The organism is Bradyrhizobium sp. SZCCT0148 (assembly GCF_018129985.1).
Taxonomy (GTDB): Bacteria; Pseudomonadota; Alphaproteobacteria; order Rhizobiales; family Xanthobacteraceae; genus Bradyrhizobium; species Bradyrhizobium japonicum_H.
In genome coordinates, this window is sequence record NZ_JAFCKT010000015.1 from 1 (window position 1) to 57671 (window position 57671).

Consider the following 57671-nt stretch of genomic DNA (forward strand, 5'->3'; position numbering starts at 1 on the left):
AAAATCGTGTGGTCCTGGCGCCCGGGGTCTGTGCGCCAAGTCTTGTGGTGATGTGTCTTGCTCAACCGGGCAAGCGCGTCAGCCATCCGCAAGGCGACGGGGGCAATAGCGCAACGCTCCCCGGGGAGAGCACGACATAAGCCGTCAACCCACTGCGCAGGGAAGGCCGGGATGTCCCGGCTCCACCTGTATGCCGCTGTGCAGCTTCTTGTCACGCAGGATTCGCACAGTGGACCGCGGGTGCCAGCCGGCGCCCGGCCTTCCCTGCGCCCTCTTTCAATCGAGGGCGAAGCGACGAAGCAAAGCTCGGGCGAATTGCGCCGCGAGGATGATCAATCATGTGTGCCGTTGAACACCGCTCTCGTGCCCCGGACGCAGCGCAGCGCCCCTTCGGCTTTGCGCAGCAACGCAAGCGCGTTGCAGCGCGTCCGGGACACGAGACGGCTGCTACACCGGCTTGCCCGTATACGGCATCGACGCCGTGAGGCCGCCGTCCACCGGGAACGCCTGTCCATTGACGTACGACGCCTCGTCGCTGGCCAGGAACAGGCCCATCGCCGCGAGTTCGTGCGGTTGGCCGGGACGCTTGAGCGGATTGAGCTGGCCGATCTTGTCCTGGGTGCCGCGTTCCTTGGCGCGGTCGAAGATCGGCTTGGTCATGCCGGTTTCGATCAGGCCAGGGCAGACCGCGTTGATGCGCACGCCGGTGCCGGTGAGCGAATACGCAGTGGTCTGCACCAGGCTGATCACGCCGGCCTTGCTCGCGGCATAGGGATGTCCGCTGGCGCCGGCCTTGAGGCCTGCGACGGAGGCGGTCAGCACGATGGCGCCGGACTGCTGCTTCACCATATGCGGCATCGCATGCTTCACCGCGAGGAACGGCCCGATCAGATTGATGCGCAACACCTCCTGCCACTGTTCCACGGTCTGCTCGCCGAGCGGAACCAGCCCGCCGGAGATGCCGGCGTTGGCCCAGATCACGTCGAGCCGGCCATGGGTCTTCACCGCCTTGTCGATCACGGCCATCACATCGGTTTCGGAGCCCGCGTCCGCGATCATGGCTTCCGCCACGCCGCCGGATTTCTTCACTTCGTCGACGGTCTCCTTCACCGCCTCGGAGCGATCGACTGCGATCAGCTTGGCGCCTTCCCGGGTGAACAGCAGCGCGGCAGCGCGCCCGATGCCACTGCCGGCGCCGGTGATGATGACGGATTTGCCTTGCAGGCGGCCCATGCGTTTCTCCCTCGGATGCCCCGCGCGACGCTTGCCGCGCGACGGAATTTCAAACAAGATTTCAAACGGTAAAGTGTCTTGAGACACGTTGCCTACTGACGTACAGCGACATCACAAGGGATGGAAGGGTTTCGATGGCAGCCGAGGACAAGGCGAGGGTGGTCACGACGCGGTGGTGGTGGGTTCGTCACGCGCCGGTGCGCAACGACGGCGGCAACATCTACGGACAGAGCGATCTCGCCTGCGACACCAGCGATACTTACGTGTTCAATGCCGTAGCCAAGGTGCTGCCACGCAAGGCTGTCTGGTATTCGAGCAATCTGATGCGCACGCACCAAACGGCGGAAGCGATCTGGGCGGCCGGCTACCCGAAGCCTGCGTCGATGCCATGGGAAGCAGATCTCGCCGAGCAGAATCTCGGGAAGTGGCAGGGCATGAACCGCGCCGCGTTCATCGCAAGCCGACCCGTCGGCTCGAGCTGGTTCGCCGACATCAACGAGCCCGCGCCCGGTGGCGAGAGCTTCATGGACCTCTACAACCGTACGCGCCGCACCATCGAGCGCATCAACAGCGAGGCTGGCGGGCAGGACATCATCGCGGTCGCGCATGGCGGCACCATCAAGGCGGCGATCGGCCTCGCGCTCGACGGCCAGATCGAGCGGGCGCTGTCCTTCGACATCGACAATTGCTCGATCACGCGGCTGGATTATTTCGCGAGTCCTGAGCGCTCGGTCTGGCGGTTGCCGATGGTGAACCAGCAGCCCTGGATCGCCGACGATGCGCACGCGGCGATGCATCAGCCGGCCGGACCGGAGGTCAAGAAGCTGGCGTGATCCGATCGTCCGCTCACGCAGACGCGGCGTAAGCTTGAACCAAATCAAAATCGTCCACTGGGAGAGACACATGACCTTGTTCGACATGAAGGGGAAAGTCGCCGTCATCACGGGATCGACGCGCGGCATCGGGCTTGCGATCGCCGAGCGCATGGCCGAGCACGGCGCCAAGGTCGTGATCTCCTCGCGCAAGGCCGACGTCTGCGAGCAGGTGGCCAAGGGCATCAACGACAAATACGGCAAGGGCACCGCGGTCGCGATCGCCGCCAACATCTCGTCGAAGGAGAATCTGCAAAACCTCGTCGACGAGAGCAACCGCGCCTTCGGCAAGATCGACGTGCTGGTCTGCAACGCCGCCTCCAACCCGTATTACGGCCCGCTCGCCGGCATCTCCGACGACCAGTTCAGGAAGATCCTCGACAACAACATCGTCGCCAACAACTGGCTGATCTCGATGGTGGTGCCGCAGATGATCGAGCGCAAGGACGGCTCCATCATCATCGTCTCCTCGATCGGCGGCCTGAAAGGCTCGACCATCCTCGGCGCCTATGCGATCTCCAAGGCCGCCGACATGCAGCTCGCGCGCAACCTCGCCTGCGAATACGGCAAGGACAACATCCGCGTGAACTGCATCGCGCCCGGCCTGATCAAGACCGACTTCGCCAAGGCACTGTGGGACAATCCGGAGAACCTGAAGGCCTCGACCGCGCGCTCGCCGCTGTTGCGCATCGGCGTTCCCGACGAGATCGCGGGCGCGGCGGTATTTCTGGGGTCGAAGGCCGGCGACTTCATGACCGGCCAGACCATGGTGATCGACGGCGGCGCGACGATCAGCTGAACGGTTGCTCGCAACGGCACGGCTGGGGTGGGCAGGAACCAACCCCATGCCGGGCCGTTAGACCGCGCAGTCCTGGGGATCGACGTTCAAACCAGGGGCAGGCCAGAAGCGAGACCGATGCTCCCGACGGTGATCAAGCCGCAATCGACCGACGACGTTTCCGCGATCGTCGTCACGGTCGGCGTGGCTATCCTGAGCATCATCATCGTCGGGGCACTCTATCTGGGACGGGAGATTTTCGTCCCCGTCGCGCTTGCGATCCTGCTGAGCTTCGTTCTGGCCGCGCCCGTCAGGCTGCTCCAGCGTCTTCATGTCCCACGCGCCGCTGCGGTGGTCGGCGTGGTGCTGTTCGCCTTCGCGGTGATCTTCGCGCTCGGCAGCGTGATCGCAACGCAGCTCAACGGGCTGGCCGGAGATCTGCCGCAGTACCAGAGCACCATCCTCTCCAAGATCCAGTCGGTGCGCGGCGTCGTCGGCGGCAGTTCCACGCTGGAGCGGGCTGCCGAGATGCTGCAGGACCTCGGCAAGGAGCTGGACAAGCCCAAATCCGTGCCGTCACCCAATCCGCTGACCTCGGCTCCCGCCGCAAAGACAGGCGTCAAGCCTGTGCCGGTCGAAGTGCTGCAGCCCGATCCCGGCGCACTCGAGAGCCTGCGCTCGCTGATTGCGCCTTTGGTGTCGCCGCTGGCCACGACGGGGATCATCGTGATCTTCGTGATCTTCATCCTGATCCAGCGCGAAGACCTGCGCAATCGCCTGATCAGGCTGGCCGGCTCTCATGACCTGCAGCGAACCACCGCGGCACTCGACGACGCTGCGGCACGACTGAGCCGGCTGTTTCTCAACCAGCTCATGCTCAACACCGCTTTCGGCGTGATGATCGGCAGCGGCCTGTGGCTGATCGGGATACCCAGCGCCGCGCTGTGGGGCATTCTCGCGGCCGTGCTGCGCTTCGTCCCCTATATCGGTGCGATCATCGCGGCCGCGTTCCCGCTCGTCCTCGCCGTCGCGGTCGATCCGGGCTGGTGGATGCTGGTCTGGACCGCGGCACTTTTCTTCGTCATCGAACCCCTGGTCGGTCACGTGGTCGAACCGCTGCTCTATGGCCGCACCACGGGCCTGTCGCCAGTGGCGGTCGTCGTCTCCGCGACGTTCTGGACCGCGTTGTGGGGCCCCATCGGGCTGGTCCTCGCGACGCCTCTCACCGTTTGCCTCGTCGTGCTGGGACGCCACGTCGAGCGGCTCTCCTTCCTCGACGTCATGTTCGGCGATCGTCCCGCGCTCGCACCTCCCGAAATTTTCTACCAGCGCATGCTGGCCGGCGATCCAACCGAAGCCGCCGAGAAGGCCGAGCAGTTTCTGAAGGAGCGGTCGCTTCCAGCCTATTACGACGAAGTGGCGATCAAGGGCATGCAACTGGCCCAATCGGACTTCGACCGCGCCGCGCTGGACCAGACGCGGCTCGCCCGCATCCGCGACACCGTGATCGAATTCGTCGACGATCTCTCGGATCAGGATGACGGTCACCCCGCCGGAAACGGGCAGGTCGCAGATGCCGAGGTTGTCGATGCGATCGAGGCCGTCGCGCCGTCCAGCGATCAGCCGGACATCCCTGTGCTGGATCGGGAGGCTGTCGCCGAGCGTTTCCGCGGCGAACATGCCGTACTTTGCATTGGCGGCCGGACCATGCTCGATGAGGCTGCGGCCATCATGCTCGCGCAGCTCTGCCGTGCGCACGGCGTCGGCAGCCGCGTCGAAGGTCCCGAAGCGCTGTCGACGGCCAACATCTTCCGCCTCGAGACGGCGGGCGTGGCGCTGGTCTGCCTGAATTACATCGGCATCACCAGCCCCGCGCACCTGCGCTATGCGGTGCGGCGCCTCCGGCGCAAGCTGCCCGCCGCCGCCATCATGATCGGATGCTGGGCCGAAGGGGTCGCCAATATCGACGAGCTGCGCGAGACCGCGAAGGCAGATCTGTTCGCCACCTCGTTGCGCGAAGCGACGCAGATCATCGTCTCGATGGCGCAGGGCGACGATCACTCGGTGTCGACCGAGGCGTCAGTTCGACGGGCCAGCGCCTGAACGCGCGCTACTCCACCGCCGCGTAAACGAGGTCCCTCACCAGCGTTCGCGTGTAATCGCGCTGCCCCGGGCCCTGGCTCATGAACACCGCGAACAGATCTTCCTTCGGATCGATCCAGAAGAACGTCCCCGCAATGCCGCTCCAGAAATACTGGCCGACGCTGCCGGGGAAGGGTGCGATGCCGGCCTCGCGGCGTACGGCGAAGCCGAGGCCGAAACCGTGTCCGGGCGACAGCAGGGTGCCGTTGGTCACGACGTGCGGCCCGAGGTGATCGGACGCCATCAGCTCCAGCGTCTTGCGGCCGATGATCCTGGCGCCATCGAGCGTACCGCCGTTGCGCAGCATCAGGCAGAAGCGCGCATAGTCCATCGTGGTCGAAACGAGACCGCCGCCGCCGGACTCCATGACCGGTGCCTCGTGCATGTTGAACAGCGCGACCTTGTCGCCGGTCCAGGGATCGGCCGCGAACGGCTCGGCGAGCCGGCCCGCATTGGCCTCCGAGGTCGCGAAGCCCGTCTCGGCCATCTGCAGCGGCGCGAGCACGCGCTCCGTAAGGAAGGCGCCGAGAGACTTGCCGCTGACGACCTCGATGATGCGGCCGAGGATGTCGGTTGAGCGGCTGTAGTTGAATTCCGCGCCGGGCTGGCAGACCAGCGGGAAGCTCGCGACCAGGGCAGCGTGCTCGCCGTTGGTGATCTTGCGGCTGCGGACGCGGGATTCCTGGTAGAGCTTGTGTACCGGGCCGTCGCCCTGATGCTCGTAAGTGAGGCCCGAGGTGTGACGCAGCAGGTCCTGCACCGTCATCGGCCGCACCGGCGGTACCAGCTCCAGCTTGCCATCCTTGACGATGCCGACCTGCTGGCCGGCAAACTCCGGGATGAACTTGGCGACGGCATCGCTGAGCAGGAGGTGGCCGTCCTCGACCAGCGCCATGATGGCGACCGAGACGATCGGCTTGGTCATCGAGAAAATCCGGAAGATCGAATCCCGCGTCATTGGTGCGGCAGCCATCGGACTCTGCCTGCCGAGCGCCTCGAACCAGCCGATCTGGCCGCGGCGGGATACCAGCACGGTCACCCCTGGGACGGTTCCCTTGTCGATCTCGCGCTTGAAGGCATCCGACATGGCCTGAAGGCGCGGACGCGACAGCCCGAGCGTCTCCGGGCGCGCCTCCGGCAGGGGCGGGGTAGACGGCGCGATGGCGGCCTGCGGGGCGGCTTGGGCGTTCATGGGGGCTCCCGACTGTTGTTTTTTGATGGACCGGGAAAGTGTGGCTCACATGCTCCGTAAAGAACAGATGCATTCGGCGCGGTGACCTCTGCATCGGACGCTCGGCATCGGCCGCGTGCACGGAAATACAATTCGGGGTAGACAGAAGCGGGCGGAACATCCTATTTGGGCGGGCTAATCTGGGGTAAGGGCAGGGGGCGTTGTTGAGATTGCTGCTGGGGCTGGCGCGCATCGCCGCGCTGGGCGCGTTGCTTGTGCTTGCGGGTTGCGTAACCGCCAACAATTCCCTGTCGCCGAACGACATAGCGAGCATGAAGCTGGCCGGCGTTGCGGTCAGTTTTGCACCGGACGCCCGTATACAGTGGGAGGACGGTCTCCGCGCCTATGCGGACTCGAAGGCGGTCAGCCTGGAACAGGCGGCAACAATGGCCGACACTCCGGAGGCCAAGGCTTTCATTCAGGGCCTGCTGACTCCGCGGATCAAGGCCGGCGTCGAACAGGTTCTGGCCTCCCGGCTGGCGGGCACGCGGCCGGTGCGGCTCGACATCCGGGTGAAAAGCTTGCTGTTTCCGTCGGCTATCCAGCGTGTCGTGATCGGCGGCCATCGCGGCATGATCGCCGACGCCATCCTTGTCGATGCCCGAACCGGCGCGCTGATCGTTGCTTATCCCGATCTGAACGCGTCGCTCTACACCGGGCAGGGAATCGTTGGGGCGGCGGTGCAGGCGGCTATCGACAACAACGCGACGCAAACCCCGGTGGACAAGGTGAGCGTGCGCTACGGGGAGATCTACCGGAACTGGCTCCTGAAAGATGGGGTCTAGCGCGAAGTCCGCGCATGGCGCTCGCTTCGCTCTTGCAAACCGGCTGCCCTCTGTGCTTGAAAGCGGCCCTGATCCGAAGCGGCGACGTCAGGGTCTGTAGGAGTGTAGCTCAATTGGTAGAGCACCGGTCTCCAAAACCGGGGGTCGCAGGTTCGAGCCCTGCCACTCCTGCCAGTCAAATCAATCACTTAATTCAGGTTCTGGCAGGGTAGGGGCGAGGCGTCCCGCGGGCGAATCGCCATGCGCGAGCGAAATTCGCCACCGGCGAGCCCGTCCGCTTGAGGTCAGGGGGCGGTAGGCAGGCGGTGCCTAGCGCGCCGGGGCCCGCTCCGCATCGTTGGGAAGCTGGCTGAGATCGACGTGCCGGATCGGAACGCGGCGCAGCAGCGAGAAGATGGTGCCGCCGAGCTCGAGATAGGTGCGCAGCCGCAGCGCACGGGACGACCCTTTCAGCTCCGCGTTCAGGCTCACGGGCACCTGAACGTAGGTGAGGCCGAGCTGGAGCAGCGAGATCAGGGCGCAGATCTGATAGCCGTAGCCGTCGGCCTTGACCGCGATCTGGCGCAGCCATTTCACGGGGTAGACGATCATGCTGTGGTAGTCGGACAGCCAGAAGCCGAACAGGCAGTTCAGGATGAACCGAAGCGAGTGCGACTGCAGCGAGCGATTGACCGAGCGGTCCGACTGGTTGTCGCGATAGGTGATGACGAGGTCGGCAGCGCCAGCCGCCTTGAACATCCGCGCAATACCCTCGTTCTGGAAGGCGTGATCGCCGGGGATGAGCGTGATGGCATCGAATTTCGCACGTGACAGGGCGTATTCGAAGCCGGCCCCGACACCGCGCGGCTCGGCGTTATGCTGCACGACGATACGCGGCTCGCCGGCGGCGAACTCGTCCATGATTGCGCCGGTGGCGTCGGTGCTGCCGTCATCGATCAGGAAAATCTCGAAATCGTCGAGCAACTCGCGGGCGAGCGGCAACACGCCGTCGATGGTGTCGGCGATCTTGTCCTGCTCGTTCAGTGCAGGGATGACGATCGTTAGTCTTTTTGCCGCCCTCGAAGGTGTCATCTCATGCCGCCTGTTGCCGGCCACTCTTTACTGGTGGTGCCCTGACGCAACTCTAGGTCATCTCGGCGGAGCGAACAATAAGGCGCCCGCAGATATGCCCTGCAGAACCACGAAGCCGGCGATGTGTGTGATCCAGGCAACTATTCGGAAAAATCATAGAGACTGGTATCGCCGATGCCGAAGGCCCGGCGCAGCCGTCCAACCCGGCCTGCCATCTTGCGACCCGCCGGCGTTGCCACGAAGCGTGAATTCACCGGTTCGACCAAGCCGCCGTCGACGAGGTTCCTAATTCGTCCCTGGAACAGATCTGGAACCTGTCGCTCGACGATATCCGACAGCGGAGCCCTCCGCTCGGGCCGGTCGACCACGCTGAGCAGAATTTCCAGGGAAACCGATTTGTACACTGCGCCAAAAGCGAAGACGTAACCCATCACGCAAAAACCGAAAATCGACGCGGCGTCCCAGTACTGAAATTGTGGGACGACGAGGATTCCGAGCGTCACGCCGAGACCATGGGTGAGGGCCGCGGCGATCGCGAGCAGGGTGACGGCTCCCACCGGCCATCCGCGCGTGCGGGCCATGAGCTGCAAGGCAGGCGACAGCAGGGCGAAAGTGATGGCGGCGAGAAATCCGACAACGAAGGACATCGTGGCCTCTCACCCAAGGCCCGTCGACAGACGAACGAGTTTGACGAGGCGCGCGATCGCCACCCCCTTGGCGGTCGGGGCCAGCTTTCCGTCAGCCACGATCACCATCCCCGCGCCTACCAGGAGTTTCAGGCGGTTGTGCGTGAAAGAGCCGAGATCGCCGCCCTGCATGTAGGCTACGGCCCATTGCTCCAGGTTGAGGGGACGTTCGGCCTTAACGAGTGCCGTGAGCAGCGTCAGCGTGAAGCCCCAGGCCAGCAGGCTGAACAGGATGTAGCAAAACATCATCGCGGTCGCGAGCAGGAACAGGCCGCCAAGCACGTCGTCGAAATGGCGTTCACCGGGAAGCGCGAGACAGGCGATCGCGTAGAGGGCCAGGATGCTCACGGAGCCGAGCCGGAAGCGGCGGCCGGATCCGCCAGTGGCAGCGATGCGCGCATAGCACAGCAACAGCAGCGGCAGCGCGGCACTGAGACCAATCGCAGCGGCTTGCGCCGGGCCCGGTAGCATGTTCATTGCGGAAAATAGCCCCGGAGGTCTCGCTGGCCCAGCCAGAGCGAAAGTCTATAAGAGGTCGTATTTTCCCGGTCAAGAGAGCCCATCAAGCCGCCTTGCAGACGTCGCGCAGGCGTGCGACTCCTTGCAGGCGATGCCGTTCCTCCGTCCGAGACTCCCATTGCTGCGTGCGATCATCGTCCTGCTCGTCGTGCTGCTGGCTGCGCATGCGCCGATGCTCCTGAACGACGGTCTCTTCATGGACGACTGGCTGGTGCTGAAGCCGCGTCCGGACTATTTCATCGACATCGATTTCCTGCTGAACGGTGCCGGTCATCCGATCTTTTACAGCTACGACACCTTCGCGAACTGGACAGGCGCTCCGATCATCGTGATGGTCTCGCTGGCGCTCGCCGGCATCGTCTTCGGCGCAATGTCGCTCGTGCTGACCGCAACGCGTCTTGGTCTGCTTGATCGCGCCGAGGCGGTCGGTTTCGCGCTGATCGTCTGGACCTATCCCGGCTATCAGCTGTGGGCGGGCAAGGCGAATGCCGTCTACGTCTTCAGCTTCGGGCTGCTGCTGATCGGCGCATGGCTGTTGATGCTGGCCTTCAGCGCCCGTGGCTTGCGGCGCGTGTTGCTTCGCGTGGCCTGTGCGATCGTGTTCCTGCTGAGCTTCGCACTCAACTCGACGATCGTGCTCTATGCCTTCGTGGTGCTTGGTCTCTTCGTTGCGATATGGCGAGGCGGCAAGGCGACCGACAGCTTGGTCCGCCGTACATGGCTCGCATCCTGGCGCTGCGTCTTGTTCTATCCGGAATTGATCGTGCTGCCTCTGATCTACTGGGGCACGCTCAATATCTGGTTCAAGCGGATCGGCGTCTACACGCAGCACTATGACGCCCATCTCCCGAGCTTGCGCGAATTGGCCGGGGGATGGTTGGCATTCTTCATCACCGGCTACCGGGACGTCGTGGCTCACGCGTTGCGCGCGGCAATCGCGGTCCCGGCGCTCTTCATCCTGGCGGCGGTGCTCGTCGGCATTGTCTTGCTGCTGCGTGCCGACACGAAGCCGACCACGTCCAGACTCGCGATCGCCTTGCCGCTCGGGCTCGCGATGGTCTTGTTCCTCGCATTGTCGTCGCCCTATCTGATCGCCGGCCTGCGGCCGTCGTCCACGCATTTCTACGAGAGCCGTCATCTGCTGATGTTCGGCGTGCCGTCGGCGCTGGTGTTGCTCGCGTTCAAGCGGCTGGCCGGACGTTGGGTCGCGCCCAGCGTCGCCTTTGCGATCTTGTTCGGATCGAGCTTGATCGTGTCGATCGGCATGCTGTGGAGCGACTACGTCTTCATGCAGGCGAGAACGCTGAAGCAGGAGGCGCTGACGCGCGACCTTGCCGGCCGGCCGCAGCCCGCGGCGACGGTCTATGCGCTTGATGACGGCTTTGTCGACTACCCGTCACGGCACGTCCCGTTCGGCCTCGCCGAGGTCACCGACATGCTGCGCCTTGCCTGGGGCAATCAGCCATTCTTCGGATTCGCGCTACGCGCCGAACGGCCCGACATCCTGCGGGGAATGAACGAGGCTCGGACGGCTCCGGGAAGCGCATTCCATCATTTCGATCCGAGGGGGCCGCAGGCGACGATCTCGTTCCAGCCGGGCCCGGGAGCCGCACCGAACCAGACCTTGGTGCGGAAGTATTATGCGTGCCGGTTCCTGGCGCGCTGCGATGTTGCAGATTTCCTGGCTCAACTTGCTCAGGTCACGATCACGCTGGGGCCCATCGCGGGCGTCCTGCCGCTCGAGGGCGCCAGCAAGGATGCCGCACCTAGCCGCTAGAGCGCTGTTTCCAAACGGTCTCCGCAAGCGCGATGTCGGTCACTGAATCCGCGCCGGGCGCCAAGGGTACGCCTCGTGCCGCAACATCGGACACGAAGGCGTCGGCCTGGCGCCGGAATGCCCAGCTCTTATCACCCGTCAGCCGCGTGCCCTGACCATCGTGCTCGACGATGACCTCTGCCTCCTGCTCGGCAAAGGGTGGAGGCAATTCCAGGGTCACTGCGCCGCGCTCGAAGTCGATCGTCAGTCCTTCGCGCCAGGCACCGTCCGATCCGTTCACGAGATTCAGCGTGCATTCGGTGCCGTCGAAATCGAGGATGATCCGCCCGGCGCCAGAAGCCTCGATCGCGCTTGCGGCAACCGTCGGCGACGATCCGAGCAGATAGCGCGCGAGATTGATGATATGGCTGAAGACGTTCAGAAAATTGTCGTAGCCGGGGCGCATCGCACGCGGCATCCAGTCGGGACCATCCTGCCAGAGTTCGATCCCGTCCGGTCGCGCCTCGCCGGTCATCACGAAATTGTCGTGGGAGCGGCCGGTGTCGCCGCCGAAGCACCAGCCTTTTGCCCGGACGACGCGACCGAGCGACTGGTCATTGCGCAAGCGCGTCAGCACCTGCAGCGCCCGTGCCACGCCGGCATCGTGACGCTTCATGTAGCCGATACTGTAGACGAGGTCTTGCCGCCGCGCGGCCTCGACCAACGACATGGCCTGGGCCGTCGTGTAGGCCATCGGCTTTTCCGATAGCACGTGCCGGCCGCTGTTCAACGCGTCCAGCACGATGGGGCCGGTGGCACGACGCTTGGTCACGACCACGACGGCGGACACCGAGCTGTCCGTGAGCAACTCGCGGTGCGTGCCGTAAACCTGGGGGATGCCGAATTTCCGCGCCGCGGCGGCAGCAAGGTCGGGCCGGAGATCGGCAATCGCGACGACGCGGCAGGCGGGATTGGCAGCGAAATTGGCGAGGTGGCACATCTGACCGACCATGCCCGTTCCGATGATGCCAATGCCTGGCTTCACTGGCGACGATCCCTTAGCGCTTCCGGACCACGAGGAAATGTGCCGGCTGCCCCCACGTGTTGATGAAGGCCGGATCCGACTGGGTGAGGGCGGCGACCGCGGCCGCATCCCGTCCCCCGATCGCGCCAAAGATGCGGTGGAAGCTGTCGAGCGTCGCCATGATGGCTTCGATGTCGGCGGTATCCTCGGCGAGGATGTCCGCGGTGCGGATCGTTTCGCGCAGGGTCGCCAGGCCCGAGATGACGCGCGGCAGATTCGCGCCGAACGGATCGTCGATCATGCCATCGACGTCGAGAACCAGCGCTTCGATCGATGCCGAGATTGCCCGCACGGCGTCGGGCTTGCCGACCAGATAGAGCTTTCGTCCGCCGAGGAAGCTCAGGCGGCTGCGGTCGAGATGGCGGCTGGCGCGATGCAGCTTCTCGTCGCCGGACAGCACCTTCTTGTGCCAGTAGATGTCCAGGCTGTCGCGATAGGCGGGCCATGCCGAATGAACGTCGAACCCCTGTCCGTGCGCCGCCGCGCACAAGCTGGCTGCGTCGAGGAAGTAGCGATGCCGGACGAACGGATTTTCCAGCACATCCATCAGCCAGGATTGGAAACTGCGCGTGTGCGGGATGCTGTCCCACTTCGCCTCGAACAGCATCTTCGCCGTGTCGAGCACCGCGCGACCGCTCAACGCCTTGCCGGCCGCATGGATCGCCTTGAGCGCCAGCTCGAAGAAGCCGCCATAGCGCTCGTAATAGGACACGACGGCATAACCGTCCGGATTGAGCAGCCGATGGAAGATGCCAAGCCATTTTTCGCTCGGCTGCACGGTGTAGATGAACCCTTCGGCATCGATGATGTCGAAGCGGCGATCGCTGCTGAAGCCCTCGACGTCGGCGAGTGCGAGCTCGCGGAGACGCTGAGTGAGGCCGAAATGCGCGAAGTAGGCTTCGATTTTCGGGTGTGCATGCCGGTTCGGCTCGGCGAGCGTCATGTTCGCGCCCCAACCTGCAAACACCAGCGCGTTCTCGCCGGAATCGGGGCCGAATTCGAGGACGTCGGCATCGCGAAACAGCCGCGGCGGCAGCACCAGCTTGTCCGAAAACAGCTCGCGCCGCTGGCTGGCGTAGGCCTCTAGCTCGATGGACGATTTGAAATTCCCGAACGTCGGCAGGACATCCTGACGTTCGTAATAGTTGAAGAGCTTGTCCTCAGCCATGCTGCGACCTTAGCGCCGCTTCGAGACGATCGAGCTCGCTCCAAATGTCGTTCGGCGCAAAGATCGAAACGATCTCGAGCGGACGCTTCACGCTCTCGCGCAGCCGGCCGGAGACCTTGGCCTCGTTCTCCTCGTTCACGGCCAGGAGACAGATGAGGGGGCCCGACTTGCCGGCGAGATCCTCGGGTGCGCGGATGGGAATGCCGGTGCCGGGCAGGAACAGCCCTTGGCGCTCTTTCTGGTCGTCGACCGAGAGGTCGACGAGATCCGCCAGCTCGTGGGCGTTGGTAAAGGTGCAGGCGCGGCAGCCGGCGCCATAGATGGCGATCTCGGCCCCGTCGGCGCGGGCCTTCGCGAGAATCGGGCGGAGACGCGCGCCATATTCCCTTGCGCGCTGACCGAATTTCTCGCCGACGCCGGATGGCGCAGGCGGCGGCGTCACGGCGCCCTTGGCGCGGCGGGCGGCGATCGCGAGGCTGCCGCCGCTGAAATTGTATTTCTTCACCGACACCGCCTCGAAGCCGTGGCGCGCCAGCAGCGCGAGCAGGGTCGGTTCGGTAAAATAGCTGACATGCTCCTCCCAGAGGACGGAGAGGTCCCCCACCGCCGAGCCGGGAGCGAAATCGGGGACGTCGATGAACAGCAGCCCGTCGTCGCTGAGCGCGATCTTCACGCAGTCGAAGAAGTTCTCGAAATCGACGATGTGCTCCAGCACCTGGCGCGATATGACAAGGTCGAACTTGCCGGACTGAGCGACAGCATCGTGGGCCATCTCCGGGCTGAGCATGTCGGCATAGACCTTGATGCCGCGCTCGCGGGCAATCTTGCCCGACACCGGGTTGGGCTCGACGCCGACCATGACCTTGGTGCCACGCTCGCGCAGCTTGTCCATGAACAGGCCGTCGTTGCATCCGATCTCGAACACGGACTGATGCTTGGAGAATTTCGCGATGGTGTCGAGCTCGTCCGCCTGATGCGGCTCCGGCTTCCAACTGCTAAAATTGTAGTTGAACTGCCGATAGAGAATTTCGGGATCGATTGGCTTGACGATCTGCGGCAGGCCGCAATCGCCGCACGCCAGCACCTCGAACGGAAAGCGTTCGTCCTGCTCGTTTCGGCTGCGCCGAAGCCGATGCGCGATCGGCATCAGTCCGAGATCGATGACCGGGCGCAGGTTGGTCGAATGGCAAAGGCGGCAATGATCGGTCACGGCTTTAACTCTTTGCAGGAAAACGAAGGGACGTCGGCGCCCCGGGGCGATACGCGGCGCAGTTGAAGCCTATATAGCGCCGCAGGCCGTGCCACAATTCTTAAGTTGCGCAGGGCGGGCTATTCGCAACCGCGGCGACACCATCGAGCTGGTAGCCGGTGGCATTCGTTGCGGGTTTCCCTCGTTTCGACATGCACGGAACCGGCGCGCGACGCACGCCCTAGCGGCAGGTCGTAAGCTTATCGAGAGCCGTGACGTCCGCTCGCTGGCCGTTTGGAGACAAACGGTGCTTCACCACCTCGAAGGGCTCGATTCCGTAGGCCTGCCGGTAGATGTCTTTCGATCTCGTCCGTAGCTCGGATATGCCGGTCTCGGCTTCAGGACTCAATGTTTGGCCGCCATCTTTCCACGTCAACATCCAATAGTTGGGGGTCTCGCTATGAAGTGCGAACCGTTTCTCAAGCTCGGCGCCCTGAAAGAGGTCGGAGAAACCGTTGAGCCAGAAATCGCAATTCTGCTTCTGAACATAGAACAGGTTGACCCCGAGTGACCGAAGGGTGGCTTCGGCCGTATCGGCGGTCCCCAGTGCGATATTCTTGAAGTCGCGCGCGACGTCACTCTGATAGGTGTGGATGATCTTGCCTCGCGTGAGCAGCGGCGAGAAATAGCAGGGCACCATGGCGCGGTAGCCGTTGAGTGCGAGTATCCGATCGGAGCCCGTGGATTGCTGCAGTTCATCGCAGCGTTGCCAATTGAGGCTGACTCGGGGCATCTCGATGAGAGCGCGCCCCCGGGCCGCAAAGGCGAAGGCTCCGTCGTCCCTGAAGCTCTGCCAGGGATATACGGTCGTCATCCAGGCGCAAGCGGCGAGCAGCGCCAGAATGGCGACATTGGATGCAAAGCGCCCGACGAACACGGCCGGCACCAGCCGACGCACGATGACGAGCAGCCAGAAGGCGATCGCGGCGGCCGCGAGCGGGAAGAGCGCGTTGACGTGAATGGACAGCCTGATCAGGCTCGGAATGTTCAGCGTCATGTCCAGTAGTCGAACACTGGCGACGTAGGCGATCACGATGAAGACGCCGGCGATACTCGGCAGGGGACGCGACTTCGCGGTGCCGGAGCGATACGGAAACAACTTCGAATCGAGGAACGAGATTGCGCAAGTCGCCGCCGCGATGAGAACAGCAACCAGTAGGACGGACTTGGCCTGCCTGATGAAGGCGACCAGGCCCGCCTTGCTGAGGAAATCGCTGACCTCAAGCGACTGCGACAGGACGAAGAAATCAAGAATATCGAGGCTGCCGAACTGCGAGAAACGCTCGACCGATGCGATCTTTCGAAAGAGCGAGTACGGGTTGGTCGCAGGGATTCCGAGGTAGAGATAGTTGATGGAAAAGGCCAGGATGCACCCGGCAACCGCTCCAAATCCGAGCAACAGGCTGGTGACGAGGCCGGATCGGTCGCGCTGAAGAACCTTGGTGCACACGCCCAGCGACGAAATCAGGAATACGAAGGCTGCATAGAGCGGATAGGAGGCGGCGACGGCAAGTCCGCAAATGCCGGCAGCAAGCCGGTCGCGTGCCTGGGACGATCGGATGACGACCAGCAGGAAGTAAACGAAGAATGCCGCTGTCTGCAGATGGTATTTGCCGAACTCCATGATGTAGAGGCCGGCCTTGACGCTCGGCATCGTGCGGGGCCATGCCAGGCCAAGGATCGCCACGCCGAGTGCAATCGGGATCGCCGCGTCTTCCCATCGGCGTCCCAGAGCCTGCAACGGCAGGACGATGCGAGCGAGCTCAAAAATGACCGCGCCGATGCCGACGAAGTAGAGAAACGAAATGATCTGGGCAACGTGAGGCGGTAGAAATGTGGCCATCAACAGATGAAGCCCATTTCCATGTCCGATCTCGAAGTCGGAGAAGATGGGGTTGTCGGCCGCAAGCCAGATGCTGTGGTTTCTCGCAACCTCCGCAAGATACGGTGCGTATAGCTGCTGAACGTCGGTCGAAATGACGTCGGGGATGACGGCGCGATCGAGGAACACCGTCGCCAGAAGCCAAAGACCCATCAGAGACGTTGCGATGAGCGGCAGAGTCAGCGCAAGTTTCTCCGGCTTGACAGAGTGGCGGCTATCCCACAGCAACATCACCGTCGCAAGCCCGAGAACGATCTGCGGGTACAGGATCGAGAGAGCGCCGAAGCCAAATCCCGTCAGGATGAGCGCGGCCGCGCCGACAAAAAACTCGTCGACGCGCTGAGTGGGCTCATGATTGATGAGCGAAAACGTCAGGCGTCCGGTGGCCATGATCAGCCAGCCGAGATACGGCGTCAGGACGATCCAGGCGAGGACGTAAAATCGCGTCGTCCAGCCGCCATCGAACAGCAGCGCACGGTAGGTCCCGGTTCGGTTCACGAACCATATGGAAAGCGCTGCGGGCACGAAGATGAGGACACGCGGCCACCACGTTTCGATGATGGCGCGCACACCCAGCACGCCAGCCGGCATCGTTTGATCTTGTCCTGAACTGTTCATGCTAAACCGGCGCTGCATCCGTCCGTTCGGCGATGGCCCGCGCCTCGTCGGGAGTAAAGCCGGCGCGCTCGGGCGCGATAAGCCATACCAGTCCGCCAAACAGCCCGACAATCAGGCCGCCGAGGCCTAGCAGGACCGATATCGCGAGCGCCTTGTCGGATGCGATTCCAGCCAGCCCAAGCGCACCGATCATTGCGCCTTCGCGCACGCCCCAGCCTCCGATCGAGATGGGGACGGCAGAGGACAAGATGACGAGCGGAATCAGAACAAAGGCGCCAAGTGGGGAGAGTGGCGCTTGAAGTCCGACCGCAAGGACATAGCAGGTCGTGACGGTAATCAGGTGAACGACAATGGCGGATCCGACCAACATGGCTCGGCCCCTCACCGCCAACAACGGGGCTCTGACCAGGATTACGAATTGCACGACTTTGGCCGGCACGGCCGAGACCAAGCGCGGCGGCCAGCGGTCCAGCGTCATGAGCGCGATTGCACCGAGGCATGCAGCCGCCAGAATGGTCAGGATTGCGAAAAGGATCGAGCTGTCTCGGACGAGAGGCAGCAGGAACGGCATTCCTGCCAGGACGATGAGGCTGAGGGCTAGCAGGGCCAAAAAGCGATCGGCTACGATGCTGCCGATCGTTTGCGACCATTGCACGCCCTGACGCCGCAGCATCCAGATCCGGACCGCATCGCCGCCCGCGGGCAATACCTGATTGAAAAAGGTGCTGACGATCAGAATACGCCAGCCGGGCAGCCAGCTCAGCGGCACGTTCATTGCGCGGAGGATCAGGATCCAGCGGTGGCAGAGGACAAAGGTCTGGGCGAACAGCAGGAGCACCGCGAGCGCCAGCACGCTCGGATCGACGGCAAGCAGATCCGTTTTCAGCGACGACAGGTCCTGGCTGCGCAACAGCAACACCAGAATCCCGATCGACACCGCGAATTTGACCAGGGTAACCATTGCTTTTGCTGGCGGCTTCATCGGCTGGTGTTCGTCCTCGATCATTCGCGGCGGGATCGTCGAGCAGCGATAGGGAAGTCTACGGTGTCGCCAGATGCTCCGCAGCGAGCGCACCAATCCGGCTGACGTAGACCTGGACCTCCGCAGCGTCGCCGCCATCGGGCGCCCAGTCGGGAAATATCGTGCGTGAGGGATCGAACGGGCCGGCGGTGGTTTCGTGGAACACCAGCCATTCCGAGGTGATCAGGATCGAGTGGAAGACCTTCTCGGGCATCCGGTAATAGCAGCGCTTGCCCTGGCCGTAGGGCGCCATCTCGAGCACCTCGCGAATGCGGCCGTCATCCTCGAAGATCACGACCTGCGCCGTGCCCTCGATCACGTGAAACGATTCAGGTTTGCCGAGATGCTTGTGCGGCCGGACATAGGCCTCGCGGTGATGCACGATCAGCATTTCATGCAAGCCGGACGAGGGATCCGGATGCGTACACAGCCGGCTGCGCAGGCGCGGGTTGCCGGCGGCGATACGCTTCAGCTCCGCGATCGTGGCGTCGTCCGCCGTGACGATGGCGTCGTCCGAATAGTACACCTCCGGATTCTGCGCGCGCAGCGATGTCGCCCGGCGCAGGCCGGCTTCATTCGAAGAAGATGAACCCATGGTCGCCCCGATAGCCGCATTTGTCGTAGATCCAGGCCCAGGTTTCCGGGCCGTGGAAGCTCAGGCAGGTGAGCTGCCAGTAGAGCAGGTTTGCCTTCTCGCGCTCGTTGCGGAATGATTCCACCATCAGATATTTCGAGGTGCCCCGTCCAACGCGCTCGATTTCAGCCACCGCGCGGAACACGTCTTCGAGCGGCAGGTTGTGCAGCACGCCGAGCGATATCACGAGGTCGAAGCCGTGATCGGGGTAGGGAAGCTCGACGGCGCTGCCGACCTGGAGCCGCGGCCGCACCTCCGCCTTGGCGTTGGCGATGCCGTAGTGGGAGATGTCGATGCCGGCGATCGTGAGGTTGGGGACGAGCTCTGTGAATTCATACAGCAGGTAGCCCTTGCCGCAGCCGACATCGAGCACGCTCATGCCGGGCTTGATGCCGTAGCGATCGATCAGGGCCCGGGCGAGCGGGCGCCAGCGTCCGTCATAGTGATAGCCGCCATAGCCGTAGCGCCGGTCGCCGTCCCAGTAGTCGCGCCCCCATTGCCGGGCAACGGTGGCGGATTCTGCCTTGTCGTGTTCGACCACGCGCTGAACGTAGTTTCGGCTGGTCGAGGCGTGCATCGGCTGGAGCAGGTTGATCTCGGTCATGGGGGCCAACCGGTCCGCGACATCGTCACAGGATGGTGGCGTATTTATTGACCAGCAGGATGTCCTCGACGGCCTGGATGTCCTTCTGCGACGACAGCGCGATTTCCTCGACGGCGGCGTGCAGGTCGCAGCCTTCGCGCAACACGCGGTCGTAGATCTCCCGTCGTCGTGCCTCGTCGGGCGGCAGCATGAAGATGCTGTAGAGGATCAGGCCATTCAGGCGGGGCAACTCGTCCATGATGTCCTCGAGCACCATGTAGCTGCCGGGCATGATGTGTTCGACGGCGCTGAGCAGGAATTGCAGGTTCTTCCGCCGCGCGTAGTCGCGGATCACTATGTTCTGGACGTGCTGCGGGGTGCGGCTGCCGTTCAGCGGCCGGGCACCGATATAGCCGCGATGGCCGGCTCGCTCAGCCATGGAAGCCTCCCGGCAGCTTGTATTGCATGCCGACCCGCGTCGCCGGGCGCAGCAGGATCGGCTCGAAGAACTCGCCGAAGCGCTTGTCAGCGTAGGGCGACATGATGCTCTTGAACCGGCAATTCATGCTCCAGCGGGTGCCGGGCTCCTCGTTGACGCGATTGCCGTGCATCAGGGTCTGGTTGAACAGCATCACGTGACCGTAGGGAATCTCGATGAAGGTCGCGTGCGGCTTGATCGTCTTGTAGAGTTCTTCGGCGCTGCGCAGGTCGGCCATCCGGTCCTGCATCTCACCGTTCAGCGACGGCGGCAGCAGATACATCGCCTTGGTGTGGTGGACGTCCACCAGCGGCACCCACACTACGACCTCGAACGGCGAATCTCCCGACCAGACGTCGGAATGGGTGGCGAGCAGCGACGAGCTGTCGCCGGGCATCTGGATGCTGAGATTGACGCGGCGCTGCATGCAGAGCTCGTTGCCGACGATGGTCTCGATGGTCGAGCGCGCGAGGCGGAAATAGGTCGGCCGGAACCACGGTTCGGCGTTGAGGCCGTTGAAAACGTGCAGCCGCAGGCCGTTGAGGTCGTCCACGCTCACCCGGGTGTGGATGCTGTCGAGCATCGCATAGGGGTCGTTGCTGTGCGGCAGCTTGAGATAGTCCGCAGCGAGTTCGGCGGCGCGCCGCTGGATACGGTCGAGGCCTGCGCGATCGTCGGCCGGCGTGGTGACGAAGCCGTTGTCGATGAAGCGCTGCGCCAACGCCTTCTCATCAGCCTGAAGGAAGTCGGTATCCGTCATGCAAAATACTCCCGGGCGGTCGCGCAAATATAGCTGATATCGGCGGCCGACAGGAACTGGTTGATGGGAAGCGTGAGGATCTGGTCCGCCTGCCGTTCCGTCACCGGGAACGCGCCGCGGCCTTTCCCGAGATGCGCCGCCGCCGGCTGCAGATGGATCGGGACCGGATAGTGGATCGCGGTCTCGATGCCCTTGTCGGCCAGATATCTCTGGAAGTCGTTGCGGCGGTCGGTCTGCACCACGAAGGTGTGGAAGGTGTTGAACTCGATGTTGCGGCAGGGCGGAATGAACAGGGGAAGCCCTGCCAGCTCGGCGCGGTATTGCGCGGCATTGCGACGCCGGCGTTCGATCACCGCGGGCAAACGACGCAGGCGAATGCGCAGCACCTCTGCCTGGAGCGTGTCGAGCCGCGAGACGATGCCCCATTCCTGGACGTCGCTGCGGTTGATCAGGCCGTGATTGCGCAGGCGGCGGATCCGTGCGGCCATCTCGGCGTCGGCGGTAACGAGGAAGCCGGCATCGCCCGCGGCATTCAGATTCTTCAGCGGATGGGCGGAAAAGCAGCCGAACGTGCCGATGGTGCCGCTCATGCGGCCGTCATAGGTCGAGCCGATGGCTTGGGCGCTGTCCTCGATCACCGCGAGCGCGTGCTTGTCCGCAATCGCCATCAGCGGGCCCATGTCGGCCATGCGGCCGGTCAGGTGCACCGGCATGATCGCCTTGGTGCGCGGCGTGACCGCGGCCTCGACCGCGGCGGGATCGATGTTCTGGTCCGGCAGCACGTCCGCAAACACGGGCGTGGCGCCGACCGCGACGATGGCGGCGGTCGATGCCACGAACGAATTCGGCGGGGTGATCACCTCGTCGCCGGGACCGATGTCGAGCGCCCGCAAGGCGAGGATCAGCGCGTCGGTGCCGGAATTCAGCGTCACCACATGGGGCGAGCCGAGATAGGCGGACAATTCCTCCTCGAGCTTTCCGACCGCCGCGCCGCCGATGAAGTCGCCGCGCTGGAACACGCCTTCCACCGCCTGCATGATCTCGGTGCGCTCTTCCTCGAACTGGGCTGGAAGATTGACGTAACCGATGCGCCGGCGGCCGGTGTCAGCGTCCATGGCAGAACTTCCTGACGGTCTCGATGACACGGTCCTGCTGGGCGCGCGTCAGATGCTGGTCGACGGGGAAGCTGATGACTTCCTTGGCGTGGCGATCCGTGACCGGGAAGGTGCCGGGCGCGTAGCCGAGATGCCTGAGGCCTTCCTGCTGATACAGCGGGATCGGATAGTGGATCTTGGCCTCGATGCCGTTGTCGAGGCAGTATTTGTAGAGTTCGTCGCGGCGCTCGGCGAACACCATGTAGAGATGGTAGACGTGCTTCACGTTGGGCCGGCGCTGTGGAACGCGCAGGCCTGGCAGACCGGCAAGGCCCGCGTCGTAATAGGCCGCGTTCTCGATCCGGCGCCGCGTGATTTCGCCGGTCTGGCCGATCAGCCAGTTGCCGACGACGGCCTGCAAGGAATCGAGACGCGAGTTGCAGCCGAGGATCGAGATCTCGTCGCGGTTCTTCATGCCGTGGTTGCGGATCAGGCGGAGCTTTTCGTTCATGCCGTCGTCGTTGGTGACGACGACGCCGGCATCGCCCCAGACGTTGAGGTTCTTGAGCGGATGCAGCGAGAAGCCGGCGGCGATGCCGTGGGTGCCGGAGCGCTTGCCCGAAAATTCCGACAGGATGCCCTGGCAGGCGTCCTCGACCACCGGGAGGTTGTGACGCTGCGCGATCGGCATCAGCTTGCCCATGTCGGTGACCTCGCCGGTCAGCTGAACCGGCATGATCGCCTTGGTCTTTTTGGTGATGGCGGCTTCGACCAGGTCGACGTTCATGCAGAAGGAATCGTCGCAGTCGACCAGCACCGGCGTGGCGCCGGTCTCTGCGATCGCGCCGACGGTGGCGATGAAGGTGTTGGCGGCGGTGATGACCTCGTCGCCGTGGCCGACGCCGAGCGCTTTGAGCGGCAGCTTGAGCGCGTCGGTGCCGGATCCGACGCCGATGGCGTAGCGAACGCCGATCAGTTCGGCAAAGCGTTTCTCGAATTCGGCGACGGGCTTGCCAAGGGTGAAGTCACCGGTCGCAACCAGCCGGCCGATCTCGGCCAGAATGGGGGCGGGGTCGGAGAATTGCTCGAGCAGATAGGAATATCGAACGTCGTACATGTGACCCGTCAGGTGGAATGGAGTTGAGGGGAGGATGTGCGCGACGCCGCGAGCGCGTGCTCGATCGAGGTCGCGATGGCATTCGGCGCGAGACCGTGCTTCTTCAGCAGCGAGTCCTGCGAGCCGTAATTGTGCATGAAGCGGTCCGGCAGCGAGAGCCGCAGCATCGCGGGCAGGCCGGAGCCGAGCTTGTCGATCAGCGTCTCGGCGACCGCGCTGCCGAGGCCGCCGGAGGGCACGTGCTCCTCCAGCGTTGCGAGAAGCTTGATGCCGCGGATTGCCTGCAGCAGCGCTTCGGTGTCGAGCGGCTTCACCGTATGCATGTGGAGGATGCCGGCGCGGATGCCTTGCGCGGCCAGCAGGTCCGCTGCTGCGATGGCTCGCTGCAGCATGATGCCGGTGGTCACCATGAGGACGTCGCCCGGCGGGCGCATCAGGATGGCCTTGCCGATCTCGAAGCCGTGCTCGGCCTTCGAGACGATGGCGTCGCCGCCCTTGCCGAGCCGGATGTAGATTGGTCCGGTCCAGTCGAGCGTCTTGTCCATCATGCGCGCGGCCTCGTCGGCATCGCACGGGCAGATCACCGTCATGTTCGGCAGCGCCCGCATGATGGCGATGTCTTCGATCGCCTGATGGGTGGGGCCGAGCGGCGCGTAGACCAGCCCCCCGCCATTGGCGATCAGGCGCACCGGCAGATTGTGCAGACAGAGATCGACGGCGACCTGCTCGTAGCAGCGGCGGGTGAGGAACGTCGCGATGGTATTGACGTAAGGCACGAAGCCTTCCATCGCGAGACCGGCAGACATGCCGATGATGTGCGCTTCCGAAATGCCCTCGATCAGATGGCGCTTCGGAAACTCCTTGCTCATTGCACGCAGCGTGCCGGCGCCGGGATCGGAGCCGATATAGAGCACACGCTCGTCGCGCGCGGCGAGCTTGTGGACCATGTTCATCGCGGTGTTGCGCATGGGAAGCCGATCAAAAATCGCCGACGGCGACGCGGATGGCGTCGAGCTCGCTGTCGGACAGCTTGTTCTTGTGATGCCAGTCGGCGTTGGATTCCGCGGGCGGCAGACCCTTGCCTTTGACGGTATGGCAGATCACCGCGGTGGGCTTGCCAGGAACGGCCGGGACCTGCTTGAGCACGGTACGCAGGGCGCCGACGTCGTGGCCGTTGATCTCCTGCACGGCAAAGCCGAAGCTGCGCCATTTGTCGGCAAGTGGCTCCAGCGGCAGCACGTAGTCGGTGGGCCCGTAGCTCTGGAGCTTGTTGTAATCGATCATCGCGACGAGGTTGTCGAGCCCGTGCTTGGCCGCGCCCATGGCGGCCTCCCACACCGATCCCTCGTTGATCTCGCCGTCGCCAAGCAGCACGAAGGTCCGGTAGCTGCGCTCGCGCATGCGGGCGGCGAGCGCGAGGCCGACGCCGATCGACAGGCCGTGTCCGAGTGCTCCGGTCGAGGCCTCGACCCCGGGCACCATGCCGTATTCGGGGTGTCCGCCCAAAATACTGTCGGAACCGCAAAAGCCATCCAGCTCCGAGAGCGGGAAGAAGCCGCGGTCGGCGAGCAGCGCGTAAAGCGCCAGACAACCGTGTCCCTTGCTGAGGATGGCGCGGTCGCGTTCGGGATCGCGCGGGTTCTGCGGGTCGATCCGCAGCACGTCGTCGTAAAGCACGCGCACCATCTCGATCAGCGAGAGGGCTGGACCGACATGGCCGCGTCCCGCGGAGCGGACAGAACCGAGGACAAGGCGGCGCAAATAGAGACTGCGCTCGTCCAGCGTGCAGGTGAGGGCGGCTTCAGCGTGGGGTGAGATCTGGATCACGTTGGCAAATCGTTTGATGAAGCCGGCGGGCTTTGTCGAGCTGACCGGCAAGGCGGACCGTCAGATCGCCACCTTGCGCAACCAAGGCGCGCCGGGAGCGGCTTTCGGGCAAATAAGCATTCAGGACAATCAGGCACCAAATCGCCCCGAACACAGGATACAGTACGTCACGGCGGATCGCAAACGCGTCATCCCCGGCCTCGAAGGCGCGCGAGAGCCTTTCGATCAAGCGATTCGCGCTGACCTCGGGCAGATCGCTGCCGGGGTGGATCGCGGTGTCGGACACGAGTTTGACCGGGTCGTCCCAGCCGAAATATTCGAAGTCGATGAAGCGCAGCCTGCCGTCTTGGCCGCGCAGCGCATTGTGCAATCCGAAATCCGACGGGCTCAATGCGCGATGCGCGGGCAAAAGGTCCTCTGCAGGATCTCGCCCCAGTTCCGCATAGCGCCGGCGGAGCCGCTGAACGGCGGCGGCAGTGCTGGGAACCAGGCTGCCGTCGACAAAGGCTCGCAAGTCCGGATGATCGTCGGAGGCCAGCCTGAGTCCGTCCAGGCGCTGCTCGTACTGAGCGATGGCTTCCTCGGGTGAAAAGATGCTGGCTGACGCGTTCCGCAAGGTGCGCGCACCTTCGGCGCCGCGCAGCTTCTGCAATTCGATCAGGAAATCGGCCAGCTGGTCGGCATCGTCGTCCTGGGGATGCAGCACAGCAGCGTCGCCGTCGAACCATTGATACAGCGCGCAGAACGCCTCCTTGTCCTTTGCGACCGGCCGGGGTGTCGAAGCGATGCCGTGGCGCGACAGGAACGTCAGTGCGTCATATTCCTGTCCCAGGCGGTCGCGCCCGTCGGACGGATAATGCTTGAGGGCGAGGGGCGGTCCCTCCGCCATCTGCAGTCGAAACACCCTGTTATTGCCGCCGGATCGCGCCGGCTGCGCGGCCACGACCCGGGCTCCCGCCAGACGGCTGCCGATCTCCACTGCATCCGCTGCGCCGATGTCGGGCTCGCTCATGCCGCAAACACCTCGTCGCGGATGCCGGCCCATGTCGCGATCGGCTTGCAATGTCCGGGGTGCGGGAACTGCGAACGCGTGAACAGGATCGATCGCGTGCCCTTCGGGAAATGCGGCTGCTCGAACACCTCGACGAGATCGTCGATGAAGATGTCCAGCTCCAGGCTCGCAAGCCTGTCGACCTTGGCGGCCATCGTGTCCTCAAAATAAACGTCGCCGCTGGCCACCGCCGCGTCCGCGGTATCGATGAGGCCGGCGCCACGCAGCCATCCGCGTGCGGCCTCGCGGAGGTCGGTATGGTCGGTGTCCTGATGACCGTATCGGGTCTTGTGGCTGACGATGTACACCTTGGCGCCGGCCTGTCTGCACGCCGCGAGGAATTCGCGAACGCCCGGATAGATCTCGGCGCCGCCAATGCCCTTGCCATAGACGAAGCCCTGCAGGCCTTGCCAGGCGAGTTCGCCACCGTTGCGGGATCGCAAGAGATCCCGCACATCGTTCTTCAGCCCCTCCCAGCCCTCCGGCACCAGGTCGCGCTGACGCGCCGCAGCGGCAAAGACCTTGTCGTAGCAGATGATCGTGTTGTCGAAATCGATGCCGATCCGCACGCCGCTCACTTCAGGCTGATGTTCTGCATCATCTTGATGTTGAAATACCGGGGATCGTTGAGCGAGTTCGGCAGGCGACCGGACTTGAAGGCGTCCACCAGGCCGGACACGGCCTGCTCGATCGTGTGCGACGGTGCAAAACCGAGCTCGCGGCGGATCTTCTCCGAGGAGACGTGATAGGAGCGCAGATCGTCGGTCGGCTCGACGGCCACTTCGACGTTGTTTCCGGCCACCGATTTGACGATGTCGGCGATCTTCATCAGCGAGTGGTTCTCGTAGCCGATGTTGTAGGTCTTGCCGTCGATCTTTGCGTCTTCCTGCTGCAGCAGGAAGAGATAGGCCGCCGACATGTCCTGGATGTGCAAATTGGGCCGCTTCTGCGTCCCGCCGAACACGCGGATGCGGCCGGTGTTGACCGCGAGGTTGGTCAGGATGTTGACGACGACGTCGAGCCGCTGCCGCGGAGCGTAGCCGCAGACGGTGGCGGGACGAACCGTGCAGGCGACGAAGCCGGAAGCGGCCTCTTCGGCGAGGTCGGTCTCGCACATCGCCTTGAACTTGGAGTAGTCGGTGAGCGGCTCGCAGGACAGTTCCTCGGTCACCTCGGCCTCGTCCTTGATGCCGTAGACGCTCGAGGAGGAGGCGTAGATGAAGCGCTTGATGCCGGCCTTCTTGGCGGCGCGTACCATGGGGCGGAAGCAGTCGTAGTTGATGGACTTGCCGAGCCCGGGATCCAGCTCGAACGAGGGGTCATTGGAGATGCAGGCGAGGTGGATCACCGCGTTGTTGCCGCGCAGGGCTTCGTTGATCGCGGCTTCATCGCGGATGTCGCCTTTGATCAGGCGAAGGTTCGGATTGTTGCGAACCGCGTCGAAGACGGATTCGCCATACATGAACAGATCGAGCACCGTGACCTTGTGGCCCGCTGCCAGCAACTGGGGAACCAGCACGCTACCGACGTAGCCGGCGCCACCGGTGACCATCACGTTCCATTTCTGATCAATCACTGTCGTTCTCCAGATTTCCGGTTCGCGTCACTTCAACAACGCGGTGACGAATTTGACCAGCGGCGCCTTTTCCACCGAGTTGCGGTGACCGACGATGCCGACCTTGATCGCGCCGGCCGCGTTGCCGATGAAGGCGACGTCCTCGATATTGCCGCCGGCCGCCACCAGCGGCGCCGTAATCGTCAGGAAGGCGTCGCCGGCACCGACCGTGTCGACGACGGTCTTGGTGAAAGCGGGCACGCGCGCGACGCCGGTCTTTGACGAGAAGGGGTAGCAGCCGAAGGAGCCGTGCGTGATGATCATGTTGTCGCAATCGATCTTGCGGTGCAGGCCGTCCTCGATCACCGAAGCGATGTCGCTGAACTTGTCGGTCGCGGCCAGGCGGGCTTCCGGCGCGTCGATGCAGACGTAGTCGGCTTTCGGATATTTCGTGATCAGATTGTAGCCGTGGTTTCCGCTGTTGCTCTGGGCGTTGACCGCCAGGAACTTGGAGTTTGCTATCAGCGTGTCGATGGTGCTGGGCGCGATCATGCCGTGACCGAAATCGGTGACGATCACCACGTCCCCGCCACGAACGCGCTCGGCGGTGATCCGGTCGATCTCCTTGCGCTCGGCCGCGTCGAGCGGCGTGTCGTCCATGGTGTAGACTTCGAAGAGCTTGTGCAGATAGCCCATCTCGACGTAGCGCAATTTGCGGGTGGTCGGACGGCCCTGAATGCGGATCGGCGTCAGCGTGACATTCGGGCGGACATGCGCGCGAATGAACTCCTCGGGGTAGTCGTTGCCACCCAGCGTCGTGACGATCTCCACCGACTTGCAGAAGCTCGCGACGTGATTGGCCGCGGCAATGACGCCGCCGGCAAATTGTTCGCCATTCTTGAGCAGGGTGGCGACGATGTTCTCCTTCGAAGCCTTCCCAAGCGCCGTGACGTACTGGTATTCGTCGATGATGGTATCGCCGACCAGCACGACGTGCATGTCCTGGATCTTGTCGATCAGCTTCAGCAGGCGTTCGGCGCCGCCGCCTTCGCGCACCTTCTGGAGATAGTCCCGCAGCGGGGGATCGTAGATGTCGAAATAGCGGTTCAGCAGCGACGACGAGCTGAAGGTAACGTCGCGCGTGAAGACGATTCGTCCGCCATGGCGTTCGACGACCTCGCGCTCGGTGGCGATCTTGCCGGTGACGTCGTCTTCGGGATTCTCGTAGTCCGAGCCTTTCACGTAGGTGTCGGGGCGCACGGTATCGAGGACGGGCTCGGCGCTGGAGGTCCGGTTGATGCCGACCCAGTCGACCGTGCCGAGCGCGGCCAGCATCTCGGCGCGCATGTTCTCCGGGAAGATCGGCCGTCCCGGCCCCTTGTTGACGAAACGGTCGGCGGTGATGGTCACGATGACCACGTCGGCCTCGTTGCGCGCCGCCAGGATGTGCCGGACGTGGCCGAGATGCACCAGATCGAACACGCCGTGGCAGAGCGCGACGGTCAGGCCCTTGGCCTGCGCGGCGCGCGCAATTTCGCCCAGCTCCTCGATCGTCTTGATCTTGTCGTGCGGTGCCGGATGGCCGGTCGGCTTGTCTGTCGCAGCATTGCCCATGTGAATTACCTAAAGCGCCGGCAGCTCTCAGACGGCCGGTCCGAAATGATCGACTCGCAGCAACGATATCCGGCGAGCCTGTTCAAGAGCTTGCCTTCTGCGGCGAGCCGTCGTCACCGAGATACTTGAACCAGTCCTTGGTGGCGTCGGCGATCTTGTCGACCGTCCACAAGGGCGCATCCTTGTACTGATCCACCGACTTCAGCATCGTCGCGACGCCGTCCTCGAATTTCACCTTCGGCGTCCAGTTCAGGACCCGCTTGATCTCAGTGATGTCGGCGTAGGTGCAATCGGGCTCGCCCGGACGCTTGGGAATATGGACCTTGTCGCCGCCGAGAAGCTCGACCAGCCGGTTGACGCTGTAGGTGTTGTCCGAGCCGACGTTGAATATCCGGTGCGAGATATCGGAGCGCGCGGCGGTGACGAAGGCGTCCGCGACGTCGCTGACGAAGGTAAAATCGCGCGTCTGCTCGCCGTCGCCGACCACCGTGAAGGGCTTGCCGGCGAGCTTCTGTGCCATGAAGACGCCGAACACGGCGCCGTAGGTGCCGGTGGTGCGATGCCGCGGCCCGTACACGTTGAACAGGCGCAGCGCCACCGCGGGAATCTTGTAGACCTGGCACCAGTGCATGACGCACTGCTCACCCAGATTCTTGGTGAGCGCGTAGGGATACATCGGCCGGATCTCGGCGCTCTCGGGCGTCGGATAGACGTCGGGAATACCGTAGCAGGACGATGATGCGGCGTAGACGAAGCGCTTGGCGCCGGCGTGCCGAGCCGCTTCCAGAACGTTGACCGTGCCGTCGACATTGGCGCGATGATAGGGGATCGGGGACTCGATCGAGGGGACGATGTCGGCCAGCGCCGCAAGATGGAAGACCCAGTCGATACCGTGGAAATACGGCTTGATCTGATCGAGGTCGGTGACGTCGGCCCGCACGACCTTCAACTGACTCGAACCGGCGCGTGCGGCCAGATTTTCGGGGCGCCCGATGACGAAATTATCGAGCGCGATGACCTCGTGTCCGTCGTCGAGGAGACGATCGACGAGGTGGCTTCCAATGAACCCGGCGCCGCCAGTAACGATGCATTTCATGAGGAACATCCGTGACGCGAATGCCCAGCGAAACAGGCCCGCCAATGGTGAGTGAAACCCGAAAGCCGACTACCAGCCGCTCGCTGACTTTGCAAGTATTATACCTTTGCAATCCTTGGTAATAGCCGGTATCACCCGGACATGTTGCAATCGAGCCGCCAGCCCATGTCCGCCGTGTCCGTCGATCCCGATCACAAGGCTTTCCTCGACGATTACGTGGGACGCCTCCATCGCGCGACGGCGGTCGACGACGGCGTTTTCGCCGCGATCTCCGCCACCCGCGCGATCTGGTTGAGCGCGCGCGAGCAGGGCGGCCGCGTCATCTTCATCGGTAACGGCGGCTCGGCCGGCATCGCCTCGCATCTGGCAATCGATCTGGCGAAGAACGCGTCGGTGCCTGCGCTCTGCTTCAGCGACGCGAGCATGATGTCGTGCCTTGCCAACGACTACGGGTTCGAGGACTGGATTGCGCACGCGGTGCGGCTGAGCGCCCGTGCCGGCGACTGCCTCGTCGCGATTAGTTCGTCGGGGCGTTCGAAGAACATCCTCAATGCGGTTGCGCAGGCGCGGACGATGAAGCTCGACGTGATCACCCTGTCGGGCATGAACGCTGACAATCCGCTGCGCAATCTTGGCGACGTCAACTTCTTCGTCGACAGCCGCAGCTACAACATTGTCGAGACCACGCACCAGTTCTGGATGATGGCCGCGATCGACCTCGTGATCGGTCGCGCGGAATATCCGGCATCCTGAGGCGGGCATCCGATGCAGTCGCGGTTCAAACAGGCGTCCCTGTTTTCGATAAAGCTGCTGCTGTCGATCGCGGTGCTGGTCTACATCGCGCGCGGCCTCGATCTGCAGCGGTTGCGCAGCCATCTCGTCTCGGTCGATCCTTTGCTGTTCGTCCTGGCGCTGTCGTTGATCTTCTTCCAGACCTTCGTGCTCAACGGCCGGTGGGAACTGATCATGCGCGCGCTCGGGGTGTCGCTGGACTGGCTCGCGGGCTGGCGGATCCTGATGATCAGTCTCTGGTTCAATCAGGTGTTGCCGTCCTCAGTCGGCGGTGATGCGGTGCGGATGTGGCTGCTGCGCCAGCGCGGCGTGCAGTGGCCGGAAGCCGTCAAGGGCGTTGCGGCCGACCGTTTCACGGCATTGATCGGCCTGATCGCGCTGATGGTGGCCGGATTGCCGTTCCTGCTGTCTCGCGTGTCCGATCATGCTGCGATTCTGGCCATCGGCGGGCTGACACTGGCCGGCGTCGCCGGCACCGTGGTTCTGTTGACGCTCGACCGGCTGCCCAAGCGCCTGATCGCCCACCCGGCGATCGCAAGCTTCGTCCGGTTCGGAGCGCTGGTGCGGTTTCTTCTCCTGCAGTCGGAGCGTCGCGCCTTGCTGTTCGGGTCGGCGCTGCTCATCCATGTCGTGACCGCAGCGGCGTGCTTTGCCCTGGCGCGCGGTGTCGGAGCGCAGCTCTCGGTGGTGGACGCCGGCGTTTTGATTCCGCCCGTGGTGCTGTTGACGGCGGTCCCGATCTCGATCAGCGGCTGGGGTGTTCGCGAGGGAGCGATGGTCGCCTGCCTCGGCCTGGCGGGTGTCCCCTCCGAGGAAGCGCTGTCGGTTTCGCTGCTGCTGGGTGCCATCAGCGTGATCATTGGGCTCGTCGGCGGCGCGATCTGGCTGGCAAGTCCGGAACGTGGATCGTATTCAGCGGACAAGGCCGCCAAGGCGGCGGAGGAAGCTCCCAGCTACGACGGGCTGGGCAAGGAAGTCTCGAGCCATCCATGACGCGCCTGAGCCCGTTGCTGGCGGTCTGGTCTTCACGGGGTGGGATTGCCTCACCCGATCGCGTATCTCATTTTTCGGTTCCACGATGAAAAATCTGTTCTCCGTCCGCCACACCTGCCGCCTCTGTCATTCGGACAAGCAGGAGCTGGTCGTCCCGATGGCAGGCATGCCGATCGGCACGCCGAACTTCCAGGTCCCCGACGCCAGCGTCGACGATCCTGTTTTCCGGGCCGCGGTGCCGATGGCGCTGCATCTGTGCAGGGATTGCGGCCACCTGCAGATTCTCCATGTCGGTAATCCCGAGATCCAGTACCGCAACTACGTCTACACAACCTCGCTCTCGCTTGGTCTGCGCGAGCACTTCGCCGGCTATGCCAACGACGTCGTCAGCCGCTTCGGCATCGCGCCGGGCTCGCTGGTCGTCGAGCTCGGCAGCAACGACGGATCGCTGCTCGGCTACTTCAAGGAGCGCGGCATGCGGGTGCTGGGCGTCGATCCCGCTGTCGATATCGCCAAGCGCGCGACCGAGGCGGGAATCGAGACCATCGGTGATTTCTTCACCGATGCCATTGGCCACCGCATCCTGCAGAGCCACGGTGCGGCGAGCGTCGTGATCGCCAACAACATGATCGCCAATGTCGACAATCTCGATCCGCTGGTGATCGGTGTTCGCGACGTGCTCGCGCCGGACGGGCTGTTCGTCTTCGAGACGCAATACGGCGTCGACGTCACCGAGAAGAACCTCCTCGACACCGTCTATCACGAGCATCTGTCGTATTTTAACATCAAGCCGCTGATCCGGTTCTTTGCCCGGCTCGGCATGGAGCTGATCGACGTCCAGCACATCTGGACCAAGGGCGGCTCGATCCGCGTCACCGTGCAGCGCGCCGGTGGCGCCAAGAAACCGTCGCCCGAGATCGCACGGTTCGTCGCCGAGGAAGAGCGGCTCGGCGTCGATCAGCCGGCCTATTATGGGCCCTATGTGAAGCGGATCGCCGCCATCAGGGACGAACTGGTCGCGATGGCCGATGCAGCCCATGCGCGCGGGCAGCTCGTTGCCGGCTACGGCGTCTCGGTCGGCACCACGACGCTGCTGCCGCAGTTCGGCCTGGAGAACAAGATCGACTTCCTGGTCGACGACGACCCCAACAAGGGGAACGTGATGGCCGGCCCGGGTTACGACATCCCGATCCTGCCGCCTGCCGCCCTCTACGAGCGCAAGCCGGCGTTCGTCGTCGTGTTCGCCTGGCGCTATGTCGACCCGATCCGGGCCAAGCACGCCCGCTATTTCGCCGAGGGCGGGAAGTTCGTGGTTCCGCTGCCGGGCATTTCCATGGTCGACCGGGCCGACTAACGGTCCGCCGGGGCCGCCCCCCGCGAGGAGGGCGGCGGGGATGGTCCGAACTCAGAGAGGCCGATCGGCAGGGCCGGGTAACCCGTTGATTCGGATCGGCTCTGTGGGGAGCCTTCGGGCCTGCAGGGTGGCTCGGCGGGCGCGGCGTGACCTTGACGTTTGGCCGTATCCGCAGTAGATACCCCGCACTCGCTGCCGGCCCGCTGAGACGCGGATATCCGGCGCGGCTTTGAAATCCCCGAACAATCGAGCCCGGTTTCCGGCTCATCCTTCGAGACAGAGGGCTGGGCCAAAGGCGGCTGTTCGGATCCCTGAAATTCATTCGCGTCTGTCGACGGACGTTGGACATCAAACGATGGCAGTCAGCCCGTTCAAGTTCTTGCAGGAAGTGCGCTCGGAGACCGCCAAAGTCACCTGGCCGACCCGTCGTGAGACCACGATCACCACCATCATGGTGTTCGTCATGGTCGCGGTGGCCTCGATCTTCTTCTTCGCCGCCGACCAGATCATCCGCGTCCTCATCACCTTCCTTTTGGGCATTCACTGATGGCTACAGCAACCGCTCAACTGTCCGACAAGCGCTGGTACATCGTCCACGCCTATTCGAACTTCGAGAAGAAGGTTCAGGAATCGATCCGCGAACAGGCCAAGCAGCGTGGGCTTGAAGATCTTTTCGAGCAGATTCTGGTCCCGACCGAGAAGGTCACGGAAGTGCGCCGCGGCCGCAAGATCGACGCCGAGCGCAAGTTCTTCCCGGGCTACGTGCTGGTGAAGATGAAGCTGACCGACGAAGCGTTTCATCTGATCAAGAACACGCCGAAGGTCACGGGCTTCCTCGGCGCCGAAAACAAGCCGATGCCGATTTCTGAATCGGAAGCCATGCGCATCCTGCACCAGGTGCAGGAGGGCGTGGAACGGCCGAAGGCGTCGGTGTCGTTCGAGATCGGCGAGAACGTGCGCGTGGCCGATGGCCCGTTCGCCTCGTTCTCGGGTGTGGTCGAGGAAATCGACGAGGCGCGCTCGCGCGTGAAGGTCGCGGTGTCGATCTTCGGCCGGGCCACGCCGGTCGAACTGGAATTCGGTCAGGTCGAGAAGGTCTGACCGGACGAGGCGTGAGATTTCGGTCTCACGCGACTAGAGGCCGTGGGAGGGAGAGGGCGGTAGCCAGCCGCATCCGACCCAGACCACGAACCTGAAACCGCCGGCCTGGCCGGCACAACAGGAGTGATACATGGCAAAGAAAGTGACCGGATACCTGAAGCTTCAGGTCCCGGCCGGTGCGGCGAATCCCTCGCCCCCGATCGGTCCCGCGCTCGGTCAGCGCGGTCTCAACATCATGGAGTTCTGCAAGGCGTTCAACGCGCAGACCCAGAAGGAAGAGAAGAACACCCCGATTCCCGTCGTGATCACGATCTACGCCGATCGTTCGTTCACGTTCGAGATGAAGACCCCCCCGATGTCGTTCTTCCTCAAGCAGGCCGCCAAGATCCAGTCCGGCTCGAAGGCGCCGGGCCGTGACAAGGCCGGCAAGGTGACCAAGGCGCAGGTGCGCGAGATCGCCGAGAAGAAGATGAAGGATCTCAATTGCGACTCGATCGAGTCGGCCATGAAGATGGTCGAGGGCTCTGCCCGTTCGATGGGTCTGGAAGTGGCGGGGTAAGCGGCTATGGCAATCGGAAAGCGTTTGAACAAAGCCCGCGAAGGTGTTGATCGCGAAAAGCTTTACCCGCTCGCAGACGCCATCAAGATGGTCAAGGAACGCGCGAAAGCGAAGTTCGACGAGACCATCGAGGTCGCGATCAATCTCGGCGTCGATCCGCGTCACGCCGACCAGATGGTCCGTGGCGTCGTGACCCTGCCGAACGGCACCGGCCGTACGCTCCGCGTCGGCGTGTTCGCCCGTGGCGCCAAGGCTGACGAAGCCAAGGCCGCGGGTGCCGACGTCGTCGGCGCCGAAGACCTGGTCGAGAAGGTGCAGAACGGCTCGATCGATTTCGACCGCTGCATCGCCACCCCCGACATGATGCCGCTGGTTGGCCGGTTGGGTAAGGTGCTCGGCCCGCGCGGCCTGATGCCGAACCCGAAGATCGGCACCGTGACCATGGACGTCACCGGCGCGGTGAAGGGTGCCAAGGGCGGCTCGGTCGAGTTCCGCGTCGAGAAGGCCGGCATTCTGCAGGCGGGCGTCGGCAAGGCTTCGTTCTCCGAGGAGAAGCTGGTCGAGAATATCAAGGCTCTCGCTGATGCTGTCTCGAAGGCGAAGCCGGCCGGCTCCAAGGGCACCTACATCCAGCGCGTTGCGGTGTCCTCGACGATGGGCCCCGGCGTGAAGGTCGAGCCGAACACGATTCTCGGCTAAGGTCTGCCTCGGCTAGAGGTTCGGAAATTGCATCAGGCGAAGGGCGGAATTGGGCAACCGATTCCGCCCTTCGTCGTTTGTGGCAGGGCTCACCGGAAACAAGAACAATGGCTGACAAGGTCCTGATCTATTCGCGCTTTCCCAAGACGATGATGGCGCGTTTCGCCGAACGGTTCGAACTGCTCGACACCGGCGGCAGGCCCGCAGACGAGGTGTTTTCCGCGGAGGAGCGCAGTGGCATCCGCGCGATGCTGACCGCCGGCGGTTCGCCGCTCGGCGCGGAGGCGATGGACCTGTTTCCAAAACTTGGCGCCATCGTTTGCTACGGCACCGGCTATGACGGTGTCGACCTGACGGCCGCAGCCGCCCGCGACATCGCGGTCGGCCATAGCCCGGGCGCCAATGCCGCCTCGGTGGCCGACATTGCAATGACCCTGATGTTGGCAACGACGCGGCGGATCCTGGTCGCCGACCAATATGTCCGCAGCGGCGATTGGGCGGCGTCGAAGCAATCGCCGATGATGCGCCCGCAGGCGGGCATGCCCGGCCGCCGCATCGGCATCTACGGCATGGGCGAGATCGGCCGCAAGATCGCCGCGCGCTGCGCCGCCTTCGAGAGCGAGATCGGTTATTTCAGCCGGACGAAGTACGATCTTCCTTATCGGTATTTCCCGACGTTGGAGGCGCTGGCCGACTGGTGCAGCGTGCTGATGATCGCGGTTCGGGCAGGGGCCGACACCCAGCATGTCGTCAATTCGGACATCCTGAAGCGCTTGGGCGCCGACGGTTATGTCATCAATATTTCCCGGGGCTCCGTCATCGACGAGAAGGCCCTGGTGGCGGCCCTGACCGACAAGACCATTGCGGGGGCCGGCCTGGATGTTTTCGAGCAGGAACCGCACGCTCCCGACGCCCTGACGGCGCTCCCCAACGTCGTGTTCGCCCCCCATATCGGCGGCCACACGCTCGAATCGCACGTTGCCATGCAGAACTGCGTGCTGGCAAACTTGACCGCATTTTTCGAGGGCAAGCCGCTGCCTTACGGGGTCAAATCGGCCTGAATCGGTCCTTGTCGGCCCGGATCAAGCACCCGGGGCAATGGATTGGAACTGGTGTGAATTTTGCTCTTGGCAAGCAGGCTGCGAGCGGTTAAAGAACCGCTTCCGGACGTACCGGCCTCGGCTGGCGCGTTCGTGCACGCATTCCGAACATCCGACAAGACAGGAGATCATTCCTTTTCAGGACGTCCGTGAGGATTTGCCCGAAGAGGAAGGAAACCCGTCGGTTGGTGGAGTGCGGGCAGGGGTCGGGCGGTTCGCCGGCTGACCTTGTCCTGTCCAAGACTGCAGGCGCCTGCGGGAGATTTCGATTTCTCAATGGCTTAATCGCATGGCCTGCATAGACGGGTGAAGACCGGATTTCACTTCGCGTTCCGCCTTCAGGTGGTCGCGGAATGGGTTTGGTTCGGACCTCGACACGCCGTGGGCTCTCGCGAGCTCCCGGAGGGCAGGCTTTGAATTGTCGTCTCGCCCGGCGCGTGTCCGATGGGTTTTGGCCCTGAGGTTCAGGTTTTGGGTGGGGCGATGGGTGCAACCCGGCGGTCCCGCTTCTCGCGATGGCCGCCAACCGGAAAGAGCTTGCTGTGGAACGAGCGGCAAAAAAAGACGCGGTCGAACAGCTCAATGGGGTCTTCAAGACCACGAGCGTCGCGATCGTTGCTCAATATTCCGGCCTGACCGTTGCCCAGATGCAGAAGCTGCGGACGCAGATGAAGCAGGCTGGCGCCTCGGTGAAGGTCTCGAAGAACCGTCTCGCCAAAATTGCTCTTGAAGGCACTGACGTCGTTGCCATCGGTCCCATGCTGAAGGGACCGACCGTGATCGCCACTTCGAACGATCCGGTAGCGGCGCCGAAGGTCGCCGTCGAATTCGCCAAGGCGAACGAAAAGTTCGTCATCATTGGTGGTTCGATGGGAACGACCGTCCTGAATGTCGATGGCGTGAAGGCTCTTGCCTCGCTGCCGTCGCTTGATGAACTGCGCGCCAAGATCGTCGGCCTTCTTGTGGCTCCGGCGACCAAGATCGCTCAGCTCGCCAACGCGCCTGCGGGCAAGCTCGCGCGCGTCATCCAGGCACATGCCTCAAAGGGCGAAGCGGCCTGACGCCCTTCGCAAAACTCAAACCCGAACCAGACTTACACCTAAGGAAACTGAACAATGGCTGACTTGCAGAAGATCGTTGACGACCTCTCGAGCCTCACCGTGCTCGAAGCTGCCGAACTGGCGAAGCTCCTCGAAGAAAAGTGGGGCGTTTCGGCTGCCGCGGCTGTCGCCGTGGCCGGCCCGGCTGGTGGTGGCGCTGCCGCCGCTCCGGCCGAAGAGAAGACCGAGTTCACGGTTGTTCTTGCCGCCGCCGGCGACAAGAAGATCGAGGTCATCAAGGAAGTCCGCGCCATCACCGGCCTGGGCCTGAAGGAAGCAAAGGACCTCGTCGAGGGCGCGCCGAAGCCTGTCAAGGAAGGCGTGAACAAGGACGAGGCCGAGAAGCTCAAGGTCCAGCTCGAGAAGGCTGGCGCGAAGGTCGAGCTCAAGTAAGCACCGCTTACTGGCGAGGTCCCGGGCGAGCGTCAGCTGGTCTGCGATCTCAGCCTATCCCCCAACAAGGGGTAGGCCAGATGCAAAAGGCGTGCGACGGGACGTCCCGTCGCATGCCGAACACGAAAAAGTGTGGGGATTTGCGGGTTCGCCCCTCGAATCTCCACTATTGTCGCCCCATATCGGTTCGGCAGCACGAAAGCGCGGTGGGCAGGGATACCGGACCCCTGTAAGCCGTTGGGAGAGCAAGCTATTTCGGGCTTTTTCAGTCCGTGAAGGCGGTCGTTGTGACGGGCGGGCGCGCACCAGCGCCCCGCGCGTCGTTTTGCGTTTTGAAGGTCTGAAGAACAGATTCAGGACATTCCGCCCTGAACTTGAGTCTCCGGCCCCCAAAGCGGGTTCGAAAAATTCAACCCGGAGAGCGGTGGCAGCCGCGTTCCGGAGGGCGCGCCCAGAGCGGGCGCCGAAAATGAGAGGCCACGATGGCGCAGCAGACATTCACCGGTCGCAAACGCGTTCGCAAGTTCTTCGGACACATCAAGGAAGTGGCAGAGATGCCGAACCTCATCGAGGTTCAGAAGGCGTCCTATGACCAGTTCCTGATGGTCGATGAACCCCAGGGGGGGCGTCTCGACGAAGGTCTGCAGGCGGTCTTCCGCTCGGTGTTCCCGATCTCCGACTTCTCGGGCACTTCGATGCTGGAATTCGTCCGCTACGAGTTCGAGCAGCCGAAATATGACGTCGACGAGTGCCGCCAGCGCGGCATGACCTTCGCGGCTCCGCTCAAGGTGACGCTGCGCCTCATCGTGTTCGATATCGACGAGGAAACCGGCGCGAAGTCGGTCAAGGACATCAAGGAGCAGGACGTCTACATGGGCGATATCCCGCTCATGACGATGAACGGCACCTTCATCGTCAACGGCACCGAGCGCGTCATCGTCTCGCAGATGCACCGGTCGCCCGGCGTGTTCTTCGACCACGACAAGGGCAAGACCCATTCGTCGGGCAAGCTGCTGTTCGCCGCCCGCGTCATCCCGTATCGCGGTTCCTGGCTCGACATCGAGTTCGACGCCAAGGACATCGTCTATGCGCGTATCGACCGTCGCCGCAAGATCCCGGTGACGTCGCTGATGTTCGCCCTCGGCCTCGACGGCGAGGCGATCCTGTCCACCTTCTACAAGAAGATCCTCTACAAGCGGACCAAGGAAGGCTGGCGCGTTCCGTTCGACGCCAACCGTTTCCGCGGTTACTCGACCGTCAACGACCTGATCGACGCCGATACCGGCAAGGTCGTGCTCGAGGCCGGCAAGAAACTCACCGTTCGTGCCGCCCGTCAGCTCCAGGAAAAGGGGCTGAAGGCGCTGCGCATGTCCGATGAGGAACTGGTCGGCAATTACATCGCCGAGGACCTCGTCAATCCGAAGACGGGTGAGATCCACGCCGAAGCCGGCGAGGAAATCACCGACAAGTCGATGAAGGTGCTCAACGAGCATGGCTACAAGGAGCTGCCGCTCCTCGACATCGACCACGTCAACATCGGCCCCTACATCCGCAATACGCTCTCGGCCGACAAGAACATGACGCGTGAGGACGCGCTGTTCGACATCTACCGCGTGATGCGTCCGGGCGAGCCGCCGACGCTGGATTCGGCGCAGGCCATGTTCCAGTCGCTGTTCTTCGACGCCGAGCGCTATGACCTCTCCGCGGTCGGCCGCGTCAAGATGAACATGCGTCTCGACCTCGATGCGCCTGACACCCAGCGCACGCTGCGCAAGGAAGATATCCTCTCCGTCATTAAGACGCTGGTGGATTTGCGCGACGGCAAGGGCGAGATCGACGACATCGACCATCTCGGCAACCGCCGCGTGCGCTCGGTCGGCGAACTCATGGAGAACCAGTACCGCATCGGCCTCCTGCGCATGGAACGCGCGATCAAGGAGCGCATGTCCTCGGTCGACATCGACACGGTCATGCCGCAGGACCTGATCAACGCCAAGCCGGCGGCTGCCGCCGTGCGCGAGTTCTTCGGCTCCTCGCAGCTCTCGCAGTTCATGGACCAGACCAACCCGCTCTCGGAGATCACCCACAAGCGTCGTCTCTCGGCGCTTGGACCGGGCGGTCTGACCCGCGAGCGCGCTGGCTTCGAAGTCCGCGACGTGCATCCGACGCATTACGGCCGCATCTGCCCGATCGAGACGCCGGAAGGCCCGAACATCGGCCTGATCAACTCGCTCGCGACCTTCGCGCGCGTGAACAAGTACGGCTTCGTCGAGACGCCGTATCGCAAGGTCAAGGACGGCCGCGTCACCGACGAGGTCGTGTATCTCTCGGCGATGGAAGAGGGCCGCTACACGGTCGCGCAGGCCAACGTGCCGCTCGACCCGAAGGGCCGCTTCACCGAGGACCTCGTGGTCTGCCGTCACGCCGGCGAAGTCTTGCCGGTGACGCCCGACAAGGTCGACTACATGGACGTGTCGCCGAAGCAGCTGGTTTCGGTCGCCGCGGCGCTGATCCCGTTCCTCGAGAACGACGACGCCAACCGCGCGCTGATGGGCTCGAACATGCAGCGCCAGGCGGTGCCGCTGGTTCGCGCCGAGGCGCCGTTCGTCGGCACCGGCATGGAAGGCGTGGTTGCGCGTGACTCGGGTGCCGCGATCGCGGCGCGCCGTTCGGGCGTGATCGACCAGATCGACGCCACCCGCGTCGTCATCCGCGCCACCGAAGATCTCGATCCGACCAAGTCGGGCGTCGATATCTACCGTCTGATGAAGTACCAGCGTTCCAACCAGTCGACCTGCATCAACCAGCGTCCGCTGGTGAAGGTCGGCGACATCGTCAGGAAGGGCGACATCATCGCCGACGGTCCGTCGACCGATCTCGGTGAGCTCGCTCTCGGGCGCAACGTGCTCGTCGCGTTCATGCCGTGGAACGGCTACAACTTCGAAGACTCGATCCTGCTCTCCGAGCGGATCGTGAAGGAAGACGTCTTCACCTCGATCCACATCGAGGAGTTCGAAGTAATGGCCCGCGACACCAAGCTCGGGCCTGAGGAAATCACCCGCGACATTCCGAACGTGTCGGAAGAAGCGCTGAAGAACCTCGACGAAGCCGGTATCGTCTACATCGGTGCGGAAGTGCGCGCTGGCGACATCCTGGTCGGCAAGATCACACCGAAGGGCGAGAGCCCGATGACGCCGGAAGAGAAGCTGCTGCGCGCCATCTTCGGCGAGAAAGCCTCCGACGTTCGCGACACCTCGCTGCGCGTTCCTCCGGGCGTGCAGGGCACGATCGTGGAAGTGCGCGTGTTCAACCGTCACGGCGTCGACAAGGACGAGCGTGCGCTGGCGATCGAACGGGAAGAGATCGAACGTCTGGCCAAGGACCGCGACGACGAGCAGGCGATCCTGGATCGCAACGTCTACAACCGTCTTGCCGAGCTGCTCGAGGGACGGCAGGGCATTGCCGGTCCGAAGGGCTTCAAGAAGGACACCAAGATCACCCGTGCGGTGCTCGAGGAGTACCCGAAGTCGCAGTGGTGGCTGTTCGCTTCGCCGAACGACAAGCTGATGGCCGAGATCGAGGCCATGCGGAAGCAGTACGACGAGTCGAAGAAGGGGCTGGAACAGCGCTTCCTCGACAAGGTCGAAAAGCTCCAGCGCGGTGACGAATTGCCGCCCGGCGTGATGAAGATGGTCAAGGTCTTCGTCGCGGTGAAGCGCAAGATCCAGCCCGGCGACAAGATGGCCGGCCGCCATGGCAACAAGGGCGTGGTGTCGAAGATCGTTCCGATCGAGGACATGCCGTTCCTCGAAGACGGCACGCATGCCGATATCGTGCTCAACCCGCTCGGCGTGCCCTCGCGCATGAACGTCGGGCAGATCCTCGAGACCCATCTCGGCTGGGCCTGTGCCGGCCTCGGCAAGCGTATCGGCCAGACGGTCGATGCCTATCTGTCGAAGCAGGACATCAAGCCGCTGAAGGAAACCTTGAAGAAGGTCTACGGCGAGGACGAGACGATCAAGTCGCTCAACGACAACGAACTGATCGAACTCGGCCATAACCTCAGCCGCGGCGTGCCGATCGCGACGCCGGTGTTCGACGGCGCCAAGGAAGCCGACATTGAGGAGATGCTGAAGCTTGCCGGTCTGGACGCTTCGGGCCAGTCGACCGTCTATGACGGCCGTACCGGCGACGCGTTCGATCGCAAGGTGACGGTGGGCTACATCTACATGCTCAAGCTGCACCATCTGGTCGACGACAAGATCCATGCGCGTTCGATCGGTCCGTACTCGCTCGTCACCCAGCAGCCGCTGGGCGGCAAGGCGCAGTTCGGCGGCCAGCGCTTCGGCGAAATGGAGGTGTGGGCGCTCGAAGCTTACGGCGCGGCGTACACGCTCCAGGAGATGCTGACGGTGAAGTCGGACGACGTCGCCGGCCGTACCAAGGTGTACGAGGCGATCGTGCGCGGCGACGACACGTTCGAGGCCGGTATTCCGGAATCGTTCAACGTGCTGGTCAAGGAGATGCGCTCGCTCGGCCTCAACGTCGACCTGCACAACTCCAAGGTGGGACCGGCGTCGACGTCGGAAGCTGCCGAGTAACACGACCTTTCATGCCCGGCCTTCGCGGCCGGGCATCGGCGCTCCGTCCGAGGCCTTGAGGGCAGGGCGCCCCGATCGAGTGATTTTCGAATTTGCGGCCGGAGGCGACCGGCACGCGAGGAGAAGACGATGAACCAAGAAATTATGAATCTCTTCAATCCGACGACTCCGGCTCAGGTCTTCGACCAGATCCGGATCTCGATCGCGTCTCCAGAGAAGATTCTGTCCTGGTCCTACGGCGAGATCAAGAAGCCGGAGACCATCAACTACCGTACCTTCAAGCCCGAGCGCGACGGCCTGTTCTGCGCCCGCATCTTCGGACCGATCAAGGACTACGAGTGCTTGTGCGGCAAGTACAAGCGCATGAAGTACAAGGGCATCATCTGCGAGAAGTGCTCGGTCGAGGTCACGCTGTCGCGCGTCCGACGCGAGCGCATGGGCCATATCGAGCTCGCAGCCCCCGTCGCGCACATCTGGTTCCTGAAGTCGCTGCCCTCGCGCATCGGCCTGCTGCTCGACATGACGCTGAAGGATCTCGAGCGGATCCTCTACTTCGAATATTACGTCGTGCTCGAGCCGGGTCTCACCGCACTCAAGGACCGTCAGCTGCTGTCGGAAGACGAGTACCTGAAGGCGCAGGACGAGTACGGCCAGGACAGCTTCACCGCCATGATCGGCGCGGAAGCGATTCGCGAGCTGCTCAAGGGCATGGACCTCGAGAAGCTCGAAGCCACCTTGCGTCTCGAGATGCAGGAGACCGACTCCGACATCAAGCACAAGAAGCTCGCCAAGCGCCTGAAGATCGTGGAAGCGTTCCGCCACTCCGGCAATAAGCCGGAATGGATGATCATGACCGTGGTTCCGGTGATCCCGCCGGACCTGCGTCCGCTCGTGCCGCTGGACGGCGGCCGCTTCGCGACCTCGGACCTCAACGACCTCTACCGCCGCGTCATCAACCGCAACAACCGCTTGAAGCGGCTGATGGAGCTGCGTGCACCGGACATCATCATCCGCAACGAGAAGCGCATGCTTCAGGAAGCGGTCGATGCGCTGTTCGATAACGGCCGCCGCGGTCGCGTCATCACGGGTGCCAACAAGCGCCCGCTGAAGTCGCTCGCCGACATGCTCAAGGGCAAGCAGGGCCGTTTCCGCCAGAACCTGCTCGGCAAGCGCGTCGACTATTCGGGCCGTTCGGTGATCGTGGTCGGTCCCGAGCTGCGCCTGCATCAGTGCGGCCTGCCGAAGAAGATGGCGCTCGAGCTGTTCAAGCCGTTCATCTATTCGCGGCTCGACGCCAAGGGCCTGTCCACCACGGTGAAGCAGGCCAAGAAGCTGGTCGAGAAGGAGCGGCCGGAGGTTTGGGACATCCTGGATGAGGTCATCCGCGAGCATCCGGTGCTGCTCAACCGCGCGCCGACGCTGCATCGTCTCGGCATCCAGGCGTTCGAGCCCGTGCTGATCGAGGGCAAGGCAATCCAGCTTCACCCGCTGGTCTGCGCCGCGTTCAACGCCGACTTCGACGGCGACCAGATGGCCGTGCACGTTCCGCTGTCGCTCGAAGCGCAGCTGGAAGCGCGCGTCCTGATGATGTCGACCAACAACATCCTGCATCCGGCGAACGGCCAGCCGATCATCGTGCCGTCGCAGGACATCGTGCTCGGTCTCTACTACGTCTCGATCATGCGCGAAGGCATGCCCGGCGAGGGCAAGATCTTCGGCGACATGGCCGAGCTCGAGCACGCGCTGCATGCGAAGGTCATCCACCTCCACACCAAGATCAAGTACCGGTGGCAGGGGATGGATGAGACCGGCAAGGTCTCGACGCGCTGGATCGAGACCACCGCCGGCCGCGTCATGCTCGGCAATCTCCTGCCGAAGAACCCGCGGATTTCGTACGAGATCATCAACAAGCTGATGACCAAGCGCGAGATCTCGGGCGTGATCGACCAGGTCTACCGCCACTGCGGCCAGAAGGAGACGGTGATCTTCTGCGACCGCATCATGGCGCTCGGCTTCTACAACGCGTTCAAGGCCGGCATCTCGTTCGGCAAGGACGACATGGTCGTACCGCACTCCAAGTGGAAGATCGTCGACACCACCCGTACGCTGGCGAAGGATTTCGAGCAGCAGTACAACGACGGTCTGATCACCCATGGCGAGAAGTACAACAAGGTCGTCGACGCCTGGTCGAAGGCCACGGAAGAAATCGCCAAGGCGATGATGAAGGAGATCTCCTCGACCAAGAAGACGGCGAGCGGGGCTGATGCCGACATCAACTCGATCTACATGATGGCTCACTCCGGTGCCCGCGGTTCGCCGGCCCAGATGCGCCAGCTCGCCGGCATGCGCGGCCTGATGGCCAAGCCGTCGGGTGAGATCATCGAGACGCCGATCATCTCGAACTTCAAGGAAGGCCTCTCGGTGCTTGAGTACTTCAACTCGACCCACGGCGCCCGCAAGGGCCTCGCGGACACCGCGTTGAAGACCGCGAACTCGGGCTACCTGACTCGTCGTCTGGTCGACGTGGCGCAGGACTGCATCATCACGCAGAGTGACTGCGGCACCAAGCTCGGCATCAAGATGCGCGCCATCGTCGATGCCGGCACCGTGGTTGCTTCGCTCGGCTCGCGCATCCTCGGACGCACAGCCTGCGAAGACATTCGCGACAGCTCCGGCAAGGTGATCATCAAGCGCGGCACGCTGATGGAAGAGAGCCATCTGGACGCCATCCAGCAGGGTGGCGTGCAGGAGGTGAAGATCCGTTCGGCACTGACCTGCGAACTCGTCAACGGCATCTGCGGCATGTGCTACGGCCGCGACCTTGCCCGCGGCACGCCGGTCAACCACGGTGAAGCCGTCGGCGTCATCGCGGCGCAGTCGATCGGTGAACCCGGTACCCAGCTGACCATGCGCACCTTCCACATCGGTGGTGCGGCGCAGCTCAACGAGCAGTCCTTCGTCGAATCGAACTTCGACGGCAAGATCGTGATCCGGAACAAGGCCATCGCCCGCAACAGCGAAGGTCACCTGGTCGCGATGGTCCGCAACATGGTGATCGCGATCGTCGATGCCGACGGTACCGAGCGTGCGACGCACCGTATTCAGTACGGCGCGCGCCTGCACGTCGACGAAGGCGACATGGTCAAGCGGGGCCAGCGCATCGTCGAGTGGGACCCCTACACGCGTCCGCTTCTCACCGAAGTGGAAGGCATCATCGGCTTTGAGGATCTGGTCGAAGGTCAGTCGATCACGGAAACGCTGGACGAGGCCACCGGCATCGCCAAGCGCGTGGTCATCGACTGGCGCTCGACTCGCGGCGGCGCGGATCTGCGTCCGGCCATCGTGGTCAAGGGCAAGGACGGTAAGGTGCTCAAGCTCGCCCGTGGCGGCGATGCCCGCTACATGCTGTCGGTCGACGGCATTTTGTCGGTCGACGTGGGAGCCAAGGTCAACCCGGGCGACATCCTCGCCCGTGTCTCGACCGAGAGCGCCAAGACGCGTGACATCACCGGCGGTCTGCCGCGGGTGGCGGAACTGTTCGAGGCACGGCGTCCGAAGGATGCGGCGATCATCGCCGAAATCGCGGGCACCATCCGGTTCGGGCGTGACTACAAGAACAAGCGCCGCATCTCGATCGAGCCGATGGACAAGACCGAGGAGGCGCGCGAGTACCTGATCCCGAAGGGCAAGCACATCCACCTTCAGGACGGCGACGTCGTCGAAAAGGGCGACTTCATCGTGGAAGGCAACCCGGCGCCGCACGACATCCTTGCGGTCAAGGGCATCGAGGAACTCGCGGCCTACCTGGTCAACGAAATCCAGGAGGTCTACCGGCTCCAGGGCGTGCTCATCAACGACAAGCACATCGAGGTGATCGTTCGTCAGATGCTCCAGAAGGTGGAAGTCACCGACCAGGGCGACACTGACATGATCTCGGGCGAGCAGGTCGACAAGATCGAGTTCGACGCGCTCAACGAGAAGGCCAAGGAAGAGGGCAAGAAGATCGCCACGGGGACGCCGGTTCTGCTCGGCATCACCAAGGCGAGCCTCCAGACCCGCTCCTTCTTCTCGGCGGCCTCGTTCCAGGAGACCACCCGCGTCCTCACGGAAGCGGCGGTCAACGGCAAGGTCGATCCGCTCGAAGGTCTCAAGGAGAACGTCATCGTCGGCCGGCTGATCCCGGCGGGCACCGGCGCCTCCATGGCCAAGATCCGCGAAGTCGCCGTGAAGCGCGACAAGATGATCCTGGACGAGCGCGAGAAGCAGGCGGCGGTCGTGTCGCCCGCGCCGGAAGCGGAGCTTCCTGCGCTGCCTCCCGCGGAATGATCGTTCATCCGTAGGACTACCGAGGACAATGAAAAGGCCGGCGAAAGCCGGCCTTTTTGCTGCTTTGGTTGCCTGTTGCGATGCGGGATCAACCTTTGTTCATCTTTCCTTCAGGCGCAAAAGCGCTTGTGCTAAGGGAGCTTAGAACGGTGGATCCCGTGACGGGGCAGCGCCGGAGACCTCGGAACTCACATGCTTGATCTCGCAATCGTAGGTGGCGGCCCCGGCGGGCTGATGAGCGCTTGGTATCTGAAGCGCAAGCTTGGCGATCTCTGTCGCGTCACCATTTACGAGGCCTCCGACCGGCTCGGCGGCAAGATCGTCACGCGCAAGTTCGACTCGGCGCCCGCGATGTACGAGGCCGGCGTTGCCGAGATCTACGACTATTCGATGACCGGGCCGGATCCGCTGCGCGAATTGATCCAGCATTTCGGGCTGCAGACGATTCCGATGGATGCCGAGCAGGTGCAGTTCGGCGGCGAGCTCCTCGACGACGTGCCGGGCATGCGCCGCAGATACGGTGCCAAGACCGCCGCGGCGATCGAGGCGTTCCGCAAGCGCTGCGCTGAAGCGATGTCGCCGGTCGAATACTACGAGGGCGTCGGCGCGCACGACAACGAGAACCCCTGGGCCTATAAGACTGCCGAGCAGGTGCTCGACGAGGAGGTCGAGGACGAAACCGCAAAGCGCTTCTTCAAGGTGATGGCGCGCTCCGACATCGCGACAGAGAGCCACAACACCAACGGCCTCAATGCGCTGAAGAACTATCTGATGGATGTCGACGGCTATATCGGCCTCTATTCCATCCAGAACGGCAACGAACAGCTGATCGAGTGCCTGCAGTCGGAGGTCAACGCCGACATCCAGCTCAATCACCGCGTGCTTGCCGTCGGCAAGGCGCCGACCGGCCGCTACCAGCTCAAGATGATGAACGGCAAGGGACCGGAGACGCGCGACTTCGATCTCGTGCTGGTCTGCCTGCCGCATTCCTGGCTCGCCACCATGGGGTGGGAGGGCGAGCAGCTCCGCAAGTCGATGGTCAAGCACATCTCCTACTTCGACCGTCCCGCGCATTACTTGCGCGTCTCGATCCTGTTCGACACACCGTTCTGGGGCGAGAAGATTCCCGGCGCCTGGTTCATGTCGGAAGCTTTCGGCGGCTGCTGCGTCTACAACGAGGGCGCGCGCCACGACGTCGGCAAGCACGGCGTGCTGAACTGGCTGATCCCGGGCTCCGACGCGCTGGCCTTCGCCAATCTGTCGGATCAGGAGCTGATCGATGCCGCGCTGAAATCGCTGCCGGCCTCGCTCGGCAATGCGCGGTCGCATTTCATGGAAGGCAAGATCCATCGCTGGCTGTCGTCGGTGAACGCGATACCGGGCGGCCTGCCGGTGCGCGACGTCATGACCAATCACCGGCCGGAGCCGAAGGAGCATCCCGGGATCGTCGTGGTCGGCGACTATCTGTTCGACTCGACGCTGAACGGACTGCTCGACTCCTCGGATGCCGCGACCGACATCATCCTGACCGAGATGATGCGCCTGCGCCGCGCGCGCGCGCAGGACGACAAGCCGCTCTCCGACAAGATCGACCGTGACTATTTCGAGAATTATCGTGGCCTCGGTCCCTATCACGAGGCGTGGCGGCACTTCACCGATCCCGATTACCTCACCAGGCTGCTCGGCATCGTCTGGGGCAAGACGAAGGGCACCAAGCTGCTCGTCGCGGGCTCGGCCAGCGGCGAACTGGTCGGTGCGCTGCGCGACCGCGGCATCGATGCCTTCGGCATCGAGAACAACCGCGCCATCCACGCCAGGACCCCGAAAGCGCTGAAGAAGTACAACAAGCTCGGCTCGATCACCGACATGCCGTTCAAGGACGGCGCGTTCGACTTCGTGTTCGAGACCAGCCTTTGCCATGTTTCCCCGAAGCAGGTGGTCCGCGCGATCAAGGAGCTGAACCGCGTGGTCAAGACCGGCCTCGTGTTCGGCTCTGTCACCTCGGACATGGCGCCGGCGCTGATCGACCGCTACGACCTCCTGCGTGGAGTCAAGAAGCTCGGCACCTGGTGGGAATGGTCCGAACTGTTCTTCGGCAATGGCTTCGACCTCTCGATGCACCGCAAGGACAGTACCGATGCGCTCTGGGAGGCGACGCTCGCCGCCAACAAGGGGCCGGGACAGTGGTACGCTGACGCCGACAGCCTGCGCTATTCCTTCTTCGACAAGGTTGAGGACGACGACGAGGACTAGCCGCGGGGGCGTGCTCGAATTCGCCAATTGTTTTGCCGAATTCATAATGATCGCATAGAATCGGCAAGATAGCGGCCCTCCGCTATGTCCTGCTTTCTCTGCGGTCATGCCGGCCGTCAGCATCGGTTGGTTTCATGGCATCCAAGCCTTCCTCGCCCGACAAATCCCTTTCGCCCGACAAACAGAAACTCGCCGCCGAAAAGGCGGCCGAGCTCGACGACAAGCTCGCCTCGGCTGCCAAACCGGACCTCGAAGACGACGAGGATGCCGAAGACGAGGCGGATGACGAGCTGGAGCTCGATGACGACGGTGAGGACGAGGACCTCGTCGTCTTTACCGCGCGCGAGGCCGCCGGCGCGCTCGCGACCATCGTCGGGTTCGTCAAGCCATTCCTGGTTAATTACAAACGGATGCTGTCATTCGTGGCGTTTGGCGTCTTCGTCGAGACGCTGTTCAACGTCATCATGCCGCTCAGCCTCAAGTTCCTGATCGACGACGCGCTCGGCGAGGAGGACTTCCAGGCGCTGTACAAGATCCTCGGCGTGCTCGCCGTCGCCGGCATCTTCACCTCGATCGTTGCGGTCTGGTACGAGCGCTGGGACGCGCGATTGGCGGCCTGTATCATCTCGGACGTCCGCCAACGCCTGTTCGAGCACGTTCAGGACCTGCCGGCAGCGTATTTCGGCCGCACCAAGCGCGGTGAGATCCTGTCGCGCTTCTCCGTCGACCTCTCGGCCTTCGAAGGCTCGGTCAAGACGTTTGCCAACAGTGCCGCGCTGCCGTTTCTGGAATTGATCGCCGGCATCATCCTGATGGTGTTCCTGAACTGGCAGCTCGCGGCGGTCGCGCTGCTCGTGTTCCCGATCACGCTGATCGGACCGCGGATCCTGACGCCAAAGGCGGTGCAGGCCAATTACGAGCAGAAGCTCAACGAGAGCGCGCTGCTCGGCATGGTGCAGGAGAACGTGGCGGCGCAGGCCGTGATCAAGGCGTTCAGCCTGCAGCGCAAGATGTTCGGTTTCTTCACCTTCCGCAATCACGAGGCGCGCGACAAGATTGCTTCGGCCGCGTTCCTCTCGACCATGGTGGAGCGGACGGTCACCATCTCGGTGCTGATGCTGCACCTCGTCGTGCTCGCCATCGGCGCCTATCTTGCCACCAAGGGCCAGATCACCATCGGCACCTTCGTCACCTTCGAGAGCGCGTTCTGGGAGGTCTCCTACAACATCGCCCATGTGATGCATTTCATTCCGGTGTCGATCTCCTCGGCCGCCGCGATCCGCCATATGCAGGAACTGCTGGACGAGCCGACGCGGGCTGCCGATCGCGCCGGCGCGCCCGATCTGCCGCGCATCACCAACGACATCACCTTCGATCACGTCTCCTTCCAGTACGAGGGCAGTCAGACGCCGGTGCTGGATAATCTCAGTCTCAAGCTCAATGCAGGCAAACGCATCGCGATCGTCGGTCCCAGCGGCTCCGGCAAGAGCACGCTGCTCAACCTGATCCTGCGGCTTTATGTGCCCAACGAAGGCCGCGTCACCATCGACGGCGTCGACGTCCGCAAGGTGACGTTGGATTCGCTGCGCCGGAGCATGGCAGTGGTGTTCCAGGAGAACATGCTGTTCAACATGTCGATCCGTGAGAATATCCGGCTTGGCAAGGAGGGCGCGACCGACGAGGAAGTGGAGGAGGCCGCCAAGAAGGCCGAAATCCACCGTTACATCATGAGCCTGCCCCAGCGCTACGACACTCCGGTCGGCGAGCGCGGCGATACGTTGTCAGGCGGCCAGCGCCAGCGCATCGCGATTGCGCGGGCGGTCATCCGCAATCCCTCGGTGCTGCTGCTGGACGAGGCCACCTCGGCGCTGGACCAGACCACGGAAGCCGCGATCAACCGCACGCTGCTCAAGGTCGCCAAGGGCCGTACCATGATCTGGTCGACCCACCGTCTGACCTCGGTGGTGGAGATGGACGAAATCATCGTGATTTCAGGGGGCAGGGCGATCGAGCGCGGTTCGCATGCCCAGTTGCTCGCCAAGAACGGGACCTACCGCAAGCTGTGGAACGACCAGATCCACCAGCCGCACGCCGCGGCGGCTCACACCGATGACGGCAGAGACGATGATGATGAAGACGACCTTGAGGATGACGAGGACGACGACGAGGAAGAGTGACCGGTGACCGCAACCGATTCTGTGATTCCAGTTATCGGTCTCCGCCGAATCTGCACCCAACGGTGAGTTCTTCGATTCGAAAACTCAATCGGATCGCTCCCATTCGGGATTGATCGGACCCTCAAAAAGGCCCGCGGCCGGCTTCGCGGGCGTCGGCACGGCGAACGGCGCCCTAACGATTATGATCAAGTCTTCGGCGCAGATTGCCGCCAAAGGGGCAGAATTAATGCCTCGGGGCTAAAAAGGCCGGCCGGCGAGTCATAAAAATTCTTTTGACCCGGGTATAAATCTGTCGCAGGCTGGCGAAACCGTGTAGACGTTCCTATATCGGAGTGCGGCGACGAGCGCGCCAAACAGCGATTTCGACAGGCTCCTGAAGCGCTTCTGACTGTCGTTTCGCCTTGACTTGATTGATTCCCACTTATAGAAAGCGCCTCACTTAACGACAGGCGGTGAGCATCGCCAGCGTCGGAACGGGCCACCCGTTAGATCCCCAAGGACCAGAGCCGCAAGGGATCGCTCAAGCGGGCACCAACCTCGACGAATGCCGCTCAAACGCTGTCGATCATAGCTAGGCAATGCCAGTGCGACTTTAGGTCTCTTGAGCACGTCCTCTTGAGATCGAATTCGGATGCATGACCTCAGTGCGCGGGCCGCGGCTTTGTGCTGACCGGCCTTGATACTGCGGTCCTCTGTGGCGTCGAAGCGCTTTCCGCCCGTTGATGGGGCGGTTGGCGCGATTTCGCTTTGTGCGGTTTGTTCGCGCAGGGTGACCCGGTCGGGCGGGGTGCTCGAAAGAATTGCGGTCCCTTCATGGGACTGCGGCAAGACAGCGGATCCGCAAGGAGCCGCGATAACAAAGGGTAAGGCCAGGATGCCGACGATCAACCAGCTGATCGCTCAACCGCGTGAAGTGCAGAAGTCGCGCAAGAAGGTGCCGGCGCTGCAGCAGTCGCCGCAGAAGCGTGGTGTTTGCACCCGCGTCTACACCACGACCCCGAAGAAGCCGAACTCGGCGCTTCGTAAGGTCGCAAAGGTGCGCCTGACGAACGGCTTCGAGGTGATCGGCTACATCCCGGGTGAGGGCCATAACCTTCAGGAGCACTCGGTGGTCATGATCCGCGGCGGTCGCGTCAAGGACTTGCCCGGCGTTCGCTACCACATCCTCCGCGGCGTTCTGGATACCCAGGGCGTCAAGAACCGTAAGCAGCGTCGTTCGAAGTACGGCGCGAAGCGTCCGAAGTAAGCGGGAACCAGGTCCATGTCTCGTCGCCACTCAGCGGAAAAGCGCGAAGTTCTTCCGGATCCGAAGTTCGGGAACATCATCGTCACGAAGTTCATGAACTCGGTGATGTACGCCGGCAAGAAGTCGGTCGCCGAAGGCATCGTCTACGGTGCGTTCGGTATCATCGAAACCAAGACCAAGCAGAACCCGCTCGGCGTGTTCGAGCAGGCGCTCGAGAACGTCATGCCGACGATCGAAGTGCGCTCCCGCCGCGTCGGCGGCGCGACCTACCAGGTTCCGGTCGAAGTTCGTTCGACCCGCCGTCAAGCGCTGGGCATCCGCTGGCTGATCTCGGCTGCGCGTGACCGCAACGAGAAGACCATGACCGAGCGGCTCTCTGCCGAGTTGCTCGATGCGTCGAACAACCGTGGTAACGCCGTCAAGAAGCGGGAAGACGTGCACCGGATGGCGGAAGCCAACCGTGCCTTCTCGCACTATCGCTGGTAACGGCGAAACACGGAATCTAAGGAACACTCAATGCCCCGCGTTCATGCCATAGAGAATTACCGCAACTTCGGTATCATGGCGCATATCGATGCCGGCAAGACCACGACCACCGAGCGCATCCTCTATTACACCGGTAAGAGCCATAAGATCGGCGAAGTGCACGAGGGTGCAGCGACGATGGACTGGATGGAGCAGGAGCAGGAGCGTGGCATCACGATCACCTCGGCTGCGACCACCGCGTTCTGGGCCGGCAAGCGCCTGAACATCATCGACACCCCCGGCCACGTCGACTTCACCATCGAAGTCGAGCGTTCGCTGCGCGTGCTCGACGGCGCCGTCTGCGTACTCGACTCGAACCAGGGCGTCGAGCCCCAGACCGAGACCGTCTGGCGCCAGGGCGACAAGTACAAGGTTCCGCGCATCGTCTTCGCCAACAAGATGGACAAGACCGGCGCCGACTTCTTCAAGTGCCTTGCCGACATCGTCGACCGCCTCGGCGCCAAGCCGATCGCGATCCAGCTTCCGATCGGTGCCGAGAACAACTTCAAGGGTCTCGTCGACCTCGTGAAGATGCAGGGCATCATCTGGAACGATGAATCGCTCGGCGCGAAGTTCGACTATGTCGACATTCCCGAGGATCTGGTCGAGCAGGCCAAGGAATACCGCGAGAAGATGGTGGAAGCCGCCGTCGAGCTCGACGACGACGCCATGGCCGCCTATCTCGACGGCAAGGAGCCGGACGAAGAGACGCTGAAGCGGCTGATCCGCAAGGCGGTCCTGACTGGCGCGTTCTATCCCGTGCTGTGTGGCTCGGCCTTCAAGAACAAGGGCGTGCAGCCGCTGCTCGACGCCGTCGTCGACTATCTGCCGTCGCCGGTCGACGTGCCCGCGATCAAGGGCACCGACGATCGCGGCAACGAAGTTGTGCGCAAGGCTGACGACAAGGAGCCGCTCGCGCTCCTCGCGTTCAAGATCATGGACGACCCGTTCGTCGGCACCATCACCTTCTGCCGCATCTACTCCGGCGTTCTGCAGAGCGGCACCGGCGTCGTGAACTCGACCCGCGAGAAGAAGGAGCGCATCGGGCGCATGCTGTTGATGCATGCGAACAATCGCGAAGACATCAAGGAAGCCTATGCCGGCGACATCGTCGCGCTGGCCGGCCTGAAGGAAGCGCGCACCGGTGACACGCTGTGCGATCCCGACAAGCAGGTGATCCTGGAGAAGATGGAATTCCCCGAGCCGGTCATCGAGATCGCGATCGAGCCGAAGTCCAAGGCCGACCAGGAGAAGCTGGGCGTGGCGCTGGCCAAGCTCGCTGCGGAGGATCCGTCCTTCCGCGTGTCGACCGATCAGGAGTCCGGCCAGACCATCCTCAAGGGCATGGGCGAACTCCATCTCGACATCAAGGTCGACATTCTCCGCCGCACCTACAAGGTCGACGCCAACATCGGTGCGCCCCAGGTTGCGTTCCGTGAGCGGGTCACCAAGAAGGCCGAGGTCAAGTACACCCACAAGAAGCAGACCGGCGGTACCGGTCAGTTCGCGGAAGTGTCGATCGTGGTCGAGCCGAACGAACCCGGCAAGGGCTACGAGTTCGAGTCCAAGATCGTCGGCGGTGCGGTTCCGAAGGAATACATCCCCGGCGTCGAAAAGGGCCTCAACAGCGTGATGAGCTCTGGTGTCGTCGCGGGCTTCCCCGTGGTCGACGTCAAGGTTCAGCTCGTCGACGGCAAGTATCACGACGTCGACTCGTCGGCGCTCGCCTTCGAAATCGCAGCGCGCGCGGCATTCCGCGAAGCCCTGCAGAAGGGCAAGTCCGTCCTGCTCGAGCCGATCATGAAGGTCGAAGTGGTGACACCGGAAGACTATACCGGCTCGGTCATCGGCGACCTGAATTCGCGGCGCGGTCAGATCCAGGGTCAGGACATGCGCGGCAACGCCAACGTCATCAATGCGATGGTGCCGCTCATGAACATGTTCGGTTACGTGAATAACCTGCGCTCGATGAGCCAGGGTCGCGCAACCTTCACCATGCAGTTCGACCACTACGCAGAAGCGCCGGCCAACGTGTCGGCAGAAGTCCAGAAGAAGTTTGCCTGATTGTCGTCGGTCACGAACTGACGATTGAACGGAGAGTCAAATGGCCAAAGCTAAGTTTGAACGTAACAAGCCGCACTGCAACATCGGCACCATCGGTCACGTCGACCATGGCAAGACGTCGCTGACCGCGGCGATCACCAAGGTTCTCGCCGAAGCGGGCGGTGCGACGTTCACCGCGTACGACCAGATCGACAAGGCGCCGGAAGAGAAGGCGCGCGGCATCACCATCTCGACCGCGCACGTCGAGTACGAGACGCCGAACCGCCACTACGCCCACGTCGACTGCCCCGGCCACGCCGACTACGTGAAGAACATGATCACCGGCGCCGCCCAGATGGACGGCGCGATCCTGGTCGTGTCGGCCGCTGACGGCCCGATGCCGCAGACCCGCGAGCACATCCTGCTCGCCCGCCAGGTCGGCGTGCCCGCGCTCGTCGTGTTCCTCAACAAGTGCGACATGGTCGACGATCCGGAACTCCTCGAGCTCGTCGAGCTCGAAGTCCGCGAGCTGCTCTCGAAGTACGACTTCCCGGGCGACAAGATCCCGATCATCAAGGGTTCGGCGCTCGCCGCTCTCGAAGATTCCGACAAGAAGCTCGGCCACGACGCCATCCTCGAGCTGATGAAGAACGTTGACGAGTACATCCCGCAGCCGGAGCGTCCGATCGACCAGCCGTTCCTGATGCCGGTTGAAGACGTGTTCTCGATCTCGGGCCGCGGCACCGTCGTGACCGGCCGTGTCGAGCGCGGCATCGTCAAGGTCGGCGAGGAAATCGAGATCGTCGGTCTCCGTGCGACCCAGAAGACGACCGTCACCGGCGTCGAAATGTTCCGCAAGCTGCTCGATCAGGGGCAGGCCGGCGACAACATCGGTGCGCTGCTCCGCGGCACCAAGCGCGAAGACGTCGAGCGCGGCCAGGTGCTGTGCAAGCCGGGTTCGGTCAAGCCGCACACCAAGTTCAAGGCTGAGGCTTATATCCTCACCAAGGAAGAGGGCGGTCGCCACACCCCGTTCTTCACCAACTACCGTCCGCAGTTCTACTTCCGCACCACCGACGTGACCGGTGTCGTGCATCTGCCGGAAGGCACCGAGATGGTGATGCCGGGCGACAACATCGCGATGGAAGTGCACCTGATCGTGCCGATCGCGATGGAAGAGAAGCTCCGCTTCGCGATCCGCGAAGGTGGCCGCACCGTCGGCGCCGGCGTCGTCGCCTCGATCATCGAGTAATACGAGCATAGGGATCGGCGAGTAGCGAATGGTGACATTCGCTATTCGCTATTCGCCACCCCACTGAAGAGAGACCACGGCAATGAACGGCCAAAACATTCGTATCCGTCTCAAGGCGTTCGACCATCGTATCCTCGATACGTCGACCCGCGAGATCGTGAACACGGCGAAGCGCACCGGCGCGCAGGTCCGCGGACCCATTCCGCTGCCCACCCGCATCGAGAAGTTCACCGTCAACCGTTCGCCCCACGTCGACAAGAAGAGCCGCGAGCAGTTCGAGATGCGCACTCACAAGCGCCTGCTCGACATCGTCGATCCGACCCCGCAGACCGTCGATGCTTTGATGAAGCTCGACCTGGCCGCCGGTGTCGACGTCGAGATCAAGCTCTAAGATTTTTGGATCACGTTCGCGATTATAGCGGACAGAAAGAACAGGAAGCACGCCGATGCGCTCCGGAGTGATCGCACAAAAGGTCGGGATGACGCGGGTCTTTACAGAGGCCGGCGAACATATCCCCGTGACCGTGCTGAAGCTCGGCAATTGCCAGGTCGTAGGCCACCGCACTGAAGAGAAGAACGGTTACGTTGCGCTCCAGCTTGGTTCTGGCGCCCGCAAGACCGTTTACATGCCCAAGGCCGAGCGCGGCCAGTTCGCGGTCGCCAAGGTCGAGCCGAAGCGCCGGGTCGAGGAGTTCCGCGTCACCGCGGATGCCATGATCCCGGTCGGTGCCGAGATCCTTGCCGACCACTTTGTCGTCGGCCAGTTCGTCGACGTCACCGGCACCTCGGTCGGTAAGGGCTTCGCCGGCGGCATGAAGCGCTGGAACTTCGGCGGTCTGCGCGCCACCCACGGCGTGTCGGTCTCGCACCGCTCGATCGGTTCGACCGGCGGCCGTCAGGACCCCGGCAAGACCTGGAAGAACAAGAAGATGCCTGGCCACATGGGTGTCGACCGCATCACCACGCTCAACCTTCGCGTCGTTCAGCTCGATGTCGAGCGCGGCCTGATCCTCGTCGAAGGCGCCGTTCCCGGCTCCAAGGGCGGCTGGATTCGCGTGCGCGACGCCGTCAAGAAGCCGTTGCCGAAGGAAGCTCCGAAGCCCGGCAAGTTCAAGGTTGCGGGCGGCGAAGCCGAGGCTGCGGCCCAGCAAGAGGGTGCGTGAGATGGAATTGAAGGTCACCACCCTCGAAGGTAAGGAAGCCGGCTCGGTCCAGCTCTCTGACACCATTTTCGGTCTCGAGCCGCGCCAGGA

At 63.4% G+C, this 57671-nt stretch carries 49 protein-coding genes and 1 tRNA gene (1 of these 50 running past the window's edge); 27 read left to right on the forward strand and 23 right to left on the reverse strand.

Annotation, left to right across the window (positions count from 1 at the left end; all coding sequences use genetic code 11):
- Window positions 1–447 precede the first annotated feature (447 nt).
- A complete protein-coding gene (locus JQ580_RS28915) occupies window positions 448–1233 on the reverse strand; it encodes an SDR family NAD(P)-dependent oxidoreductase (RefSeq protein WP_212284021.1) in 786 nt (261 codons plus the stop codon).
- A gap of 134 nt (window positions 1234–1367) precedes the next feature.
- On the opposite strand from JQ580_RS28915, the gene JQ580_RS28920 reads away from it, so the two are divergent.
- The 3 genes from JQ580_RS28920 (at window position 1368) to JQ580_RS28930 (ending at window position 4986) form a co-directional block, all read left to right on the forward strand.
- A complete protein-coding gene (locus JQ580_RS28920; RefSeq protein WP_212284023.1) occupies window positions 1368–2066 on the forward strand; it encodes a histidine phosphatase family protein in 699 nt (232 codons plus the stop codon).
- A gap of 70 nt (window positions 2067–2136) precedes the next feature.
- Complete coding sequence (locus JQ580_RS28925; protein WP_212284025.1) at window positions 2137–2904, forward strand: SDR family NAD(P)-dependent oxidoreductase; 768 nt, start codon at window positions 2137–2139, stop codon at window positions 2902–2904.
- A 117-nt stretch (window positions 2905–3021) separates the two neighbouring features.
- The gene (locus JQ580_RS28930; RefSeq protein ID WP_212284027.1) at window positions 3022–4986 is read left to right on the forward strand and encodes an AI-2E family transporter; all 1965 of its coding nucleotides are present in this window, start codon (window positions 3022–3024) and stop codon (window positions 4984–4986) included.
- 7 nt (window positions 4987–4993) lie between these two features.
- Here the strand turns inward: JQ580_RS28930 and JQ580_RS28935 are convergent, their stop codons facing one another.
- On the reverse strand, window positions 4994–6217 hold the full coding sequence (locus JQ580_RS28935; protein ID WP_212284029.1) for a serine hydrolase domain-containing protein: 1224 nt from the start codon (window positions 6215–6217) through the stop codon (window positions 4994–4996).
- 203 nt (window positions 6218–6420) lie between these two features.
- On the opposite strand from JQ580_RS28935, the gene JQ580_RS28940 reads away from it, so the two are divergent.
- Together JQ580_RS28940 and JQ580_RS28945 are read left to right on the forward strand one after the other, a co-directional pair.
- Window positions 6421–7041 carry a hypothetical protein gene (locus JQ580_RS28940; protein ID WP_212284031.1) on the forward strand — a complete coding sequence of 207 codons (621 nt, stop codon included), beginning with the start codon at window positions 6421–6423 and terminating at the stop codon, window positions 7039–7041.
- Window positions 7042–7139: 98 nt separating this feature from the next.
- Window positions 7140–7215, forward strand: a tRNA-Trp gene (locus JQ580_RS28945).
- Window positions 7216–7350: 135 nt separating this feature from the next.
- On the opposite strand, the gene JQ580_RS28950 is transcribed toward JQ580_RS28945, so the two are convergent.
- The 3 genes from JQ580_RS28950 to JQ580_RS28960 all read right to left on the reverse strand — a co-directional run bounded on the left by JQ580_RS28950 (window position 7351) and on the right by JQ580_RS28960 (window position 9275).
- Complete coding sequence (locus tag JQ580_RS28950) at window positions 7351–8112, reverse strand: glycosyltransferase family 2 protein (RefSeq protein WP_212284033.1); 762 nt, start codon at window positions 8110–8112, stop codon at window positions 7351–7353.
- A 140-nt stretch (window positions 8113–8252) separates the two neighbouring features.
- Complete coding sequence (locus JQ580_RS28955; RefSeq protein ID WP_212284035.1) at window positions 8253–8759, reverse strand: hypothetical protein; 507 nt, start codon at window positions 8757–8759, stop codon at window positions 8253–8255.
- Between the two features lie 9 nt (window positions 8760–8768).
- Complete coding sequence (locus tag JQ580_RS28960) at window positions 8769–9275, reverse strand: hypothetical protein (RefSeq protein ID WP_212284037.1); 507 nt, start codon at window positions 9273–9275, stop codon at window positions 8769–8771.
- A gap of 160 nt (window positions 9276–9435) precedes the next feature.
- Here JQ580_RS28960 and JQ580_RS28965 point away from each other — a divergent pair, with 160 nt between their 5' ends.
- Window positions 9436–11094 (forward strand): hypothetical protein, encoded by a 1659-nt coding sequence (locus JQ580_RS28965; protein WP_249134521.1) that lies wholly within the window; start codon window positions 9436–9438, stop codon window positions 11092–11094.
- Here the strand turns inward: JQ580_RS28965 and JQ580_RS28970 are convergent.
- From JQ580_RS28970 to JQ580_RS29055, 18 genes are all read right to left on the reverse strand, one after another.
- Complete coding sequence (locus tag JQ580_RS28970) at window positions 11084–12118, reverse strand: Gfo/Idh/MocA family protein (protein ID WP_212284038.1); 1035 nt, start codon at window positions 12116–12118, stop codon at window positions 11084–11086. The two genes, JQ580_RS28965 and JQ580_RS28970, sit on opposite strands and share 11 nt — an antisense overlap.
- A 13-nt stretch (window positions 12119–12131) precedes the next feature.
- Window positions 12132–13325: a class I SAM-dependent methyltransferase gene (locus JQ580_RS28975; RefSeq protein ID WP_212284040.1), complete on the reverse strand. Its 1194-nt coding sequence runs from the start codon at window positions 13323–13325 to the stop codon at window positions 12132–12134.
- Window positions 13318–14535, reverse strand: a complete 1218-nt coding sequence (locus JQ580_RS28980) for a class I SAM-dependent methyltransferase (protein WP_212284042.1) — start codon at window positions 14533–14535, stop codon at window positions 13318–13320. Before JQ580_RS28980 ends, JQ580_RS28975 begins: the two co-directional genes overlap by 8 nt.
- A gap of 220 nt (window positions 14536–14755) precedes the next feature.
- A complete protein-coding gene (locus JQ580_RS28985; RefSeq protein ID WP_249134522.1) occupies window positions 14756–17047 on the reverse strand; it encodes a hypothetical protein in 2292 nt (763 codons plus the stop codon).
- Window positions 17048–17075: 28 nt separating this feature from the next.
- Complete coding sequence (locus JQ580_RS28990) at window positions 17076–18080, reverse strand: lysylphosphatidylglycerol synthase transmembrane domain-containing protein (RefSeq protein ID WP_249134523.1); 1005 nt, start codon at window positions 18078–18080, stop codon at window positions 17076–17078.
- A 34-nt stretch (window positions 18081–18114) separates the two neighbouring features.
- Entirely contained in the window at window positions 18115–18690 is a 576-nt protein-coding gene (locus tag JQ580_RS28995) for a WbuC family cupin fold metalloprotein (protein ID WP_212284044.1), read from the reverse strand.
- Window positions 18668–19333 (reverse strand): class I SAM-dependent methyltransferase, encoded by a 666-nt coding sequence (locus tag JQ580_RS29000; RefSeq protein ID WP_212284046.1) that lies wholly within the window; start codon window positions 19331–19333, stop codon window positions 18668–18670. The genes JQ580_RS28995 and JQ580_RS29000 overlap by 23 nt, the downstream gene beginning before the upstream one ends.
- 25 nt (window positions 19334–19358) lie before the next feature.
- A complete protein-coding gene (locus tag JQ580_RS29005) occupies window positions 19359–19751 on the reverse strand; it encodes an LIC12192 family sporadic carbohydrate cluster protein (RefSeq protein ID WP_212284048.1) in 393 nt (130 codons plus the stop codon).
- Window positions 19744–20550, reverse strand: coding sequence for a sporadic carbohydrate cluster 2OG-Fe(II) oxygenase (locus JQ580_RS29010; RefSeq protein ID WP_212284050.1), 807 nt, complete (start codon window positions 20548–20550; stop codon window positions 19744–19746). Before JQ580_RS29010 ends, JQ580_RS29005 begins: the two co-directional genes overlap by 8 nt.
- A complete protein-coding gene (locus JQ580_RS29015) occupies window positions 20547–21665 on the reverse strand; it encodes a DegT/DnrJ/EryC1/StrS family aminotransferase (RefSeq protein WP_212284052.1) in 1119 nt (372 codons plus the stop codon). Before JQ580_RS29015 ends, JQ580_RS29010 begins: the two co-directional genes overlap by 4 nt.
- A complete protein-coding gene (locus JQ580_RS29020) occupies window positions 21655–22761 on the reverse strand; it encodes a DegT/DnrJ/EryC1/StrS family aminotransferase (RefSeq protein WP_212284054.1) in 1107 nt (368 codons plus the stop codon). The genes JQ580_RS29015 and JQ580_RS29020 overlap by 11 nt, the downstream gene beginning before the upstream one ends.
- A gap of 8 nt (window positions 22762–22769) precedes the next feature.
- Entirely contained in the window at window positions 22770–23729 is a 960-nt protein-coding gene (locus JQ580_RS29025; protein WP_212284056.1) for a transketolase family protein, read from the reverse strand.
- 10 nt (window positions 23730–23739) lie between these two features.
- Entirely contained in the window at window positions 23740–24588 is an 849-nt protein-coding gene (locus JQ580_RS29030; protein WP_106952787.1) for a transketolase, read from the reverse strand.
- The gene (locus tag JQ580_RS29035; RefSeq protein ID WP_249134524.1) at window positions 24563–25600 is read right to left on the reverse strand and encodes an aminoglycoside phosphotransferase family protein; all 1038 of its coding nucleotides are present in this window, start codon (window positions 25598–25600) and stop codon (window positions 24563–24565) included. The genes JQ580_RS29030 and JQ580_RS29035 overlap by 26 nt, the downstream gene beginning before the upstream one ends.
- A complete protein-coding gene (locus tag JQ580_RS29040) occupies window positions 25597–26208 on the reverse strand; it encodes an HAD family hydrolase (RefSeq protein WP_249134525.1) in 612 nt (203 codons plus the stop codon). The genes JQ580_RS29035 and JQ580_RS29040 overlap by 4 nt, the downstream gene beginning before the upstream one ends.
- Window positions 26209–26213: 5 nt before the next feature.
- Window positions 26214–27215, reverse strand: a complete 1002-nt coding sequence (locus JQ580_RS29045) for an NAD-dependent epimerase/dehydratase family protein (protein WP_212284061.1) — start codon at window positions 27213–27215, stop codon at window positions 26214–26216.
- A 27-nt stretch (window positions 27216–27242) separates the two neighbouring features.
- A complete protein-coding gene (locus tag JQ580_RS29050) occupies window positions 27243–28808 on the reverse strand; it encodes a PfkB family carbohydrate kinase (protein ID WP_212284063.1) in 1566 nt (521 codons plus the stop codon).
- Between the two features lie 82 nt (window positions 28809–28890).
- A complete protein-coding gene (locus tag JQ580_RS29055) occupies window positions 28891–29904 on the reverse strand; it encodes an SDR family oxidoreductase (RefSeq protein WP_212284065.1) in 1014 nt (337 codons plus the stop codon).
- Window positions 29905–30069: 165 nt separating this feature from the next.
- On the opposite strand from JQ580_RS29055, the gene JQ580_RS29060 reads away from it, so the two are divergent.
- From JQ580_RS29060 to rplD, 21 genes are all read left to right on the forward strand, one after another.
- On the forward strand, window positions 30070–30657 hold the full coding sequence (locus tag JQ580_RS29060; RefSeq protein WP_249134526.1) for an SIS domain-containing protein: 588 nt from the start codon (window positions 30070–30072) through the stop codon (window positions 30655–30657).
- Between the two features lie 12 nt (window positions 30658–30669).
- A complete protein-coding gene (locus tag JQ580_RS29065) occupies window positions 30670–31689 on the forward strand; it encodes a lysylphosphatidylglycerol synthase transmembrane domain-containing protein (RefSeq protein ID WP_212284069.1) in 1020 nt (339 codons plus the stop codon).
- A gap of 85 nt (window positions 31690–31774) precedes the next feature.
- Entirely contained in the window at window positions 31775–33043 is a 1269-nt protein-coding gene (locus tag JQ580_RS29070) for a class I SAM-dependent methyltransferase (RefSeq protein WP_212284071.1), read from the forward strand.
- Between the two features lie 355 nt (window positions 33044–33398).
- Window positions 33399–33590, forward strand: a complete 192-nt coding sequence (gene secE, locus JQ580_RS29075; protein ID WP_007602984.1) for a preprotein translocase subunit SecE — start codon at window positions 33399–33401, stop codon at window positions 33588–33590.
- Complete coding sequence (gene nusG / locus JQ580_RS29080) at window positions 33590–34144, forward strand: transcription termination/antitermination protein NusG (protein WP_094895392.1); 555 nt, start codon at window positions 33590–33592, stop codon at window positions 34142–34144. The genes secE and nusG overlap by 1 nt, the downstream gene beginning before the upstream one ends.
- Window positions 34145–34274: 130 nt before the next feature.
- The gene (rplK, locus tag JQ580_RS29085; RefSeq protein ID WP_006611824.1) at window positions 34275–34703 is read left to right on the forward strand and encodes a 50S ribosomal protein L11; all 429 of its coding nucleotides are present in this window, start codon (window positions 34275–34277) and stop codon (window positions 34701–34703) included.
- Between the two features lie 6 nt (window positions 34704–34709).
- The gene (gene rplA, locus JQ580_RS29090) at window positions 34710–35402 is read left to right on the forward strand and encodes a 50S ribosomal protein L1 (protein ID WP_094972005.1); all 693 of its coding nucleotides are present in this window, start codon (window positions 34710–34712) and stop codon (window positions 35400–35402) included.
- A gap of 107 nt (window positions 35403–35509) precedes the next feature.
- The gene (locus tag JQ580_RS29095) at window positions 35510–36463 is read left to right on the forward strand and encodes a 2-hydroxyacid dehydrogenase (RefSeq protein ID WP_212284073.1); all 954 of its coding nucleotides are present in this window, start codon (window positions 35510–35512) and stop codon (window positions 36461–36463) included.
- Between the two features lie 581 nt (window positions 36464–37044).
- The gene (gene rplJ, locus JQ580_RS29100; RefSeq protein ID WP_212284075.1) at window positions 37045–37563 is read left to right on the forward strand and encodes a 50S ribosomal protein L10; all 519 of its coding nucleotides are present in this window, start codon (window positions 37045–37047) and stop codon (window positions 37561–37563) included.
- Window positions 37564–37617: 54 nt separating this feature from the next.
- Window positions 37618–37995 carry a 50S ribosomal protein L7/L12 gene (rplL, locus tag JQ580_RS29105; RefSeq protein ID WP_094895389.1) on the forward strand — a complete coding sequence of 126 codons (378 nt, stop codon included), beginning with the start codon at window positions 37618–37620 and terminating at the stop codon, window positions 37993–37995.
- 482 nt (window positions 37996–38477) lie between these two features.
- Window positions 38478–42596, forward strand: coding sequence for a DNA-directed RNA polymerase subunit beta (gene rpoB / locus JQ580_RS29110; protein ID WP_212284077.1), 4119 nt, complete (start codon window positions 38478–38480; stop codon window positions 42594–42596).
- A 129-nt stretch (window positions 42597–42725) separates the two neighbouring features.
- A complete protein-coding gene (gene rpoC, locus JQ580_RS29115) occupies window positions 42726–46922 on the forward strand; it encodes a DNA-directed RNA polymerase subunit beta' (RefSeq protein ID WP_212284079.1) in 4197 nt (1398 codons plus the stop codon).
- A 192-nt stretch (window positions 46923–47114) separates the two neighbouring features.
- Complete coding sequence (locus JQ580_RS29120) at window positions 47115–49175, forward strand: FAD-dependent oxidoreductase (RefSeq protein WP_212284081.1); 2061 nt, start codon at window positions 47115–47117, stop codon at window positions 49173–49175.
- A 134-nt stretch (window positions 49176–49309) separates the two neighbouring features.
- Complete coding sequence (locus JQ580_RS29125; protein WP_212284083.1) at window positions 49310–51352, forward strand: ABC transporter ATP-binding protein; 2043 nt, start codon at window positions 49310–49312, stop codon at window positions 51350–51352.
- An 874-nt stretch (window positions 51353–52226) separates the two neighbouring features.
- On the forward strand, window positions 52227–52598 hold the full coding sequence (rpsL, locus tag JQ580_RS29130) for a 30S ribosomal protein S12 (RefSeq protein WP_007603006.1): 372 nt from the start codon (window positions 52227–52229) through the stop codon (window positions 52596–52598).
- Window positions 52599–52613: 15 nt separating this feature from the next.
- On the forward strand, window positions 52614–53084 hold the full coding sequence (gene rpsG / locus JQ580_RS29135) for a 30S ribosomal protein S7 (RefSeq protein ID WP_018322260.1): 471 nt from the start codon (window positions 52614–52616) through the stop codon (window positions 53082–53084).
- Between the two features lie 30 nt (window positions 53085–53114).
- Entirely contained in the window at window positions 53115–55187 is a 2073-nt protein-coding gene (gene fusA, locus JQ580_RS29140; RefSeq protein ID WP_212284084.1) for an elongation factor G, read from the forward strand.
- A gap of 40 nt (window positions 55188–55227) precedes the next feature.
- The gene (gene tuf, locus JQ580_RS29145; RefSeq protein WP_008136415.1) at window positions 55228–56418 is read left to right on the forward strand and encodes an elongation factor Tu; all 1191 of its coding nucleotides are present in this window, start codon (window positions 55228–55230) and stop codon (window positions 56416–56418) included.
- 82 nt (window positions 56419–56500) lie between these two features.
- On the forward strand, window positions 56501–56809 hold the full coding sequence (gene rpsJ / locus JQ580_RS29150) for a 30S ribosomal protein S10 (protein ID WP_002712302.1): 309 nt from the start codon (window positions 56501–56503) through the stop codon (window positions 56807–56809).
- 55 nt (window positions 56810–56864) lie between these two features.
- Window positions 56865–57581, forward strand: coding sequence for a 50S ribosomal protein L3 (gene rplC / locus JQ580_RS29155; protein WP_018322262.1), 717 nt, complete (start codon window positions 56865–56867; stop codon window positions 57579–57581).
- A gap of 1 nt (window position 57582) precedes the next feature.
- On the forward strand, window positions 57583–57671 hold the 5' end (the start) of the coding sequence (gene rplD, locus JQ580_RS29160) for a 50S ribosomal protein L4 (protein ID WP_020508797.1). 532 nt of this gene lie beyond the right edge of the window; the window shows 89 of its 621 coding nt (coding positions 1–89); it begins with the start codon at window positions 57583–57585; its stop codon lies off the right edge, out of view.

Bases quoted from the DNA above. Each gene is read 5' to 3' on its own strand.
- JQ580_RS28915 (WP_212284021.1), bottom strand. From the start codon at position 1,233: ATGGGCCGCCTGCAAGGCAAATCCGTCATCATCACCGGCGCCGGCAGT.
- JQ580_RS28920 (WP_212284023.1), top strand. From the start codon at position 1,368: ATGGCAGCCGAGGACAAGGCGAGGGTGGTCACGACGCGGTGGTGGTGG.
- JQ580_RS28925 (WP_212284025.1), top strand. From the start codon at position 2,137: ATGACCTTGTTCGACATGAAGGGGAAAGTCGCCGTCATCACGGGATCG.
- JQ580_RS28930 (WP_212284027.1), top strand. From the start codon at position 3,022: ATGCTCCCGACGGTGATCAAGCCGCAATCGACCGACGACGTTTCCGCG.
- JQ580_RS28935 (WP_212284029.1), bottom strand. From the start codon at position 6,217: ATGAACGCCCAAGCCGCCCCGCAGGCCGCCATCGCGCCGTCTACCCCG.
- JQ580_RS28950 (WP_212284033.1), bottom strand. From the start codon at position 8,112: ATGACACCTTCGAGGGCGGCAAAAAGACTAACGATCGTCATCCCTGCA.
- JQ580_RS28955 (WP_212284035.1), bottom strand. From the start codon at position 8,759: ATGTCCTTCGTTGTCGGATTTCTCGCCGCCATCACTTTCGCCCTGCTG.
- JQ580_RS28960 (WP_212284037.1), bottom strand. From the start codon at position 9,275: ATGAACATGCTACCGGGCCCGGCGCAAGCCGCTGCGATTGGTCTCAGT.
- JQ580_RS28975 (WP_212284040.1), bottom strand. From the start codon at position 13,325: ATGGCTGAGGACAAGCTCTTCAACTATTACGAACGTCAGGATGTCCTG.
- JQ580_RS28985 (WP_249134522.1), bottom strand. From the start codon at position 17,047: ATGCCGGCTGGCGTGCTGGGTGTGCGCGCCATCATCGAAACGTGGTGG.
- JQ580_RS28990 (WP_249134523.1), bottom strand. From the start codon at position 18,080: ATGATCGAGGACGAACACCAGCCGATGAAGCCGCCAGCAAAAGCAATG.
- JQ580_RS28995 (WP_212284044.1), bottom strand. From the start codon at position 18,690: ATGGGTTCATCTTCTTCGAATGAAGCCGGCCTGCGCCGGGCGACATCG.
- JQ580_RS29000 (WP_212284046.1), bottom strand. From the start codon at position 19,333: ATGACCGAGATCAACCTGCTCCAGCCGATGCACGCCTCGACCAGCCGA.
- JQ580_RS29005 (WP_212284048.1), bottom strand. From the start codon at position 19,751: ATGGCTGAGCGAGCCGGCCATCGCGGCTATATCGGTGCCCGGCCGCTG.
- JQ580_RS29010 (WP_212284050.1), bottom strand. From the start codon at position 20,550: ATGACGGATACCGACTTCCTTCAGGCTGATGAGAAGGCGTTGGCGCAG.
- JQ580_RS29015 (WP_212284052.1), bottom strand. From the start codon at position 21,665: ATGGACGCTGACACCGGCCGCCGGCGCATCGGTTACGTCAATCTTCCA.
- JQ580_RS29020 (WP_212284054.1), bottom strand. From the start codon at position 22,761: ATGTACGACGTTCGATATTCCTATCTGCTCGAGCAATTCTCCGACCCC.
- JQ580_RS29025 (WP_212284056.1), bottom strand. From the start codon at position 23,729: ATGCGCAACACCGCGATGAACATGGTCCACAAGCTCGCCGCGCGCGAC.
- JQ580_RS29035 (WP_249134524.1), bottom strand. From the start codon at position 25,600: ATGAGCGAGCCCGACATCGGCGCAGCGGATGCAGTGGAGATCGGCAGC.
- JQ580_RS29050 (WP_212284063.1), bottom strand. From the start codon at position 28,808: ATGGGCAATGCTGCGACAGACAAGCCGACCGGCCATCCGGCACCGCAC.
- JQ580_RS29055 (WP_212284065.1), bottom strand. From the start codon at position 29,904: ATGAAATGCATCGTTACTGGCGGCGCCGGGTTCATTGGAAGCCACCTC.
- JQ580_RS29060 (WP_249134526.1), top strand. From the start codon at position 30,070: ATGTCCGCCGTGTCCGTCGATCCCGATCACAAGGCTTTCCTCGACGAT.
- JQ580_RS29065 (WP_212284069.1), top strand. From the start codon at position 30,670: ATGCAGTCGCGGTTCAAACAGGCGTCCCTGTTTTCGATAAAGCTGCTG.
- JQ580_RS29070 (WP_212284071.1), top strand. From the start codon at position 31,775: ATGAAAAATCTGTTCTCCGTCCGCCACACCTGCCGCCTCTGTCATTCG.
- secE (WP_007602984.1), top strand. From the start codon at position 33,399: ATGGCAGTCAGCCCGTTCAAGTTCTTGCAGGAAGTGCGCTCGGAGACC.
- nusG (WP_094895392.1), top strand. From the start codon at position 33,590: ATGGCTACAGCAACCGCTCAACTGTCCGACAAGCGCTGGTACATCGTC.
- rplK (WP_006611824.1), top strand. From the start codon at position 34,275: ATGGCAAAGAAAGTGACCGGATACCTGAAGCTTCAGGTCCCGGCCGGT.
- rplA (WP_094972005.1), top strand. From the start codon at position 34,710: ATGGCAATCGGAAAGCGTTTGAACAAAGCCCGCGAAGGTGTTGATCGC.
- JQ580_RS29095 (WP_212284073.1), top strand. From the start codon at position 35,510: ATGGCTGACAAGGTCCTGATCTATTCGCGCTTTCCCAAGACGATGATG.
- rplL (WP_094895389.1), top strand. From the start codon at position 37,618: ATGGCTGACTTGCAGAAGATCGTTGACGACCTCTCGAGCCTCACCGTG.
- rpoB (WP_212284077.1), top strand. From the start codon at position 38,478: ATGGCGCAGCAGACATTCACCGGTCGCAAACGCGTTCGCAAGTTCTTC.
- rpoC (WP_212284079.1), top strand. From the start codon at position 42,726: ATGAACCAAGAAATTATGAATCTCTTCAATCCGACGACTCCGGCTCAG.
- JQ580_RS29120 (WP_212284081.1), top strand. From the start codon at position 47,115: ATGCTTGATCTCGCAATCGTAGGTGGCGGCCCCGGCGGGCTGATGAGC.
- JQ580_RS29125 (WP_212284083.1), top strand. From the start codon at position 49,310: ATGGCATCCAAGCCTTCCTCGCCCGACAAATCCCTTTCGCCCGACAAA.
- rpsL (WP_007603006.1), top strand. From the start codon at position 52,227: ATGCCGACGATCAACCAGCTGATCGCTCAACCGCGTGAAGTGCAGAAG.
- rpsG (WP_018322260.1), top strand. From the start codon at position 52,614: ATGTCTCGTCGCCACTCAGCGGAAAAGCGCGAAGTTCTTCCGGATCCG.
- fusA (WP_212284084.1), top strand. From the start codon at position 53,115: ATGCCCCGCGTTCATGCCATAGAGAATTACCGCAACTTCGGTATCATG.
- tuf (WP_008136415.1), top strand. From the start codon at position 55,228: ATGGCCAAAGCTAAGTTTGAACGTAACAAGCCGCACTGCAACATCGGC.
- rpsJ (WP_002712302.1), top strand. From the start codon at position 56,501: ATGAACGGCCAAAACATTCGTATCCGTCTCAAGGCGTTCGACCATCGT.
- rplC (WP_018322262.1), top strand. From the start codon at position 56,865: ATGCGCTCCGGAGTGATCGCACAAAAGGTCGGGATGACGCGGGTCTTT.